Source organism: Streptococcus sp. 1171_SSPC (assembly GCF_001069335.1).
Taxonomy (GTDB): Bacteria; Bacillota; Bacilli; order Lactobacillales; family Streptococcaceae; genus Streptococcus; species Streptococcus xiaochunlingii.
In genome coordinates, this window is record NZ_JWAK01000045.1 from 1 (window position 1) to 57,671 (window position 57,671).

Sequence of the window (57,671 nt, forward strand, 5' to 3'; positions counted from 1 at the left end):
CTGGCCTAGTATTCTCAGGAGTACTTGTCCTATCAGGTGCGATTGTAATGAAACGTAAAATGTCTAAATAATAGAAAAAGAGTTTCCGTATAAAGGAGAGAGCGAAAGCTCTCTCTTTTTTGGAAATAGAGTAGATGGAGAATAGAGATGAAATTATCGATACTCATTACATTATTGAATGAGGAGTTGGTCCTGTCTCAAACGCATGCTGCTATATCTGATCAATTGGAGCAGATGCTTGGGAAGGAACTTACCGACTATGAGATTCTCTATGTCGATGATGGAAGTAGTGATAAAACATTTGAACTCATTACAGCCATTGCAGAAGAGAATCCTCATGTAAAATATATTCGATTTAGTCGTAATTTTGGTCGTGAGAGTGGTATTTTAGCAGGCTTCAAATATGCAAGTGGTGATGCTGTGATGGTAATGGATGGAGATTTACAACATCCACCATATCTGATCCCCCTCTTTTTAGAAGCCTATAATGAAGGTTATGATATCGTCAGTGGGCAACGAACTCGAGAAGGGGAGTCCTTTATCGGCAGTACCTTTGCTCGTATGTTCTATTTCTTGTCCAATCGGTCGATGGATGTTAAACTAACGGATGGAAAATCCGAGTTGAGACTCCTTAGTCGTAAAGCAATTGACGCGTTTGTGTCTATGCCAGAATACAACCGTTTCAATAAAGGCTTGTATGAATGGATTGGTTTTAAAGAGAAGGTAATTCCTTATAAAAACGAAATCCGTAAAGCTGGTAAGAGTAAGTTTGGTTTTAAAAAATCAATGAACTATGCCATTCAAGGGATTATCTCATTTAATGATCGTCCCCTTCGTGTTTGTATTCAGTTTGGATTTATCTGTTTGGGACTTGCTATTCTGTATCTTGCTTTTGAAATGATGAAGTACATGTTTGCACAAGGGAATTATGTGAGTGGCTATTTTACAACCATAGCTGCGATCATTCTATTTAGTGGTGTTCAATTAATATTTATCGGTATTCTTGGGGAATACATTGGAAAAATTTATTACGAAGTGAAGCGTCGTCCTCATTTTATCATTGAAGATACTAATATTAAAGAAGCCAATGAGAATAAGATAGGTTAAGATGTATAGGAGATAAAAATGTTAGTTTGGTTCATGCGCTTGCAAGAGCTTTGGAAAAAGAATCCCAAGAGGTTTCTATATGCTTTTAGCGCTTTACTCCCGATGACAATTATGCTTGTTGTTTGGGCCTTTATGGGATCATATCCTTTTGGAACCAAAAGTTTGATGGCAGTTGACTTTGGTCAACAATACATCAGTTTCTTTGGTTTATTAAAAAATGCTGTACTCACTGGGGATCTTTCAAGTTTGAGTTATTCGTTTACTAAGTCCCTTGGTGGAGATATGATTGGGGTCCTCGGATATTATTTAATGAGTCCCTTCAATATCATTTATATTTTGACCCCACTTAAGCATTTTGGTTTTGCAGTGTTTTTGACAATTTGGCTCCGTTATGGCGCAATAGGAATGGCCTTCGCCTTTCTTCTTATCAAGCGCTATAAAGGATTAGAGAAAAGAAAATGGCTAGTACCGCTATTTTCGACAGCATATGCCCTTTCAGGGATGTTGGTTTCTTATCAAATGAACGTCATTTTTTATGACGCTATGATCATGCTGCCGATTGTCATTGTTTATTTGGAAGAATTATTAGATGGTGGAGCCCCTTACCGTTATTCTTTTGCATTGGGTCTGACCGTCTTACTTCAATTTTATATGGGGTACATGATTTCGATCTTTGTTGCTCTGTATGCTTGTTTCTATGTATCTCCTAGATTGATGATTGAAGGGGATCTTAAAGCGAAGATCAAAAACTTCATTGAACCTTTGTTGCAGGCTGTCATTTATTCTATTATTGGGATCGGGACAGCCGCAATCCTAATCCTTCCTGTATTCTTCAATTTGGTAGAGAGTAAAGCTCAAGTTGGTGGAGGGATGACCTTCTCTTTAGCCTTCCAGATTAATCCATTGGATATTTTTGCTAAGATGGTGATTGGTGGCTTTGATACGACCTCTGGTTGGTCTGCAGGACCAAACTTACCAAATATCTATATTGGAGCGTTTGGTTTTCTTGGCTTTGTTCTCTACTTTCTCTCTAAGAATGTTTCAAAAGTTAAGAAATGGGCTGCTGGAATTGTTACCCTTGTATTCTTGACATCATTCGTCAATGAGTTTGTAAGTAAGATTTGGCATATGGGGCAAAACCCTGCTGGTTTCTTCTTCCGTTTTTCTTGGTTATTCTCATTCTTCATGTTGGTATTGGCTTACCAAGTAATGAAAGAGAAAGTAGTTATCTCTAAGCTAACTAATCTAGTCATTACACTTGGTTTGCTTCTAGCTGTTATCTACATCCATTCAAATAGCTATACCTTTATTTCGAAAATTCAACCAAAAGCAGTAACATCTTATTTCTCAAGATACTCAATTCTTCACCTACTAGGCCTTGTGGCTGTTGCTTGCTTTGGTTTCTATACCTACTGGGAAAAATCAAAGAGCAATCAAAGAGAGAAAATCATTCGAATCGGAATTACTACTCTTTTCTTAGTGATCGCAGGATTCTTGTTGAAACAAGGCTATCTATTCTCACAATTAAGTCTAACAGCAATAATCTATCTGCTTTTATTGCTCCTATTAAATTCTAAATTGTCACGTATTTCAGTAGTCATCGTGTCGGCTTTGAGTATCTTTGAATTCGGATATAATGCTTATTTGTCTCAGGTTACTCTGGGTTATGACGACGTCAATAAATTTTCAGATGCAGCTGTTTCAGTGAAACGCGTGACAGATAATATTCAAGAAAATGCAGATGAAGAATTTTATCGAATTGCAACGACTTTTGCATATTCACGGACGGTACCTTCTCTGGTATCTTATCCTGGCTTAAGTACCTTTAGTTCAAGTTTGGAAAGAAGCACCCTGGATCACTTCGCTTTAATGGGAGACCTAGGTGTCAATGCTGCTACTGAATATACAAATGGGACACCTCTAACAGATGCCTTGTATGGGGTTCGTTATTATATGACGGTGAAAGATTTTGATCCAAAAGAAATAGAAGCAAATCCAGAAAAGATGTACTTCCATCGTTTTACAAATCGTTTTGATCTAGAGCGCTATTATACAGAAAAAGTATATGAAGATAAGCGATTCCTTGTCTATAAGAATCCAAATTCCTTCCCTCTTGGATATGGAACAAATGCTCTGGTTAAAAATATAAAATTTGGAGTGAATAATGCTATCGCAAACCAAAATATTATTTTGAACTCAATGGAAGGGCATCAAAAGAAAACGAGTGATTATTATGACTACTTTAAACCGTTAGCTTTTAGTGCCATTGAAACGGAGAATGTCATTGAAGAAAAAGTGGATAAGAATACTGGTGAGGCAATCTATAAAAGAGCAGATTCTTCTAAAGAGGCCATCATTCGATATAAGCTAGTGCCACGTTCAAACTATACTTATTACTTCTTCACACCAGCGGGGTTGATTCCAAAACAAGATTACTCAGTTTTAGTGAAAGGGAAATGGTTGCCTAATAATAAAACATTTACTCAAAGACAACTTTGGCAACTAACTGATAATACTGAAAATCAAGAAACTGTGATTGAGTTTCGATTTAGAACTGATAAAATTGATATGAGTCATGCAGGGGTCTATCGTGCAGATCTTGATCAAATTCAAAAAGTATTAGATAATCGTAAGAAACAAGGTTTAGAAGTAACCAAGTTTTCAAATACCCATATTGTCGGTAATGTAAATATTACGGATGATAGTAAATTTATGATGACTTCAATCCCATATAGCGACGGATGGAAGGTCAAAGTAGATGGGAAATTTGTCCAAACTGAAAAATCTTGGAATGCCTTCTTATCCTTCCCAATCACAAAAGGGAAGCATAAGATTGAGTTCGTCTTTAAGAAAAAAGGATTTATCCTTGGTAGCTTATTATCAATCGTTTCAATTGCATCCTTAGTGATTATCATGAAACGTTCGAAAGAGACGGTCTAAGTATGTAGCTCTAATATCCTTTAAAAAAGTTGAGATGTATTCTCAACTTTTTTTCTTTTGAGTGGAATGCACTTGTCAAAATGGAAAGGAAAATAAGTGATGTAGAAGCATACTGAAAAGGGCTAAATGCCTTAACTTGATAGCCGAAAGCTCCATCATCAATAAAAGGAGATCCACCACATTCGAAGATAGTAAAAAATCGTACCAAGTGGGAAATAAAGTGACAATTTTGTGAAAACTATTGCAATATGACTAAGATTATGTAAAATAAATAGTCAAAATAGCCAAAAATGTATAATTTGTTGACGAAACGCTACTTCTTTGTTACTATTCAATGTGTATCAAAGAAAAAAATAATATGAAAAAGGAGATACAACAAATGAAGGAATTGTTTAATAGGCGCCAGCGCTTTTCTTTAAGAAAATATAGCATTGGTGTTTGTTCTGTATTACTAGGGACAGCACTTTTTGCTGTCGGAGCGCCGTCAGTAGCTGCGGATGAAGCTGTGTCTGCTTCTAAACCAAGTGAAGTGGTCGCAGTATCAAGTCCCCAATCTGAGGAATCTCAGCCAGCGAAAGAAGTGGCTCCAGCAAGTACCAACGCTGAAGGAACAGAGCCCTCTAAAGTAAGCGCTCCAGTTGCTGAAGAAAAGGCAGCTGAAGCTACATCAGCAGTAACTGAAACTCCAGTAGCAACTGCAGAAAAAACTGAGGAAGTAAAACCATCTACTGAAGAAGTTGTTAAACCAGAGGCTGCTAAGGAGGAAGCAAAAACAGAAGAAAAATCTGAAGAAGCTAAACCAGCAGTAGAAGAAGCCACTAAATCAGCAACAACTGAAGCAAAACCAGCTACAGATGAGTCAAATAAACCTAAAGTTCGTAACCGTCGTGCGACTACGAATGAAGCTGTATCTGGAGACCACAACTCTAACCCTGTAGCGGTAAGTACTTACTTAAAAGATGGGGAAAAAGCAACTCCAGAAATCAAAGATGCTAACGGTGCAACTGTTAGTTCACAACCTGTACCAGCTGGATATTCAGCTAAAGAAGGAGACTGGTACACATACGCTATCTGGGATTTAACTAGATTCAATGAACGTTATGGTACAAAATACTATGCTCGTGCTTATAAGAGATTTGATGAATCTACAGATACAACTGTTGAATTAATCGATAAAACGACTGGGAATGTAGTAGAAACAAGAACGGTTACTTCATCAAGTGGCGTTCAAAAATTCACTACTACCACAGCTGCGTCTAATAGTGAATTAACCTTCCAAGTAGATTATAAAGCTGGACTTGCTCAAGAAAAAGGTAAAACAATTCAACCATTCATTCAAAATGGGTATGAAGTTGGAAAGAGTATAACAGATTTAGTGGCTGCTGGACACCAATTGACACCTGCAGAGCAAGCACTTCATACTGCGGTTTATAACGCTCGTACAACAACAGATATTCTAAACGTTGTTGAACCAGCTTATAACGGTCGTACAATTACTGATTCAAATGCTAAAATACCAGAGGCAATTAATAAAACAACTTACTATAAAGTAGTTGATAAAAACAATCCTACATTCAATGCAAATAAAACAGATAAAACTGTTCAAGATTACAAAGAAAATGGTAATGAAGTAGATTTAGCTAGATATGCTACTAAAGCTATGGAAGGACAAAGTTTCACAGCATCTGGGGAGCGCCAATTTGATGGATATAAATTGTATCAAACAGCTGATGCAAACGATAAATCTGGTTATGTCAGTCGTCCTTATACTGTTGGGACGAAATTTATGGATGCAGACCGTTATGGTATTAAACGGATTAAAGAAGTTGTTGGAGAAGATGGTTCAGTAGTTATTCGTGTTTACTTACTAGATCCAAAACAACAAAGTAAGCGTTCTGATGGTTCACTAAGTACTGATGGCTATATGTTGCTTGCAGAAACTAAACCTATTAAACCAGGTGAACATAACACTCAAGAATTAGTTGTTAAGAAATCACCTCTTAACACTATTGCACATACAGTAACTGATCCAAAAACTGGAGCCAAAACAAACTATCCTAACGGTAAAGAAGTTACATTCGATTTCCAAAAAGCTGCAGGATATACGCCATATAAATCAGTATTCGTACCATTCTTAGGAGACGGGATTGGACACGGTTCAGCTAACGCACAATTAGAACGTGGAGTTGGTGGTATCGGTACAAACGTTGACTTGCTTAACACTTTGACGCCACATAAACAACCGGTCTACTACTATGTCAAACAAGAGCCAGTTGAAGTCACTCCAGAAGTTGAAAAACAATTGGAAGGACGTGTATTAGCAAATGGTGAGTTTACATTCAAACTAAAAGAAGTTCAACCAAATAAATCAATCCAAGCTTATGAAGAAACTGTAACGAATAAAGCAGACGGTAAAGCTACATTCAGCAAATTAACATTTAACAAAACAGGTATCTATACCTACACCATCACTGAAACACCAGGTTCTGATGGAAATGTTGATTACGATGCAATGACAGTTACGATGACTGTTACTGTTACGGAGAATGCTCAAGGTGATTTACAAGCTGCAGTTAAATACAGTGCTGAAGGTGGATTCAAATCAAGTGCTGATGATAAAATCTTCAACAACTATGTTGTAGCACCAGTTAAAACTAAATTCGACTTCACTAAGAAATTAGCTGGACGTGAACTTAAAGACGGAGAATTCAAATTCGTTCTTAAAAATGCAGATGGTGAAGAAGTTGAAACAGTAACTAACAAAGCTGATGGAACTGTAACATTTACAGAATTATCATTCGACAACTCTAAAGTTGGTACTCACACGTATACAGTAGAAGAAGTTGTTCCTGCAGCTAAAGAAGCTGGTATGGTATACGATACTATGAAAGCTACTATTACTGTAGAAGTTGCTAAAAATGGTCACACATTAACAACAGTAACTAACGTAGTTTCTACTGGTGGGGTAGATGCTAATGGTAACGCTACTGATGGAACTGAGGATAAAGAGTTCAACAACAAGATCACTCCTCCAGAAACGCCTGTATTCCAACCAGAAAAATTCGTCCTTAACAAAGAAAAATTTGATATTACTGGTTCAAAACTCGTTGACGATGATCATGAGTTGACAGATGAGTATACAGAAACAAATGCTAACCCATATGTTGATGATACAAACAACAATGAAGCAGAAAACATCAATACGAAAACTGTTGAACGCGGTGATAAATTAGTTTACCAAGTATGGTTGGACACTAAGAATTTCACTGACAAGAACAACATCCAATCTGTAGGTATCTCTGATACATACGAAGCAAATAAATTGACTGTTAACGCTACTGACATCAAGGCTTATGACAGTGTAACTGGTGAAGATGTAACATCTAAATTTGATATTACAGTAGCTAACGGAGTCATTACAGCTACATCTAAAGCTTCTATGAACAAATCTTTAGGTGATGCAGAAAATACTCAAGTTATTGATACTACTAAATTTGCATTTGGACGTTACTACAAATTTGATATTCCAGCAACAGTTAAAGCAGACGTTGCAGGTGGAGTAGACATCGAAAACAAAGCCAACCAAATCGTTCATGTTTACAACCCAGTAAGCAAATCTGTTGAAACTCCAGAAAAACCAACTCAAAAACGTGTGAACAGTGTACCTATCACTGTAGAATTTAACTTCACGAAACGTTTGGAAGGTCGTGAGCTTAAAGTTAACGAATTCAGCTTCGTACTTAAAGATTCAGCTGGCAAAGTAGTTGAAACTGTTAAGAACGATGCGGCAGGAAACGTTAAGTTCTCAGCATTGAAATTCAAAAAAGGTGAAGAAGGAGCTCACAAATATACTGTTGAAGAGGTAGCAGGAACAGACACAACTGTAACATACGATACTATGAAAGCGGAAGTCACTGTAACAGTATCACACGATGGAACAGCGAAAGCATTGGTTGCTAACGTAACTGAACCAGCTGACAAAGAGTTCAACAATACAGTAACTCCTCCAACAGAACCTAAGTTCCAACCAGAGAAGTATGTGTTGAATGAAGAGAAATACTCAATCACTGAAAACAAACTTCTTGATGATGATGCTGAGTTGACTGATAAATATGGTGAAACAAATACAAATCCATATGTAGATGGAACTTCAAACAACGAAGCAGAAAACATCAATACCAAGACTGTTAACCGCGGAGATAAGATCTACTACCAAGTATGGTTGGATACAACTAAATTCTCATCAACTAACAAAGAAAACGTTCAATCAGTAGGAATCACTGATGACTTCGATGAAACGAAGGTTGATGTAGATTCTACTAAGATCAAAGCTTACGACTCAGTAACTGGTGACGATGTAACAAACAAATTCGACATCAAGGTTGAAAATGGTGTGATGACTGCAACCCTTAAAGCTGGCTTTACGAAGTCATTGGGTGATGCAGAAAATACTCAAATCATTGACACAACTAAATTTGCATTTGAACGTTACTACAAATTTGATATCCCAGCAACTGTTAAAGCAGACGTTGCAGGTGGAGTAGACATCGAAAACACTGCGGCTCAAGTAGTCAACTACTACAATCCAGTAAGCAAGAAAGTTGAAAAACCAAGCAAACCAACTGAGAAACGTGTCAACAACGTACCACTTTCAGTAGAATTCAACTTTACGAAGAAGTTGGAAGGACGTGAGTTGAAAGATCAAGAATTCAGCTTCGTGCTTAAAGATTCGACAGGTAAAGAACTTCAAACTGTGAAGAATGATGCTGACGGAAAAGTTAAATTCTCAGCTCTTACATTTAAGAAGGGTGATGAAGGAACTTACAACTATACTGTTGAAGAAGTTGTTGGAACAGACGCAACTGTTACATACGATACAATGGTAGCTACAGTTAAAGTTGTGGTATCTCATGATGGAACAGCTAAATCATTAGTTACAAACGTAACAGACGCTGAAGACAAAGAGTTCAACAATGTGGTAACGCCTCCGGAAGAACCTAAGTTCCAACCAGAGAAATACGTTGTTAAAGAAGAGAAATTCGATATCACAGGCGACAAACTCGTTGATGATGATAAAGAGTTGGCAGACAAGTACGCAGATACAAATACCAATCCATACGCGGATGATGCATCAAATAATGAAAAAGAAAACTTGAACACTAAGACTGTTAAACGTGGCGACAAGTTGGTTTACCAAGTATGGTTGGATACAACACAATTCGACGCAGCTAACAAGGACAATATCCAATCAGTAGGAATCTCAGATGACTACGATGAAGCGAAATTGGATCTTGATGCTACTAAGATCAAAGCCTACGATTCAGTTACAGGCGATGATGTAACAGCTAAATTCGACATCACAGTTCAAGGTGGAGTAATCACTGCAACTCTTAAAGCTGGCTTCACGAAGTCATTGGGTGATGCAGAAAACACTCAAATCATCGATACAACTAAGTTCGCATTTGGACGTTACTACAAGTTCGACATTCCAACAACAGTGAAAGCTGATGTTCCTGGCGGAGTAGATATCGAAAATACTGCGGCTCAAGTTGTTAACTACTACAACCCAACGACTAAGAAGGTTGAAAAACCAAGCAAACCAACTGAAAAACGTGTCAACAACGTTCCAGTTGAAGTGGAATTCAACTTCACTAAACGTTTAGAAGGTCGTGAACTTCAAGCTAACGAATTCAGCTTTGTGCTTAAAGACTCAGAAGGTAAGACTCTTGAAACTGTAAGCAATGATGCTTCTGGTAACGTTAAGTTCAAAGCTCTTGAATTCAAGAAGGGTGACGAAGGTGTTCATAACTACACAGTAGAAGAAGTTAAAGGAAGCGACACAACCGTTACATACGACACAATGAAAGCGAATGTAACAGTCACTGTATCAAACGACGGAACAGCTAAAGTTCTGATCGCGAAAGTTGGCGACATTGCGGATAAAGAATTTAACAACCGTGTAACTCCTCCAGAAGAGCCTAAGTTCCAGCCAGAGAAATATGTTGTTTCTGAAGAGAAATACGATATCACTGGTGACAAGCTCGTTGATGATGACAAAGAATTGGCAGACAAGTACGCAGATACAAATACCAATCCATATGCGGACGATGCATCAAACAACGAAGCAGAAAACTTGAATACGAAGACTGTGAAACCTGGTGCTAAATTGGTTTACCAAGTATGGCTTGATACAACTAAATTTGACGCAAACAACAAGGACAATATCCAATCAGTAGGAATCTCTGATGACTATGATGAAGCGAAATTGGAACTTGATGCTACTAAGATCAAAGCCTACGATTCAGTAACAGGTGATGATGTAACAGCTAAATTTGATATTACAGTTAATAACGGAGTCATTACTGCAACTCTTAAAGCTGGCTTCACGAAGTCACTTGGCGATGCGGACAACACTCAAGTTATAGACACAACTAAATTCGCATTTGGACGTTACTACAAGTTTGACATTCCAACAACAGTTAAACAATCAGTTGCAGCTGGTGTAGATATCGAAAACACTGCGGCTCAAGTAGTCAACTACTACAACCCAACCACTAAGAAAGTTGAAAAACCAAGCAAACCAACTGAAAAACGTGTCAACAACGTACCGGTTTCAATTGAGTTCAACTTTACTAAGAAGTTGGAAGGACGTGAACTTCAAGCTAACGAATTCAGCTTCGTTCTTAAAGATTCAGAAGGTAATACTCTTGAAACTGTGACGAACGATGCAGCTGGTAACGTTAAGTTCTCAGCTCTTGAATTCAAGAAAGGTCAAGAAGGCGTTCACAACTACACAGTAGAAGAAGTTAAAGGCACAGACGCAACCGTTACATACGACACAATGAAAGCGAATGTAACAGTTACAGTGAAACACGATGGAACAGCTAAAGTTCTGATCGCAACTGTAGGCGAAATTGCGGATAAAGAATTTAACAACCGTGTCACTCCTCCAGAAGAACCTAATTTCCAACCAGAGAAATATGTCTTGAATGAAGAGAAATTCTCAATCACTGATAACAAGCTTCTTGATGATGATGCTGAGTTGACTGATAAATATGGAGAAACAAATACAAATCCATATGTAGATCAAGCTAACAACAATGAAGCTCAAAACATCAACACCAAGACTGTTAAACGTGGTCAAAAACTTTACTATCAAGTATGGTTGGATACAACTAAATTTGACGTAGCTAACAAAGACAACGTTCAAACTGTAGGAATCACTGATGACTTTGATGAAACGAAAGTTGATGTAGATGCTTCAGCTATCAAGGCTTACGATTCAGTAAGTGGAGCAGATGTAACAGACAAGTTCGACATCAAGGTTGAAAATGGTGTGATCACTGCAACTCTTAAAGCTGGCTTCACGAAGTCACTTGGCGATGCGGACAACACTCAAATCATCGATACAACTAAATTCGAATTTGGACGTTACTACAAGTTTGATATCCCAGCGACTGTTAAAGCAGATGTTGCAGGTGGAGTAGACATCGAAAACACTGCGGCTCAAGTAGTCAACTACTACAACCCAACTTCTAAGACAGTTGAAAAACCAAGTAAACCAACTGAAAAACGTGTCAACAACGTACCGGTTTCAATTGAATTTAACTTTACTAAGAAGTTGGAAGGTCGTGAACTTAAAGCTAACGAATTCAGCTTCGTTCTTAAGAACGCAGCAGGTGAAGTTGTTGAAACTGTAAGCAATGATGCATCTGGTAACGTTAAGTTCTCAGCTCTTGAATTCAAGAAGGGCCAAGAAGGAACTCATACTTACACAGTTGAAGAAGTGAAGGGTACTGATGGAACTGTAGCATACGATACGATGAAGGCAACAGTAACTGTGGAAGTTAAACATGACGGAACAGCTAAAGCTCTCATTACTGACGTAACAGAACCAGCAGATAAAGAGTTCAACAACAAGGTAACTCCACCAGAAACTCCAGAATTTAACCCAGAGAAATACATTCTTAATGAAGAGAAATTCGATATCACTGGCAACAAACTTCTGGATGATGATAAAGAATTGGCAGATAAGGTTGCTGATACGAATGCAAATCCTTATGTTGATCAAGCTGATAATAATGAAGCTCAAAATATCAATACGAAGACACTTAAGAAGGGTGATAAAGTATACTACCAAGTATGGTTGGATACAACTAAGTTCACTGAAGCTCACAATATTCAATCTGTAGGTGTAACAGATAAATATGACAGCGAAAACTTAGACGTCAACGTAGCAGAAATTAAAGCATACGACTCTGTAACAGGAGAAGATGTGACAGCTAAATTTGATATCAAGGTTGAAAATGGTGTGATCACTGCAACTTCTAAGACAGACTTGACTAAGTCACTTGGAGATGCAGAAAACACTCCAGTAATCGACACTGCTAAATTTGCATTCGGACGTTACTACAAGTTTGAGATCCCTGCAACTATTAAAGCAACAGCTAAAGATGGTGTAGATATCGAAAACACTGCTTCACAAACTGTTCACCAATACGATCCAACTAAGAAATCTGTTGAAAAACCAGAAAAACCAACAGAAAAACGTGTCGTTAACATCCCAACTAAAGTTGAATTTAATTTCACTAAGAAACTTGAAGGACGTGAGCTAAAAGAAGGTGAATTTAGCTTCGTACTTAAAGATAAAGATGGAAAAGTTATTGAAACAGTTAAGAACGATGCATCAGGAAACATCAAGTTCTCTGCATTAGAGTTCAAACGTGGAGAAGAAGGAACTCACACTTACACAGTGGAAGAGGTTAAAGGTACTGAAGCAGGAGTTGAATACGATAAGATGGTAGCTACAGTAACAGTAACAGTTACTAAAGAAGGCAAAGTCTTAACGACAACTTCTCAATTACCGGAAGATACTGAGTTCAACAACAAGGTAATTCCACCGAAACCACCAGTAACACCACCAACACCACCGGTGACACCACCAACACCACCGGTAACACCACCAACACCACCGGTAACACCACCAACACCGCCGGTAACACCACCAACACCACCAGTAACACCACAACTTCCTGCTACAGGTGAAGAACAATCAGTTTCTGCTGCATTGTTAGGTGCTGCTCTTGGTTTGGTAGGACTTGCTGGTCTTGCAAGACGCAAGAAAAACGAAGACTAAACAAGTGGTAAAAACCAACGAATCACACTAGGTTCGTAAATGCTTTAGTTTTCCACAAGGAGGCCTCGCTTTAAGGAGTGGGGCCTTTTTGTTATTTCTTGAAAGCATTGAAATCACGTCTCGCAATATGATACAATAGAGGATATTTACAATAGTTAGGACAAAGATATGCTTATTTCGATTATTTCACAAGGCTTGATCTGGGCTATTTTGGGGCTAGGGATCTTTATGACCTTCCGTATCTTGGATTTCCCAGATATGACCACAGAGGGTTCCTTTCCATTAGGAGGAGCCGTTGCGGTAACTCTGATTACCAAAGGGGTTCACCCTTTATTAGCCACCCTGGCGGCTATTGGTGCGGGGTGCTTGGCTGGATTGGCTACAGGTCTTCTTTATACCAAAGGAAAGATTCCGACGCTGTTATCGGGGATTTTGGTGATGACTTCCTGTAACTCAGTCATTCTCTTTGTGATGCAACGGGCCAACCTGGGTTTACTCGGATACTCAAAAATCCAAGATATGATTCCCATCGCGAGTGGCGTAAACGAGATTATCATCGGGATCATCTTTGTAACTCTGGTGATTGCTGCCATGCTCTTCTTTTTAGATACTAAATTGGGGCAAGCCTATATTGCGACGGGGGACAATCCTGAGATGGCTAAAAGCTTTGGGATCCATACCAGCCGGATGGAGTTGATGGGGCTAGTAGTTTCTAATGGGATTATCGCCTTTTCAGGTGCCTTGATGGCCCAGCAAGAAGGCTATGCAGATGCTTCTCGAGGGATCGGAGTCATCGTTGTTGGTTTGGCTAGCTTGATTATCGGAGAGGTCCTTTTCTCAAAACTAACCTTAGCAGAACGTTTGCTCAGTATCGTTATTGGATCAATCATTTATCAATTCTTAATTTGGGCTGTGATTGCCATCGGTGTCAATACCAGCTACATTCGCATCTTTAGCGCTATCATCTTGGCGATCTGTCTCATGATTCCAACCTTTAAAGAGAAACTGCTGAAAGGAGTCAAACTCAGCAAATGACCGCAATTGTAGAATTAAAAAATGCCACCATCGTGGTGAACAATGGCTTGAATGAAGAAAAAGTCATTTTGGACAATGTCTCTTTGGAGATTCATGAGCATGACTTTATCACCATTCTTGGGGGCAATGGTGCTGGTAAGTCAACCCTTTTCAACACCCTGGCTGGAACTCTGCCTCTGACCAGTGGTCAAGTCTTGATCAAAGGAGAGGACGTGACGCACTATGGTCCGGAAAAACGGGCCAAATACCTATCCCGGGTCTTCCAAGATCCAAAGATGGGGACGGCTCCTCGTATGACAGTGGCCGAGAATCTCCTGATTGCAAAATTTCGAGGAGAAAAGCGGGGCTTGGTTCCTCGTCGCCTTGCCCAGTACAAAGACGAGTTTAAAGAGGTTTTAAGCCAGATTGGCAATGGTTTAGAGAAGCATGTCGATACGGCGGTAGAATTCTTATCTGGTGGACAACGTCAAGCTCTGAGCCTGTTGATGGCTACCCTGAAGCGCCCTGAACTCTTGCTCTTGGATGAGCATACAGCTGCTCTCGATCCCAAGACGAGTCAGGCCTTGATGGAGCTGACGGATCGATTTGTCAAAACGGATCGACTGACTGCCTTGATGATTACCCACCATATGGAAGATGCCCTCAAGTACGGGAATCGCTTGATTGTCATGAAGGATGGAAAGATTATCCAGGACTTGAACCAAGAGGAAAAGGCTAAGATGGACCTGTCTGATTACTACCGTTTCTTTGAGTAAATTTAGAAACTAGTTTCAGCGTGTAATCGCTTGCAATACCAATATTAAAGGAGTATACTATAGGTGAAGATAAGGGAGAAGGGGTTGATACCAATGCCTTATAGATTCATACATTAGGTTACTTCGTTTTAGGTCTGTCTTCGCTGACACTTGTTCGTGCTCTTTATGAAAAGAGCCTTAACGCCGGAAATGTTAAATCGGTTGAGCCGTCAAGTAAGTCTGCTTAACTTACTAAATGACATTGAAATACGTGTAAATAGTAGTGGAAGCTTTGGATGGTTTTCGAACTTCGGTATGCTCAACTGAGTGCTTTGTAACAAAACTGAAAGAGAAATTGCAAAGAAAACCACTGGTATGTGAAAACGTACCATGAAAAGAAATGAAAATCATAACTGTTGTTTTCGTTAGCCTAAATGGTTAATCGCCTCTTGTCAGTGAAGCAGACCAGACCTCTAGTCCCGTAAGACTGGAGGTCTTTTTGTCTGTCATGCTAGAAAGTTGAGGTGAGGTCAGTGGGATTGCCATACGCACATGAATATAGCTGTCGAGATCACTTTAAAGAAAGAGCAATGGAACGATTTGGGGTCGATAAAGAGCAGTTGAAACGCTGGGTCAATCAACATGTGCCCTCGCTTCATCATTTTGATAGCAGTTTTGATCAACGGCCCGATACGGAAGCCTATGTAGCAGAGGACGGTGTCGTCTTTGTGTGTGATCTGAAGAAGCGAGAATTTATTACTTGCTTCCAAGCGGTCAATTTGACGGTGGATGAAGAGCAGAAGGAAGTCTGTCAAGATATTCATCGTGAGAATGTGCTCGCCTATAAACATAGCCAAAGCAAGCTCCTGAATCGCTACCGTTTGAAAGAGGCGAAAGAGTTACTGGCCAATATTGAAGAGCATGTTGATCGGTTTTATAGTTTGTCCCAAACCCTCAAGAAAGGGGCTCTCAGCGATCGGAATTACCACCACCTAGAAGAACTGTTAAATGAATTTCATGTGATCAAGGCGGCGATACGGGTGATTGAGAATAAGAAAAATGACTATCATACGGACTAGCGTCTCTTTAGCAAGCTGACATTCTATGCTGTCGTCTTGGGTTTTGATAAGGGTTCCTCCATCAAATGATGGAGGGCTTTTGTTTGGTCTGACTTTTGAAAAAATCGTGAAAAAATAGTATAATGTTCTAGATATGCAAGAAAATTGCAAAACTGTAATTCGACTTGGTGAGCCAAGGACCGTAAGTATGAACCATCACATAAAGGAGAAAACATGAGTAACATTAAGTTGATTACTTTAGGTGGAGTCCGTGAAAACGGGAAAAACCTCTACATAGCTGAAGTAAATGGCTCTATTTTTGTTTTGGATGCTGGTCTCAAGTATCCAGAAAATGAGCAACTAGGGGTCGATGTCGTTATTCCCAACATGGACTACCTCTTTGAGAATAGCGATCGTATCGCAGGAGTCTTTTTAACGCACGGGCATGCGGATGCCATTGGAGCCCTTCCCTATCTTTTAGCGGAGGCTAAAGTTCCCGTATTTGGGTCAGAGTTGACCATCGAGTTGGCCAAACTCTTTGTCAAGAGCAATGACAGTGTCAAGAAGTTCAATGATTTCCATGTAATCGATGCCAACTCAGAGATTGATTTTGGAGGAACCGTTGTTTCCTTCTTTCAGACAACCCACTCTATTCCAGAAAGTTTAGGAATTGTCATCAAGACTTCTGAAGGAAGTATCGTCTATACCGGAGACTTCAAGTTTGACCAGACAGCGAGTGAGTTTTATGCGACTGACTTTGCTCGTTTGGCAGAGATTGGACAAGAAGGCGTCCTCGCTCTCTTGAGTGACTCTGCCAATGCCGATAGTAAGATTCAAGTGGCTAGTGAGCAAGAGGTTGGGGATGAAATCCTAGATACGATTGCTGACTGGGATGGCCGTATCATTGTAGCCGCTGTTGCAAGTAACCTATCACGGATCCAGCAAGTCTTTGACGCAGCTGCAGAGACAGGGCGCCGGGTTGTCTTGACTGGATTTGACGTAGAAAATATTGTCCGTACAGGGATTCGTTTAAATAAACTGTCTTTGGCCAACGAAAAAATATTGATCAAGCCAAAAGAAATGTCTCGTTTTGAGGATCATGAATTGATTATTCTTGAAACGGGGCGGATGGGTGAACCCATCAACGGCCTCCGTAAAATGTCCATTGGCCGTCACCGCTATGTTGAAATCAAGGATGGTGACTTGGTCTATATCGTAACAACTCCATCTATCGCTAAAGAAGCGGTTATGGCACGTGTAGAAAACATGGTCTATCAAGCAGGCGGAGTCGTAAAAGCGATTACTCAAAGCTTGCGTGTATCAGGACACGGAAATGCGCGTGATCTTCAATTGATGATCAACCTCCTGCGCCCCAACTATCTGTTCCCAATTCAAGGGGAATACCGCGAATTGGATGCCCATGCACGGCTTGCGATGGAAGTGGGGATTTTGCCTGAAAATATCTTCATTCCGAAAAAAGGCACCATCATGGAATATGATAATGGTGACTTCGTTCCTGCAGGTAGCGTCTCTGCTGGAGATGTCCTCATCGATGGGAATGCCATTGGGGATGTTGGAAATGTCGTGCTCCGTGACCGGAAAGTCCTTTCAGAAGATGGTATCTTTATTGTGGCCATTACGGTTAACCGTCGTGAAAAACGCATTATCTCGAAGGCAAAAGTTCACACTCGTGGTTTTATCTATGTGAAGAAGAGTCGCGATATCTTGCGCGAAAGTGCTGAGATTGTCAACCAAAGTGTGGAAGAATACTTAGCCCAGGACAGCTTCGATTGGGGCGAGCTCAAGGGTGCTGTTCGTGATAGTTTGGCCAAGTACCTCTTTGACCAGACCAAACGTCGACCAGCTATCTTGCCAGTCGTCATGGAAGTACGCTAGGATTAAGATAAGAGGAAAAGTCGATCGTCGGCTTTTTCTTATCAAGGAAAAGAAGAAATAGTGAGGAAAGATAGATGGCAGTAATGCAGATTGAATACTATTCAGAAGCGCTCGCAATGGAGTGGGGGATCAACGTCCTCTACCCAGATGGATCTCGGGTGGAAAATCCAGATGATCAAGATATCCCGGTCCTCTATCTCCTTCATGGGATGAATGGCAATCAGTACTCCTGGTTGAAACGGACCAATGTAGAACGGATCTTACGTTCGACCAATCTGATTGTTGTCTTGCCTAATACCAATAATGGTTGGTATACGGATACCCAGTATGGCTATCCCTACTACACAGCCATCGCAGAGGAATTGCCTAAGACCTTGGCACGCTTCTTCCCCAATATGACTAAGAAGCGGGAGAAGACCTTTATCGCTGGTCTATCGATGGGGGGCTATGGATCTTTCAAACTCGCCCTTCAAACCAATCGCTTCTCGCATGCTGCTAGCTTTTCTGGTGCTCTTAGCTTTGAGGGACGTCAACTGGCAGACACTGACCTTGGCAGTAAGGCTTATTGGCAAGGGGTCTTTGGAGAGCTAGAAGATTGGACGACGAGTCCTTACTCCTTGGAGAGCATTGCGGAGAAGTACTCAGATAAAAAGACGGTCTTATGGGCGTGGTGTGGCGAGCAGGATGCTCTGTATGAGGCCAACAATACAGCTGTTGATCATCTGAAGGACCTCGGTTTTGATATCACCTACAGCCATGGACCAGGAAAACATGAATGGTTTTATTGGGAGCGGGAGTTGGAGCATTTCTTAGCAACCCTGCCAATTGATTTTGAACTAGAAGAACGACACGATTAGGAAGCTACTCATGCAGAGATGTGCTATAATAGAGTGAAAAGTGTCTGGGCTAGTTAGAAGAGAAGCCCGGAATCAAAGAACAATTAGGAGAAACATACGTGACTAAAGATATTCGTGTGCGTTATGCACCAAGTCCAACCGGACTACTACACATCGGAAATGCTCGTACAGCATTGTTTAACTACTTGTATGCGCGCCACCACGGTGGAACTTTTATTATCCGTATCGAAGATACAGACCGTAAGCGCCACGTCGAAGACGGCGAACGTTCCCAGCTGGAAAACCTTCGCTGGTTGGGTATGGACTGGGATGAAAGTCCAGAGACGCATGAGAACTACCGCCAGTCTGAACGTTTGGAACTCTATCAAAAATATATCGACCAACTCTTGGCTGACGGAAAAGCCTACAAGTCTTATGTGACAGAAGAAGAGTTGGCAGCAGAACGTGAACGTCAAGAAGTAGCTGGTGAAACACCTCGCTACATCAACGAATACCTCGGCATGAGCGAAGAAGAAAAAGCTGCTTATATCGCAGAACGCGAAGCAGCGGGAATCATCCCTACGGTTCGCTTGGCTGTGAATGAGTCTGGTATTTACAAATGGCATGATATGGTTAAAGGCGATATTGAGTTTGAAGGTGGCAATATCGGTGGGGACTGGGTTATCCAAAAGAAAGATGGTTACCCAACTTACAACTTCGCCGTTGTGATCGATGACCATGACATGCAAATTTCTCACGTCATCCGTGGAGATGACCACATTGCCAATACACCAAAACAGCTCATGGTTTATGAGGCTCTTGGATGGGAAGCTCCAGAGTTCGGCCACATGACCTTGATCATCAACTCTGAAACTGGTAAGAAGTTGTCTAAACGGGACACTAACACTCTTCAATTTATCGAAGATTACCGGAAGAAAGGGTACCTTCCAGAAGCAGTCTTTAACTTTATCGCTCTTCTTGGTTGGAACCCTGGTGGGGAAGACGAAATCTTTTCTCGCGAAGAACTCATCAAGCTCTTTGATGAAAACCGCCTTAGCAAGTCTCCAGCAGCCTTCGACCAGAAGAAAATGGACTGGATGAGCAATGAGTATATCAAGAATGCGGATCTTGCGACCATCTTTGAAATGGCCAAACCATTCCTCGAAGCAGCAGGACGCTTGACAGACAAGGCTGAAAAATTGGTGGAACTCTATAAACCACAAATGAAGTCAGTGGATGAAATCGTTCCATTGACAGACCTTTTCTTCTCAGACTTCCCAGAATTGACAGAAGCTGAGCGAGAAGTCATGGCTGGTGAAACGGTTCCGACTGTACTTGAGGCCTTTAAGGCAAAACTTGAAGCCATGTCAGACGATGAGTTTGTGGTAGAAAATATCTTCCCGCAAATCAAAGCAGTCCAAAAGGAAACTGGTATCAAAGGGAAAAACCTCTTCATGCCAATCCGTATCGCCGTTTCAGGAGAGATGCACGGACCAGAATTGCCAGAAACCATCTACTTGCTTGGTCGCGAGAAATCTATCCAACACATTGAAAAAATGTTGGAAGAAATTGCAAAATAGGAATACATTTATTCTTATTTAAGAATGTTGACAGAGGCTTATAGATTGCATTATAAAGAAGTAAGTGTCAAGATTGCTACTCTAAAATCTCAGAGGGAGATTGGAGAAGGGCTCTGGGTATTTTGTCAGCTATAATGGGTGAGGAAACGTTACACCTTGGAGAGGATCGAATTGGTTCTCTCCTTTTTGATGTTCAAAACGATGAAAATTCTAGTTTTAAAGTGGTCAATGTTCTGGAAAGCAACAGTATTTTGCTTGATGTCTTTGATGAGGTTATTGGTAGCTTTCAGTTTTACATTTGAATAGGGGAGTTCTATGTGTTAATGGTCTTTAGAGATTTATGGGACTTATTTACAGCAAAAAAACTCCATCATTCCTTATATACTAGAGTAATTAAAGCATTTTAAAAAAGAAGTAGTTTTAGTGTCTACTTTTTTTGATGATCCCTCCTGGTATTTTATGGTATACTGAAAGCGATAAAATGATTGGAGATCAAGATGAAAAAGATTCCTTTAGCATTTTCAGGCTGCCTGTTAGGTTTAGCAGGGGCTGGAAACCTTCTGTCTGATACCTTCCCAGTTCTGGCTCATTTCTTCAGTTTGACGGGTTTGATCCTATGGGTTTTCTTTTTATGTCACCATCTGTTCTACTGGTCAGAAACCAAGATCGAACTACAAGAGCCGGCCCTTCTGTCTGGGATGGCGACCTTTCCCATGGCTGGGATGATTCTATCGACTTATCTCTTACGACTCTTTCCGACATTTGGAGGACTCGCCCAGTTAGTTTGGTGGACTGCTTTCCTCTTAGATTGTGGCTTGATCTTCTACTTTACCAAGACCCATATATTGGCAAAACCAAGAGCCAATGCCACCCCTAGTTGGACCGTCCTTTATGTGGGGATTGCTGTTGCCGCCTTGACTTACCCAGTGGTAGGAGTGGTTGAGCTGGCCTATCTGACTCTTGGATTTGGCTTTGTCTTAACCTTGATTCTTTACCCCTTGATCTATCAGGGGTTGAAAACTACCCCTTTACCGAGCCACTTATTGGGACAAGAAGGGATTTATTGTGCCCCCTTTTCTCTTCTGTTAGCGGCCCTGGTTCGTGTGGGTGGAGCCAGTCTACCTGTTTGGCTGTTAACCATTATGGTCGGACTCTCTCAAGCTTTTTATTTCTTCGTTTTAACGCGTCTGCCTAAAATGTTAAAAGAGGGCTTTCAACCAGCCTTTTCAGCCTTAACCTTCCCGACGGTCATCACAGCTACTTCCCTGAAAATGGCCCAAGGCCTATTGCACAGTTCTCTGTTAAGGCCCCTTGTCTGGTTAGAAACCATTCTGTGTCTAGCCATTCTTGTGTCCGTGCTTGTAGGCTTTGTGATTTACATAAAAGGGGAGGACGAGCATTCCAATAGAAATTAGAGGTCAGAGACGGTTGTCTCGACCTTTTTTGGTTCACTTTCTAATTGAATCCTAGGAATGATTATGGTAAGATGCAATAAATCATTTTTTGTCTCCCTCGAAAGGAATGTATGAAATTTTTAAAGACAAAGGCCAAGCTCTTTTATCCACTCTTACTAATGGTCTTCTATATCTTAGTTCGGCCACAATTTCGCGAGTTGGCCCAACTAGTCAGCAACCAAGTCGGCCAACCCCTTAGCTATTTTTGGACCCTTCTCTTTTTAGAGGCAGGTTATTTGGTGCTTGTTTTTTCATTGGTAAAGAAATACAGTCCACGCATGGTTTTTCAGTGGGCGAAGAAGAAACAATTCCTTCCCGCTATCTACGCTACTATATTCTCCAGTTGTGCCATCTACTGGCTAGACTACTTTCTTAGTGGGTTCACCAAAGGACGTCTAGCTATTTATCACTCTTTTCCGGTGACCTTGGAAGCCTTAGGATCTCTCATCCTCTTTGTATTAGTGGTCATCATTCGACCGATGACCGTGGAACTGATCTTTCGTGGAGCGCTTGTCCAAGCCTATTTTAAAAAATGGCCCTTCTACGCGAGTGTATGGGCCCCAGCCCTTATCTATAGTGGACTTCAATTCCTTCACCATCCCTTTACTGTTTTGAGTTTTTTGATCTATACCATCCCCGCCCTGATTTTTGGATTATTGAATGAAAAGACGAGCTCATTGTATTATCCTATCCTTGCTCATATCGGCTTGAACTTCATTTATAGCTTACCCATCATCTTATCAACCCTCCAGCATCTCTTCTCCTAGCCGTTTTGACGGCACTGGAGGAGGCTTTAAACCAAGAGCCAGAAGGTCGTTGGTTTTTTTTGAAATTATGGTATAATAGAATAAATTTAAAAGAGGGAGTGGGAGTTTGAGAAAAAGCTATCGTGTCAAGCGAGAAAAAGATTTCAATGCCATTTTTAAAAGCGGCAAGAATTGTGCAAATAGAAAATTTGTCATCTACCGTTTGCCACAAGAGCAGCCCCATTTCCGTGTCGGCTTATCCGTGAGTAAAAAACTAGGAAATGCTGTGACACGCAACCGAATCAAGCGCTTGATTCGTCATGTTTTAATGAAGCACCAGGATCATCTTGTAGCAGATGATTTTGTTGTGATTGCTCGAAAGGGAGTTGAAGAACTGGATTTTGATCAGGTCGAAAAAAATCTAGTCCATGTATTAAAATTAGCGCAAGTCTATCGTCAGGAAAGGTAATTACGTGAAAAAGAAACTAAAAGTAGCTAGCTTACTCGGAGGGGCCCTCCTATTATTAACAGCCTGTGGAACGTCTGAAGTGACTTCCCAATCATCAGGAGTTTGGGAAAAATTCGTTTACTTCTTTGCAGAAGTCATCCGTTTTCTTTCTATTGGAGGCAACATCGGAGTCGGGATTATCCTCTTCACTCTCTTGATTCGGACCATTCTTTTGCCAGTTTTCCAATACCAAATGACCTCCTCGCGCAAAATGCAGGAGATTCAGCCACTAGTGAAAGAAATCCAGGCCAAGTACCCTGGGAAGGATTTGGAAAGCCGCACTCGCATGTCAGAAGAAATGCGGGAACTCTATAAAGAAAAAGGCGTCAAGACTTCCTCTGCCTTCTTGCCATTGTTTATTCAAATGCCAGTCTTGATGGCCTTGTTCCAAGCTTTGAGTAGGGTAGAATTCCTAAAAGTCGGTCATTTTCTTTGGTTGGATATGAGCGCAACAGACCCAACCTTTATTTTGCCAGTTTTGGCAGCCGTCTTCACCTTCTTTAGCACCTGGTTGAGCAACAAAGCCATGCCAGAAAAAAATGGTGGAATGACAGCCATGATGTATGCAATGCCCGTGATGATTTTCTTCTTCGCTATGTACTCAGCCAGCGGGGTTGCTCTCTACTGGGTGGTTTCCAATGCTTACCAAGTTGGGCAAACTTACCTATTGAACAATCCATTTAAGATTATTGCGGCGCGTGAAGCAGAGCAACAGGCAATCAAAGATATAGAAAAACAAAAACGACGTGCATTTAACAAAGCACAGAAAAAGAAAAACTAAGAAGGAGTTTGACAGATGGTCCAATATAAAGGAGTCAATGTTGAAGAAGCCATTCAAAATGGTTTGAAAGAATTAGATATCCCGCGCATGAAAGCACATATTACTGTCGTTTCTCGTGAAAAGAAAGGGTTCCTCGGTCTCTTTGGTAAGAAGCCAGCTGTGGTAGACATCGAACCAATTGCAGAAACTACAGTGACAAAAGCCAATCAACAAGCTGTTAAGGGAGTTCCTGAGGAAATTAATGCTCAAAACGAACCTGTCAAGAGTGTCAGTGAAGAGACTGTTGATTTGGGTCGCGTGGTAGCAGCGATTAAAAAAGTTGAAGAAGAAGGCCAAGAAGTTTCTGAAGAAGTGAAGGCTGAGATTCTCAAACATGAGAAGGCTCCTGAAACCATTCTTGAAGAACAGGGTCATGGAGAGATTCTCGATTCAAGTCTTAACGAAGCTGAGATCCGCCAGACATCTGATTTTGCTGACTTGGGCATTGAAGTAGAAGAAAGCTATGACATTGAAAAGGTTGTTTCTGATGTAACTGCCTATGTTCAAACCGTTATTGATGAAATGGATGTCGAAGCTAGCATCTCAAGCAGCTACAACCGTCGCACCATCAATATGCAGATTGATACCAATGAGCCAGGCCGTGTCATTGGCTACCACGGAAAAGTTCTCAAGGCCCTTCAATTGTTGGCACAGAACTACCTTTACAATCAGTATTCTAAGAATTTCTACATTGCGATCAACGTTAATGATTATGTTGAACACCGTGCAGAAGTCCTTCAAAGCTATGCGCAAAAATTGGCAAGTCGTGCTCTAGAAGAAGGTCGAGCGCAACATACAGATCCAATGTCTAATAGCGAACGCAAGATTATCCACCGCATCGTATCGAAAATGGATGGAGTCACCAGCTATTCTGAAGGAGAAGAACCAAATCGTTACGTTGTCGTCGATATTGAAGGTTAATCTGCCGTCTAAAAAGGAAAATTTCAAAAGGGAGAGAGGGGTGTAAGCTTGATCTCTCCTTTTCTATTTGGGAAAGGAAGACCAAAATGTATAATAAGATGAGAGACTTTTTGAACTGTCAGGGGATCAAGTACCTAGCCCCTGCTAAAGCTGGTGAGGATGCAGAGCGAATGGTAGAGTATCGCGAGTTAGGGCAAGAAGCTCGGCAGGAATTCACCCACTTGGTCAGTGATTTTCAGAAGCACTTTCCGCATTTAAAACAAGATCGGACCAGTCAGTGGATGAATCAAGCTCAAATTCTTCGCCCTCATTTTTGGGCTTATCTCCAAGGAGAGGGAGAGATCACGGATCCGATGTTTGCCTTGCGACTTTATGGTGATGCGAAGGACTTTGGTGTGTCCCTGGAAGTAAGTTTTATCGAACGCAAGAAGGATGAGGAGAGTCTACAAAAGCAGAACCGCGTTTTAACTCTTCCGGTTTTTTCGCCAGTCTATTACTTCGCCCAAATAGAAGGTGTCAGTCAACGATTCCAAGGGACAGAAGCCAATCGCCAGAGACTTCTCAAAGGTGTGGAAACTGGCCAGGTCCGAAAGGTCTTGGTAAAAGTCGATGTCAATCTATCGCAAGCGACGAGTCGAGATGCCATTCTTGAGGAATTAAAAAAAGGAATGGCTAGCTTGCTTCCTTACTATGAAGCGACTCGTCAAAGGATAGAAGGAGATGCCCAATAAAAGCGGTATCATTGAACCTGCCCCAACAAATTTTTCATAGCTATTGACAAACAGACGTGAATCAGATAGAATAGTAAAGTATGTTTAGTAACTGATCACATTATAGCCGGCTAAACGAATACAAAATCTATGAGGAGGTATTCATCGTGAAACGTACTTATCAACCAAGTAAACTTCGTCGTGCGCGCAAACATGGTTTCCGTCACCGTATGGCAACTAAAAACGGTCGTCGCGTATTGGCAGCTCGTCGTCGTAAAGGACGCAAAGTTTTGGCTGCGTAATTCAGATAAAAAACTAAAAACCAGTAGAAACTCGAGACTACTGGTTTTTGTTTTGCCAAAAGTGTATTCAGCTAGGCTTTCTGTTATAATAGAGTGAGAAAAAATCGAAGAAAAGGATCCATATGCAAATTTTTGATACCCATACTCACCTCAACGTTGAAGAGTTTGCAGGGAGAGAAAAAGAGGAATTAGAACTAGCTAAAGAGCTGGGAGTCTTTGCCCACAATGTTGTTGGCTTTGACAAACCAACCATCGAACGAGCAATAGCCTTGGCCGACCAGTACCCAGAAGTTTATCTCACACTTGGTTGGCATCCCACTGAGGCGGGCGACTATAGTCCTGAAGTAGAGGCTTATTTACTTGAACAGTTGAAACATCCTAAAGTCGTCGCCCTAGGAGAAATTGGTCTCGATTACCACTGGATGACGGCACCAAAAGACGTTCAAGAAAAGGTTTTTCGTCGTCAGATCCAACTGTCCAAGGACTTGGACTTGCCTTTTGTAGTGCATACGCGTGATGCTCTCGAAGACACTTATGCCATTATCAAGAGTGAAGGAGTGGGTCCGCGCGGTGGAATCATGCATTCTTTCTCAGGAAGCTTAGAGGAAGCTAAGCGCTTCATGGATCTGGGAATGATGATCTCTTTTTCTGGAGTGGTCACGTTTAAGAAAGCAACAGATGTCCAAGAAGCGGCAGCTGGCCTTCCGCTCGATAAGATCTTGGTTGAGACAGATGCCCCTTATCTGGCACCAATTCCTAAGCGGGGCCGGGAAAATAAAACAGCCTACACCCGCTATGTAGTGGATCATATTGCAACACTACGTGGCTTGACAACAGAAGAAGTAGCTCAAGCCACCTATGACAATGCGAGAAAGGTATTTGGCCTTGACTGAGAAAAGAAAAATACCAGAAGTGATTGTTGTTGAAGGCAAGGATGATACGGCCAATCTGAAACGCTATTATGAGGTGGATACCTATGAGACACGTGGATCCGCCATTAATCAGGATGACCTCGAACGAATTGCTACCTTACAGGAGCTGCGTGGAGTTATTGTCTTTACGGATCCGGATTACAATGGGGAACGGATTCGTAAGATCATCATGCAAGAAATTCCGCAAGCCAAGCATGCCTTTTTAAATCGTGGCGAAGCAGTACCCAAATCTAAGACCAAGGGGCGTTCTCTTGGAGTGGAGCATGCCAGTTTTGAAGACTTAGAAAAAGCCCTAGCTGGACTGGTGGGCTCCTATGAAGATGGGCATTTCTTTGATATTACCAAGTCAGATTTGATGCGACTCGGCCTACTGATGGGCAGTGACAGTCGCAAACGACGGGAATACCTAGGAGAAGCCTTGCGCATCGGCTACTGCAATGGAAAACAACTGCTCAAACGCTTGGAGTTGTTTGGGATTTGTTTGGCACAAGTTGAAGAAACGATGGCTAGTTATTAAAAAAGAGATAGAGGTGGAAGATGGGATTGTTCGACCTGTTTACAGATAAGAAAAAAGTGATCGGCTTTTCTTTGGAGAATGTTCAAGTGGAGCACCAAAAGAACCCGCGACATTTTTTGATTCCTAGTCAAGAAGAAATCGACCAATTGAAGCTTGGAGATCAGGTTCGCCTTATCTTTGTGCTGGATACCGTTTTGGAGAATGGGTGTCGAGCAGAGCGTATGTGGGTTGAACTGACTGAGATTCGTGATGGAAAATTTAAAGGACGTTTAACCAATCAACCGGCTTATATTACCTCCATCCAGCTTGGAGATGTGCTGGAATTTGCCCAGGAACATATCGCAAGCCTGATGGTTCCTCCGCTAAATCTTGATACGCAAAAGGGGGCCATGATTACCAAGGATTGCTTCCTACGACGTGAGATTAATTGGGCGATTCACGATGTCCCTCATCATTCACAAGATAGTGGTTGGCAGTTCTTTACAGGTTATGAGTCCCAGGAAGACTTGGACGATCCGTCTAAGATTACCATCATCAGTCTTGAAGACGCCTTGGAAATGGAGCCCTTGTTGGAAACCGTCTTAGATAAGAACGGGGAAGCTTATGTCTACCAAGCGGAGCAGAATGCCTTTTTAGAAGACTGTTAGACTGGCCTGCGGAGAAAAAAGAGAGAGTATGTCTCACACTAAACGGATTAGAAAAGAGAAAAAATGAGAATTGCAGATTATAGCGTGACCAAGGCAGTGCTAGAGCGTCACGGTTTTACCTTTAAAAAATCCTTCGGTCAGAACTTCTTGACCGATACCAATATCCTTCAAAAGATTGTCGATACGGCTGAGATTGATAAAACAGTCAATGTCATCGAAATTGGTCCCGGAATTGGAGCTTTGACGGAGTTTTTGGCAGAAAATGCCGCAGAAGTCATGGCCTTTGAGATTGATGACCGCTTGGTGCCTATCTTAGCGGATACCTTGCGTGATTTTGACAATGTCACGGTTGTCAACCAAGACATCCTCAAGGTAGACCTCAACCAGTACATCGCAGAGTTCAAAAATCCAGAGCTTCCGATCAAGGTAGTGGCTAATCTTCCTTACTACATCACGACTCCCATCCTTATGCACTTGATCGAATCCAAGATTCCTTTCCAAGAATTTGTGGTTATGATGCAAAAAGAGGTGGCAGACCGTATTTCAGCCGAACCTAATACCAAAGCTTACGGGTCTTTGTCCATTGCAGTCCAATACTATATGACCGCTAAGGTAGCCTTTATCGTGCCTCGCACCGTCTTTGTGCCAGCGCCAAACGTCGATTCTGCCATCCTCAAGATGGTGCGTCGCCCAGAACCAGCAGTGGCAGTCAAGGATGAAGATTTCTTCTTCTTTGTTAGCAAGGCCAGCTTTGTCCACCGTCGCAAAACGCTTTGGAACAACTTGACCAGCCGCTTTGGCAAGACCGAAGAAATCAAAGCCAAATTGGAAGCAGGGATCCAAGCAGCCGGTTTGCAACCATCTGTACGAGGAGAAGCCCTTAGCTTAGAAGATTTCGCCCGCTTGGCTGACGGACTTCTAGAAGCCGGGATCAAATAATAGAAAAGACATGAGATATGAAGCTCATGTCTTTTTGAATGATGGAAGGAAAGGACGGGATTTGAACCCGCGCGTGAAGAAAATCCACTTGTCGGATTTCGAGTCCGGTGCCGTACCGAGCTGGGCCACCTTTCCAAGATGCGGAGAAAGGGATTTGAACCCTCACGCCCGAAGGGGCACATGCGCCTGAAGCATGCGTGTCTGCCGTTCCACCACCTCCGCATAGTTCTATTATACTCTTTTTAAAAGAAAAGCCAAGAAAAAATAGTAACAGAATTTATATAGTGATTCTGTACTGACTCTTAAGGTGATATAAAATTCTAATATATATAGAATTTAAGGTTCGCAAGCGCTATCGTATATTTTTTGATATAATGGTAGTATTAACTTTAAAGGAGTGCTAGTTGCAAGGAACGATTGTTAAAGCCTTGGCCGGTTTTTATTATGTGGAGTGCGAGGGAGAAATTTACCAAACACGCGCCCGAGGAAATTTCCGGAAAAAGGGACAAACTCCCTATGTTGGAGATAAGGTAGAATTTTCAGCCGAAGAAAATTCAGAAGGCTATATTTTAAAAATATTCCCAAGAAAGAATAGCTTAGTCCGACCACCCATTGTGAATATAGATCAGGCTGTCGTCATCATGTCTGCCAAAGAGCCAGATTTTAATGTTAATTTATTGGACCGCTTTTTAGTCCTATTGGAACAAAAAGTGATTCATCCGATTGTCTATATTTCAAAAATGGACTTACTAGAAGATCCAGCTCAGATGCTTCCTTTCCAGGAAGTCTATCGCAAAATGGGCTATGACTTTGTCACTGACAAGGAAGAGCTCTTGCCTCTCTTGAAGGATCAGGTGACGGTCTTTATGGGCCAAACAGGAGTGGGGAAATCCACCCTCTTGAATACCTTGGCTCCGGAGTTGGAACTAGAGACAGGAGAAATCTCCGACAGTCTTGGACGCGGCCGCCATACGACGCGAGCTGTCAGCTTTTATGATCTCAATGGGGGCAAAATTGCGGATACCCCTGGCTTCTCCTCTCTAGATTATGAAGTCGATAATGCGGAAGATCTCAATCATGCTTTTCCAGACATTGCCAAGGTGAGCCAGGCTTGTAAGTTCCGTACTTGTACCCACACACATGAACCATCCTGTGCCGTCAAGCCTGCTGTCGAGGAAGGGATCTTAGCTTCCTTCCGCTATGAGAATTACTTACAGTTATTGAGTGAGATCGAAAATAGGCGAGAAACCTACAAAAAAGTATCGAAAAAATTACCCAAATAAGGAGACATGAAGAATATGAAAACAAACAAATTAGCCCCTTCTATCTTGAGTGCAGATTATGCAAATTTTGAAAGTGAATTGAAGAAATTGGAAGCATCTGGTGCAGAGTACGCCCACATCGATGTAATGGACGGCCACTTTGTGCCTAATATCAGCTTTGGTGCTGGTGTAGTTGCTAGCATGCGTCCTCACAGCAAGCTAGTGTTTGACTGCCACTTGATGGTTACCAATCCTGAGCAACATATTGAAGAGTTTGCGCGTGCCGGAGCAGATATCATTAGTATTCACGTCGAAGCGACTCCACACATCCATGGTGCCCTTCAAAAAATTCGTTTGGCAGGGGTAAAACCAAGTGTGGTCATCAATCCAGGAACCCCTGTTGAAAGTATCCAACACATCTTGAACTTGGTAGATCAAGTACTTGTCATGACTGTCAATCCAGGATTTGGTGGGCAAGCTTTCCTGCCAGAAACTATGGATAAGATTCGTCAATTGGTACAATTGCGTGAAGAAAAAGGATTGGATTTCGATATTGAAGTCGATGGGGGAATTGATGATAAGACGATTCACGCTGCGAAAGAAGCAGGAGCAAACGTCTTTGTAGCAGGTTCCTATGTTTTTAATGGAGATGTGAATGAACGAGTTCAAACCCTTCGAGCAGCCATCCAAGACTAAGGTTGCGATTGTAGCTGGAGGCCGAGTGGAAACCATTCCGCTAGACTTAGATATTTATGTCGGGGTGGATGCAGGTTGCCTTTTCCTATTAGAGCAAGGATTGGAACTTTCTTTAGCAGTTGGAGATTTTGACTCGGTCGAGCCAGAAGAATTCCAGAGTATTCAATCTGCGGCTCACGAATTACGGACTTCGGTAGCAGAAAAAAATGATACGGATCTGGAATTGGCGATTAAGGAAGTGTTAGAACGTTGGCCTCAAGCGGACATTCTAATCTTTGGAGCCTTTGGTGGTCGCCTGGATCACCATTTGGCCAGCGTTTTTTTGCCCAGTGATCCAGAGATTGCACCCTTTATGTCGCAACTTTACTTGATGGACCAACAAAATTATCTCTGCTATCGTCCAGCAGGTCGCAATACCATTCTGCCTATAGCAGGCTATACCTATGTAGCTTTTATGCCAGTTGAGGGAGCTTTCATCCAGATTGAAGGAGCCAAGTATCCCTTAAATCAGACCAATTATTTTAAAAAGGCTATTTATGGTTCCAACGAGTTTATCAATCAGCCGATTACCTTAACCGTTGATCGAGGCTACGCCCTTATCATTTATAGCAAGGATGGGAAATAAGATGGAAATAATCCTTTTTGTATTAGGAGTGGGAAATCTTGTCTTGCTCTTCTTGCTCTACCAGCAACGGACAGCTGATAACAAACAGGTCCGTGACTTACTGGAGGACCAAGAAGATCATCTTTCGGATCAGCTGGATTACCGATTTGAGAGAGAGCGACAAGCTCAGCAAATCACTGGCCAGCAGATAGAGATGGCGATTAGTGACCGTCTTATGGAATTACGGACAGAAATGCATCAGCAAACGACTGCTTTACGAGCAGAACTTGCTGAGAATTTTACTAAAAACCGAGACAAAACGGACGAGCGGATGCAACAGATTCAAGCTTCCAATGATTTGCGCTTGGAGCAGATGCGTCAAACGGTCGAAGAAAAGTTGGAAAAAACCTTGCATAGTCGTCTTCAAACCTCTTTTGAGACGGTCTCCAAACAATTGGAGTCGGTCAATAAAGGTCTTGGGGAAATGCAGACGGTCGCTAGAGATGTGGGAAGTCTCAATAAGGTTCTTTCTAACACGAAAACCCGTGGGATTATGGGAGAACTCCAACTCGGCCAGATCATCGAAGATATCCTAACTCCCGCCCAATATGAAAGAGAGTTTGTAACAGTTCCCCATTCCAGCGAACGCGTCGAGTATGCCATCAAGATGCCTGGTCAGGTCAGAGGGGAATACGTCTATCTGCCAATCGACTCTAAGTTTCCTCTGGACGGTTATTACCGACTGGAAGAAGCCTATGAAAGTGGGGAGAAAGAGGAGATTGAACGGTGTCGCAAACTCCTATTGGCTAGTATCAAACAATTTGCTAAGGACATTCATCAAAAATACCTCTATCCGCCTGCCACTACTAATTTTGGGATTCTCTTTTTACCGACGGAAGGGCTCTATTCAGAAGTGGTCCGCGACCCAGCCTTCTTTGATCGTCTCCGAAGAGAGGAGCAGATTGTCGTCGCGGGGCCAAGTACGCTTTCAGCTTTGTTGAATTCCCTATCGGTTGGATTTAAGACCCTGAATATTCAACGAAGTGCGGATGATATTAGCAAGGTCCTTGCATCCGTCAAGACGGAATTCCAAAAATTTGGAGGCGTTTTAGAAAAGACCCAACGGCAGTTGAAGCATGCCTCTGGCAACATTGATGACCTTTTAAACCGAAGAACAAATGCTATCGAGCGTACACTCCGAAACATTGAAACGTCAGAGAATCTAGATATAGAAAGCCTATTGAATTTAGAAGTTGGAGAAGATGATGGTCAAAATTAATCAAATGAAAAAAGACGAATTGTTTGAAGGTTTCTACCTCATTAAGTCAGCAGATCTTCGTCAGACACGTGCTGGAAAGAACTATCTTGCCTTTGTCTTCCAAGATGAGACAGGCACGATTGAAGGAAAATTGTGGGATGCTCAGCCACATAATGTAGAGCAGTTCCAAGCTGGTCGCGTCGTTCATATGAGCGGCCGTCGGGAAATTTACAACAATACGCCCCAGGTCAATCAGTTGACCTTGCGGTTGCCTCAAAGCGGGGAGCCATCAAATCCAGCAGACTTTAAGGAAAAGCCTCCAGTAAACCCAGTCGATTTGAAGGACTACCTATCGGGGATGATTTTCAAAATAGAAAATCCAGTTTGGCAACGTGTGGTGCGGGCGCTATACAGCAAGTATGACAAAGAGTTCTACTCTTATCCTGCGGCCAAAACCAACCACCATGCTTTTGAGACAGGCTTAGCTTATCACACAGCCACTATGGTTCGTTTGGCTGAGAGCATCTCTCAGGTGTATCCTCAATTAAACCAGAGTCTCCTCTATGCCGGTATCATGCTTCATGATCTTGCCAAGGTACTGGAGCTATCAGGGCCTGAAAATACAGAGTATACCGTTCGAGGAAACCTCATCGGGCACATCGCTCTGATCGATGAAGAAATTACCAAGGTCTTACAAGAGTTAAAGATTGACGATCAAAAAGAAGATGTGGTTGTGTTGCGCCATGTGATTTTGAGTCACCATGGTCTACTAGAATATGGTAGCCCGGTTCGTCCAAAAATCATGGAAGCCGAGATCATCCATATGATTGATAACCTAGATGCAGAAATGATGATGATGACTTCTGCCTTAGCTTTAGTAGGCCCTGGTGAGATGACCAATAAGATTTTTGCCTTGGACAATCGCTCCTTCTATAAGCCAAATTTAAAAGATTCCTAATGAACTGGCCTTAAATAAGCTGCTCTTAGTTTGTTAGTAAAAAAACCAAAAACGAATGTTGTGAGACTAACAATGTTCGTTTTTTGGTATAATATGGTATAATACAATAAAAAAACTATGTGGAGAGAAAATGAAGCTAAGAAGAAGTGAGCGGATGGTTGTGATCTCGAATTACTTGATTAATCATCCCTACGAATTGACGAGTTTAAATACATTTGCCGAAAAATACGAATCTGCCAAATCATCTATTTCTGAGGACATTGTCATTATTAAACGGGCCTTTGAAGAAATGGAAATTGGAAGCATTGAAACTCTTACTGGTGCAGGTGGAGGGGTCATCTTTACACCATCGATTTCGGATGCAGATTCAAAAGAAATTGTCCAAAATTTGTGCAATCAATTGTCAGAAAGTAACCGGATTTTACCAGGTGGGTATATCTACCTTTCGGATTTGCTAAGTGATCCAAAAATCTTAAATAATATCGGACGCATTATTGCCAAGGCCTTCCGAGATCAAAAAATCGATGCAGTCATGACGGTGGCCACTAAGGGTGTTCCATTAGCAAACGCGGTAGCGAATGTCTTAAATGTTCCTTTTGTCATTGTACGACGCGATTTGAAAATTACAGAAGGCTCAACGGTCAGTGTCAACTACGTATCTGGTTCCAGTGGCGATCGGATTGAGAAAATGTTCCTATCTAAACGTAGTTTGAAAGCTGGAAGCCGTGTTCTGATTGTCGATGACTTCCTTAAAGGAGGGGGAACTATCAGTGGGATGGTTAGCCTCTTAGCTGAGTTCGATTCAGAGTTGGCAGGAGTTGCTATTTTTGCGGACAATGCTTCGGCTAGAAGTAAAGATTTATTTGATCACAAGTCACTTCTACGTGTGACCAATATTGATGTAGCAGAAAATAAAATTGATGTAGAAATCGGAAATATTTTTGATAAGGACTAAGCTGGAGAGGGAGAAAGGAAAATGAAAACAATTTTAGACCGTTTTGATCGTAGTCCCCTATGGCTTCGATTGGCAACGATATTCATCTTGACAGGAGTTCTTGTCGGTGGGCTTTATACGGTTCGTAAAAATTCTGCAGACCAAGTTACAGTAGTGAAGCGAGAAACCAAAAAAACAGGTTCTCTTCCTATTAAGAAGAAAGATCCTAAAAAAGCCAAAGAAGAAGAGGAAGCGAAAATCGCTGAAGCGGCTGAAAAAGCAGTTGCTCATTTTGAAACGACTGCAACTCAAGAAACCTTAACCGCTGCCAAAGGGGCCGTAGAAAAAGTGAAGGACGAAACCAAAAAACAGGCCTTTCAAGCTCGTATTCAGTACATTGTAGACTATTACGGAATGCAAACCAACCAGAATACTCAATCAACTGATACGAATCAAGCTAGCCAAACAGGTCAACCTCAGCAAGTCGTTCCAGCAGAAGTCCCTCAGTATCAGTCCAATGAGGTTCCTCAGGTTTCGAATGCTAACACACCAGCTGTAACGCAACAATCTGAACAATAATCTAGCGCGATTTTAAGAAGAAGCAATCGTGCAAAAAAGAGAAAAAAATCTTGACAGTGAAAGTGCCGCTATGTTACAATAATAGACGGTACTTTTTACTTTTGGTCTCTCAAGAGTGTACAGGGACGTGCTGACAAATGTTGCAAAAGTACACATAGATGGTAGCTGTCACCAAGTGTATCATCACCAAAAATAAAAAAATACAGGAGAATGTAGATGCCTACAATTAACCAATTGGTTCGCAAACCGCGTAAATCAAAAGTAGAAAAATCTAAATCACCAGCTTTGAACGTTGGTTACAACAGTCATAAAAAAGTTCAAACAAACGTTTCTTCACCACAAAAACGTGGTGTTGCAACTCGTGTTGGAACAATGACACCTAAAAAACCGAACTCTGCCCTTCGTAAATTCGCTCGTGTACGTTTGAGCAACTTGATCGAAGTTACTGCCTACATCCCAGGTATCGGACACAACTTGCAAGAGCACAGCGTGGTGCTTCTTCGCGGTGGACGTGTAAAAGACCTTCCAGGGGTACGTTACCATATCGTCCGTGGTGCACTTGATACTGCAGGTGTTAACGATCGTAAACAAGGCCGTTCTAAATACGGTACTAAACGTCCAAAAGCATAAGGAAAGGGGATAAAGAGAAATGAGTCGTAAAAATAGAGCTCCAAAGCGCGATGTATTGCCAGATCCGCTTTACAATTCACAACTAGTTACTCGTCTTATCAACCGCGTTATGCTTGATGGTAAACGTGGTACAGCAGCTTCAATCGTTTACGGTGCTTTTGAGCAAATCAAAGAAGCTACTGGAAATGACGCGCTTGAAGTATTTGAAACAGCAATGGAAAACATCATGCCTGTACTTGAAGTACGTGCACGTCGTGTTGGTGGATCTAACTACCAAGTCCCAGTTGAAGTTCGTCCAGAACGTCGTACAACACTTGGACTTCGTTGGTTGGTAACCATCGCTCGTCAACGTGGTGAGCACACAATGGTTGACCGCCTTGCTAAAGAAATCTTGGATGCTGCAAACAACACTGGTGCAGCAGTTAAGAAACGTGAAGACACTCACCGTATGGCTGAAGCTAACCGTGCCTTCGCACACTTCCGCTGGTAAGATCATGATGCTAGGAACGGAAAGGATGCAAAGTGAAAATAGGAAACTGACGCAGTATTCGATGAATACAAGGAAGTTTATCTTATTCATACAGCATCCCGTTCCGGCTCAAATTAACTAACTTTAGCCTGGGTTCAATTGAGCTCAAATCAGCTAAACCAAACAGAATAAACAATGAGAACGGGTAGGTCCTGCCTATCCGTTTTTGTTAAATCATGTTATAATAGTATAGAAATAAAAAATATAGGAGAACAAAACCTCATGGCACGCGAATTTTCACTTGAAAAAACTCGTAATATCGGTATCATGGCCCACGTCGATGCTGGTAAAACAACTACAACTGAGCGTATCCTTTACTACACTGGTAAGATTCACAAAATCGGTGAAACTCACGAAGGTGCGTCACAAATGGACTGGATGGAGCAAGAGCAAGAACGTGGTATCACCATCACATCTGCTGCGACAACCGCTCAATGGAAAGACACTCGTGTTAACATCATCGACACACCAGGACACGTGGACTTCACGATCGAAGTACAACGTTCACTCCGCGTTTTGGACGGTGCTGTAACGGTTCTTGACTCACAATCAGGTGTTGAGCCTCAAACAGAAACAGTTTGGCGTCAAGCGACTGAATACCGTGTTCCTCGTATCGTATTTGCGAACAAGATGGATAAAATCGGTGCTGACTTCCTTTACTCAGTAAGCACGCTTCATGATCGTCTTCAAGCAAACGCACACCCAATTCAATTGCCAATCGGTTCAGAAGATGACTTCCGTGGAATCATCGACTTGATCAAGATGAAAGCTGAAATCTACACCAACGACCTTGGTACAGACATTCTTGAAGAAGATATCCCAGCTGAATACCTTGACCAAGCTCAAGAATACCGTGAAAAATTGGTTGAAGCAGTTGCTGAAACTGATGAAGACTTGATGATGAAATACCTTGAAGGTGAAGAAATCACTAACGAAGAATTGAAAGCTGCTATCCGTAAAGCAACTATCAATGTTGAATTCTTCCCAGTATTGTGTGGTTCTGCCTTCAAGAACAAAGGGGTTCAATTGATGTTGGATGCAGTCCTTGACTACCTTCCAAGCCCACTTGATATCCCAGCGATTAAAGGTATCAACCCAGATACAGACGAACAAGAAGAACGTCCAGCATCTGATGAAGCACCATTTGCTGCGCTTGCCTTCAAGATCATGACTGACCCATTCGTAGGTCGTTTGACATTCTTCCGTGTGTACTCAGGTGTCTTGAACTCTGGATCTTACGTATTGAACACATCTAAAGGTAAACGTGAACGTATCGGACGTATCCTTCAAATGCACGCCAACACTCGTATGGAAATCGAAACAGTTTACTCTGGAGATATCGCAGCTGCTGTTGGTTTGAAAGATACAACAACTGGTGACTCATTGACTGATGAGAAAGCAAAAGTTATCCTTGAGTCAATCGAAGTTCCAGAACCAGTTATCCAATTGATGGTTGAGCCAAAATCTAAAGCAGACCAAGATAAGATGGGTATTGCCCTTCAAAAATTGGCTGAAGAAGATCCAACATTCCGCGTTGAAACAAACCCTGAAACTGGTGAAACAGTTATCTCTGGTATGGGTGAGTTGCACTTGGATGTCCTTGTTGACCGTATGAAACGTGAATTCAAGGTTGAAGCAAACGTTGGTGCTCCTCAAGTATCTTACCGTGAAACATTCCGCGCTTCTACACAAGCACGTGGATTCTTCAAACGTCAATCTGGTGGTAAAGGTCAGTTTGGTGATGTTTGGATCGAATTTACTCCAAACGAAGAAGGTAAAGGATTCGAGTTCGAAAATGCGATCGTCGGTGGTGTGGTTCCACGTGAATTCATCCCTGCAGTAGAAAAAGGACTTCAAGAATCTATGGCTAACGGTGTACTTGCTGGCTACCCAATGGTTGACGTAAAAGCGAAGCTTTACGATGGATCATACCATGATGTCGACTCATCTGAAACTGCCTTCAAGATCGCTGCATCTCTTGCTCTTAAAGAAGCAGCTAAATCAGCACAACCAGCTATTCTTGAACCAATGATGCTTGTAACTATCACAGTTCCTGAAGAAAACCTTGGGGATGTTATGGGTCACGTAACTGCTCGTCGTGGACGTGTAGATGGTATGGAAGCACACGGTGCAAGCCAAATCGTTCGTGCTTATGTACCACTTGCTGAAATGTTCGGTTACGCTACTGTCCTTCGTTCTGCAACTCAAGGACGTGGTACTTTCATGATGGTATTTGACCACTACGAAGATGTACCGAGATCAGTACAAGAAGAAATCATTAAAAAAGCTAAAGGTGAAGCATAATTTTACCGTCTAGCTAAAAGCTTTCCTCCTATGAGGAAAGCTTTTTTGATTCGAAAAGAGCTTTAGACCTCTTCCTCATAAGAGATAGTGAAAATGAATATGAAAGTTTGTGTAATATTTCTAATCCTAATGAAATCAGTTGCATTTTAGGGGAAGAAAGTATATAATAATATTGTTGAAAGATGATTTGTAACCTATCAAGTTACTCTTTTCACATAAAAAATTTTTTGATTTTCATAAGGAGGAAATCACGAATGGTAGTTAAAGTTGGTATTAACGGTTTCGGTCGTATCGGTCGTCTTGCTTTCCGTCGTATCCAAAACGTAGAAGGTGTTGAAGTTACTCGCATCAACGACCTTACAGATCCAGTTATGCTTGCACACTTGTTGAAATATGACACAACTCAAGGTCGTTTCGATGGTACTGTGGAAGTTAAAGAAGGTGGATTCGAAGTTAACGGTAAATTCGTTAAAGTTTCTGCTGAACGTGATCCAGAACAAATCGACTGGGCTAACGACGGTGTAGAAATCGTTCTTGAAGCAACTGGTTTCTTTGCTAAGAAAGAAGCTGCTGAAAAACACTTGCACCCAGGTGGAGCTAAGAAAGTTGTTATCACTGCTCCTGGTGGAAATGACGTTAAAACAGTTGTATTTAACACTAACCACGACATTCTTGATGGTACTGAAACAGTTATCTCTGGTGCTTCATGTACTACAAACTGCTTGGCTCCAATGGCTAAAGCTCTTCAAGATAACTTCGGTGTTGTAGAAGGATTGATGACTACTATCCACGCTTACACTGGTGACCAAATGATCCTTGACGGACCACACCGTGGTGGTGACCTTCGTCGTGCTCGCGCTGGTGCAGCTAACATCGTTCCTAACTCAACTGGTGCTGCTAAAGCTATCGGTCTTGTAATCCCAGAATTGAACGGTAAATTGGACGGATCTGCACAACGCGTTCCAACTCCAACTGGATCAGTTACTGAATTGGTTGCAGTTCTTGAAAAGAACGTTACTGTTGATGAAGTAAATGCAGCTATGAAAGCAGCAGCTAACGAATCATACGGTTACACAGAAGATCCAATCGTATCTTCAGATATCGTAGGTATGGCTTACGGTTCATTGTTTGACGCAACTCAAACTAAAGTTCTTGACGTTGACGGTAAACAATTGGTTAAAGTTGTTTCATGGTATGACAACGAAATGTCTTACACTGCACAACTTGTTCGTACTCTTGAATACTTCGCAAAAATTGCTAAATAATTCATCTGTATGATGAGAGGAGGGTAACCTCCTCTTTTTTGTACTTTTTTTAGACCTTCCTCATCATATTATAGGACTTGCCAAAATGGATTGACAGTGTTAACTGGATTCGGTATCCTATTCTTGATTGGAGATTTCTAATACAAAGAAATGAAAGCGATTACAAGTCGTAGAGGAAGGAGCCAATGGAAATCGCTCAAGAAAAAGAAAAAATCCATTTGAGGAGGTCAAGATGAAAGGTCATCAATTTGAAAAACAACAACGTTTTAGTATCCGAAAATTCAGTGTAGGAGTTTGTTCTGCATTGATTGGATTGGCATTTTTAGGAACGGGGGCAGTCTCAGCAGATGAGACGCATGCGACTAAAGAACAACCCTTAGAAGCTTCCATAGCAAATACGGAAGATGTCAATCGTTTGATCAGAGAAGCGGGAGTCTACACTGCAGATGCTGCTTTGCCAACTGGAGAAACAGCAAAACCAGTTGAGGAGGCAACTCCAGCTACGACAGAGGCTAGTCCTGCAACTCCAGAAGCTAGTCCGACGACGACAGATACTCCAGCTGTTTCAGCGACGGAACAACCAAAAGTAGCTGCAGAAAAAGTGGAAGATTTACCAACCAATGAAGAAAAACAATTAAGACCAAAAGAGGTCAAATTTGATACTTGGGATGATTTGTTGAAATGGGAACCTGGTAAACGAGTAGATGATGATTTGAACCGAGCAAGTGTTCCCCTTGCTAGCCGTTTTCAAGGGAAGCAAATCAACGAGCAAGCCAACCCAGAAGCAAAGATCCAAGCCCTTTCTAACATGAACTCAAAGGCTAAGGATCATGCTTCAGTCGGTGGGGAAGAGTTTAAGGCCTATGCTTTTGACTACTGGCAATATTTGGATTCTATGGTCTTTTGGGAAGGACTTGTCCCTTCAGCAGATGTGATTGATGCGGCTCACCGAAATGGGGTTCCCATCTACGGAACTCTCTTCTACAACTGGTCTAGTAGCATTAAGGATCAAGAGCGCTTTGCAGAAACCTTGAAAGAAGATAGTGAAGGCTCAAAAACCTTCCCGATTGCTCGGAAATTGGTTGATCTAGCCAAGTACTATGGTTTTGATGGCTACTTTATCAACCAAGAAACAACAGGGAACTTAGTAGAGCCTTTGGGGCCAAAATTAAGAGATTTCCTTCTTTATACCAAGGAATATGCGAAGAGCGTCAACTATCCGATCAAGTACTCTTGGTATGATGCCATGACCTATGAATATGGTCGCTACCATGAAAATGCACTGGGTGAATACAACTACAATTTCATGCAGCCTGAAAATGGCGAAAATCCAGTTGATACCTTCTTTGCCAACTTTAACTGGGGCAAATCAGAAGTTGATTATTCGATTAGTACAGCCAAATGGATTAACCGCAATCCTTATGATGTTTTAGCAGGACTGGAACTTCAAAAAGGAGGTTCTTATAAGACCAATGTAGACTGGAATGCGATTTTAGATGAGCATGGCAAGTTGCGTCTATCTCTTGGTCTCTATGCACCTGATACCATTACAGGTCTAGGAAAGACGGGAGAAGGTTACCATACCCATGAAGATTTATTCTGGACTGGATTCCAAGGAGATCCAACCAAAGGAAAACCAGCAGACCAATCTTGGTATGGAATGTCTAATTTGGTTGTGGACAAAACCCCAATCACAAATGCTGATTTTAATACTTCCTTCAATACTGGTCACGGCAAACATTGGTTTGTGGATGGCAAGATTTCTAAAGAAGGGGAGTGGAATTACCGATCCGTCTCTGGCTACCTTCCAACATGGCGTTGGTGGGTAGAACATAGTGAAGATAGTACGCCATTGAAAGGGCGTTATGATTTTGATCAAGCCTACAATGGAGGGAACTCTCTAGCCTTTGAAGGCGATCTGAAAGCCAATAGCAGTCAAAATGTTATGCTCTATTCGACCAAGATCCCCGTGACAGAAACGACCAAGTTGAGCGTCTCTCACAAGGGTGGGGTCGGTGCAGCTGCTTGGATAGCTGTTGCTACAAAAGAAGACTACTCCGAATATGTATGGAAAGAATTGACGCCAAGCGCAGATTGGTCAACTCAAACCTTCGATTTGGGAGACCTGGCTGGCAAGACCATTTATGCTGTTAAGATGTTCTTTGACCATGATACAGATGTCAAAGATTACAAGTTCAACCTCGGTCAATTGTCGATTACGTCGAACCAAGAAAAACCAGCTGCTCCTTCTGAAGTAACTGTGCAGGGCAAACGCCTACAAAATGCGCAAGAAGCAGAAGTAGTCCTCAATTTTAAAGGGGTAGCGGACGCAGATTATTATGAAGTCTATGAAAAAGATGGCGATAACTGGCGTCTCTTAACAGGGTCTTCTGCGACAACCGTCTATCTACCAAAAGTTAGCCGTTCAGCAAGTGCTGAAGGAACGACTCAGGACCTCAAGGTCGTTGCAGTTGGGAAGAACGGCCAACGTTCAGATGCAGGAACTGTAGCCTTTGATTGGGGTATGACAGTGTCAGATACCAGTCTTCCAAAAGCCCTAGCACCAAACGTGGTCATCGGAGCCAAAGTCATTGGTTCGAGCTTCCCAGACGCGGATGGTAGTGAAGGCATCGAGGGGATGTTAAATGGTACCATTACAAGTCTGTCAGATAAATGGTCCTCTGCTCAATTGAGTGGAACCGTCGATATTCGCTTGACACAACCACGGACCATTGTTCGATGGGTCATGGACCATGCCGGTGCGGGTGGAGAATCTGTCGACGATGGCAAGATGAATACCCGTGACTTCGACCTTTACTACAAGGATGAAGCGGGTGAATGGAAGCTTGCTAAGGAAGTTCGTGGCAATAAAGCCCATGTGTCCGACATTACACTCGACCATCCAATCAAGGCTCAAGAATGGCGTCTCCATGTCATTACAGCAGATAACGGAACTCCATGGCAAGCCATCCGGATTTACAACTGGAAGATGTATGAAAGTCTGGATACGGAAACGGTCAACATCCCGATGAAACATGCTGCAGCGCAAAACTTAGGCAATCATTTTGTCCAAGTCGGCTTCAAAGATGTTCCGGCCAATACCACACTGACTCTTTATGCCGATAAAGAAGCGACTAGCCCAATTGCGACCATGACAGCCAATCAAGCTGGAAATCTGATCTTTAAACCACTGGCTTTTGAATCAACCCCATCTCTTCTCTACTATCGTGCGCAAGAACCTGGCAAAGATATCAGTAATGTTCTAGCGATCGAAGTTCCAAAAAATGATAAAGAAATTGCGGGACTTCAATTTGAAGAAGGTTTGACCAAGAAGGTTTACCGGGAAGGGGATGCTCTTTCCTTGAAAGGAGCAACACTCCGTGTTCATTATAAAGATGGCCAAGCAGATCAACTGGTCAACCTCACCAACTCAGGTGTAGAGATTCATGGATTTGACAGTAGCAAGCTTGGAGAACAACACCTAGAAGTTTCTTACCTTGGTCAGAAATTGGATAAGACTCTCACTGTTTTTGTGGTCAGTGCAGAGGAAGCAGGTGAAAAAACAGTTGCTGGTCTAGAATTGATCGACAAACCAAAAGTAGAATATATCGTCGGAGAAGCATTGGAAAAAGAAGGCGGACGCTTTACAGTTGTCTTTGATGATGAAACAACTGAAACGCACGCCTTGACCGATGAAGGGGTTGAAGTAACTGGCTTTGATGCGAGCAAGGAAGGCCGTCAAACCATCACTATCCATTACAAAGGAGCTAGCACAAGCTTTGATGTCCTCGTCAATCCAAAACCAGCTCTCAACGATGAATACCTCAAGCAAAAATTGGCTGAAGCTGAAGCTGCAAAAGCCAAAGTAGACTTTACATTTGCCAGTCCTGAAGTCAAAGAAGCTTTGCTAGCTGGAATGGCTGCTTCTGAAAAAGTCTTGAAAGAGCATGATACCAGTACACAAGATCAAGTCAATGAGCAGTTGAACCAATTGACCGCTCTCTTGAAAGCCTTGGATGGACAAGCTAATCTAGTCAAAGAGAAAGAAGCTCTTTCTGCTCTGACAGAGGAAGCGACCGCTCTATTAGCAAGTAAGCCAAACCACCCTTCTGGTGACGCTTTACAGGCACTGGTTGAGAAAAATAAAGAACTCCTAGACTCTTCAGAGCTCACTCCTGAAGCGCTTGCAACCGCAAAAACAGGTCTAGAAACTTTGATTGCGCTCCTGAAAGAAGATAAGCCAGCGGTCTTTGTAGACCCTGTGACTGGAGTCGAAGTTCAATTCTCTAACTTGGAGCCTACTGCTATTAAGGGACTAAAAGTCGCGAAAGTTGAAGACAATCAGGCAGAAAAAGAAGAGCTGAAGGGACGAGGAGCGACTATCTTTGATATCGAAGGAGTCGATGCAAGTGGTCAGGATGTCGATACCCAGCATCCATCTCTTGTGAAAATCCCTGTGGATAAGGATAAAGAAGTGGAGCAAGTTCTCTTCTTCCCAGAAGGTCAAGCACCTCAATCCTTAGCCTTTGAGCGAGAAGGAGATACCGTTATCTTTACAGCTCCTCACTTTACCCACTATGCGATTGTCTATAAGTCAGCAAAAACGGAAGGACCAGATCAACCGATCCAACCAGAAGAACCTGCTAAACCTGATCAGCCTGTTCAACCAGAGGAGCCTACTAAACCGGATCAACCAGCGACACCAGATCAACCAGTTCAGCCGGAGAATCCAACAAAACCAGAACAACCGGATGGCAATCAACCGACACCAGAACAAGTGAATCCGACGAAACCAACTGATCCATTGAATCAAAAGGAAAACGGATCAGACCTTCTGGACCAACGAGTTCAACAAGTTTTGAATCGCTATTTAACACCATCTAAAGAAGGAACTTCTCAACAAGATCAAGCTAGCAAAGATACTGACAAGGAATTGCCAACAACGGCAAGTTTAGAGGCTACGTTTGCAGCAGAAGCTGTTCTCCTAGCAGCGCTTGGTGGCTTCCTCTTAGCTGGCAAGAAGAAAGAAGAGTAACTTTTTAAGCGTTTTGATACTGACTGAAAAGGTCATGATGAATCGTAAACCTCCTTTGTAAAAAACAAGGGAGGTTTTATGATGCAGATTCTAATCGAGGAGCATGGCTCCAGACTTGCTAATAAGAGGTAGAAATCCACTATTTTTCTACCTCTTTTACAGCTTTTGTGATATAATTATCATGTATTAAAAATAGAAGGAGTCATATCCAATGGCAAAATTGACTGTTAAAGACGTTGACTTGAAAGGGAAAAAAGTTCTCGTTCGTGTTGACTTCAACGTACCTGTAAAAGATGGCGTGATCACTAACGACAACCGTATCACTGCTGCTCTTCCAACAATCAAGTACATCCTTGAACAAGGTGGACGTGCAATCCTCTTCTCTCACCTTGGACGTGTGAAAGAAGAAGCAGACAAAGAAGGTAAATCACTTGCTCCTGTAGCGGCTGACTTGGCTGCTAAATTGGGTCAAGACGTTGCTTTCCTTCCAGGTGTTACTCGTGGTGCTGAATTGGAAGCAGCGATTAACGCTCTTGAAGATGGACAAGTTCTTTTGGTTGAAAACACTCGTTTCGAAGATGTTGACGGCAAGAAAGAATCTAAAAACGATCCTGAACTTGGTAAATACTGGGCATCACTTGGAGATGGTATCTTCGTAAACGATGCATTCGGTACAGCTCACCGTGCACACGCATCTAACGTTGGTATCTCAGCAAACGTTGAAAAAGCTGTTGCTGGATTCCTTCTTGAAAACGAAATTGCTTACATCCAAGAAGCAGTTGAAGCTCCAGAACGTCCATTCGTAGCGATCCTTGGTGGTTCAAAAGTTTCAGACAAGATCGGTGTGATCGAAAACTTGCTTGAAAAAGCTGATAAAGTTCTTATCGGTGGTGGGATGACTTACACATTCTACAAAGCTCAAGGTATCGAAATCGGTAACTCACTTGTAGAAGAAGACAAATTGGATGTTGCAAAAGCTCTTCTTGAAAAAGCAAATGGTAAATTGATCTTGCCAGTTGATTCTAAAGAAGCAAACGCATTTGCTGACTACACTGAAGTGAAAGATACTGAAGGTGAAGCAGTAGACCCAGGATTCCTTGGTTTAGATATCGGTCCTAAATCTATTGCTAAATTCGACGAAGCTTTGACTGGTGCGAAAACAGTTGTATGGAACGGACCTATGGGTGTATTTGAAAACCCTGACTTCCAAGCTGGTACAATCGGTGTGATGGACGCTATCGTGAAACAACCAGGCGTTAAATCAATCATCGGTGGTGGTGACTCAGCTGCTGCAGCTATCAACCTTGGTCGCGCAGACAAGTTCTCATGGATCTCTACTGGTGGTGGAGCATCAATGGAACTTCTTGAAGGTAAAGTTCTTCCAGGACTTGCAGCATTAACTGAAAAATAAGACGGTTTCTCATGAACCATAGAAGAAGCACCGAAAGGTGCTTTTTCTATTGGATGTGAGTAGAAGGAAGCTAGTCGACCTTCATTTCCCCGCTTGAACCTTTCTAGAAATATGTTAGAATAAAAGAGATAGAAAGATAGGGGACAATGGATTACTTTAAACGACATAAATTTGACCGTTCCAAATTTCGATTGGGAATGCGAACCTTCAAAACAGGGATAGCCGTTTTTCTGGTTCTATTGATTTTTGGTATCTTTGGCTGGCGGGGCTTGCAGATTGGGGCGCTGACAGCTGTCTTTAGTTTGAGAGAAGATTTTGATAAGAGTGTTCACTTCGGTGCTTCGCGCGTGATGGGCAACAGCATCGGTGGTTTTTATGCCCTGCTGTTCTTTATGATCAAGATTCTCTTCCACGATGCTTTTTGGGTGACCCTGATTTTTGTGCCCATTGCGACCATGTTAACCATTATGACCAATGTCGCTATGAACAACAAAGCTGGAATCATCGGTGGTGTTTCAGCCATGCTCATCATCACCCTCTCGATTCCGACAGGAGAAACGTTCCTATATGTTTTTGCCCGCATCTTTGAAACCTTTATCGGAGTCTTCGTTGCGATTTTAGTCAATTCAGATGTGGATCGGATTCGGGACTTTATAAATGAAAGAAAAAAAACCATGTGAGATTATATGACATTTTAATCTTGACATCGGTTTTTTTTGCGTTATAATAGAATAGAAAGGGGGTTTGTATGAAAGAAAAGGAATTAAGACGAACATTAGCGGTCTTTCCGATTGGTAGTGTTATGAAATTGACAGATTTAACAGCTCGTCAGATTCGTTACTACGAAGATCAACAACTCATTACTCCAGCTCGTACAGAGGGCAATCGTCGGATGTTTTCTCTCAACGATATGGATCGCCTGTTGGAGATTAAGGATTATTTGTCTGAAGGCCTTAATATTGCAGGAATAAAAAAACGGATTGCTGAGAAAGAAGCTCAACGTCAAGTAGCCAAGATTGTCAGTGAAAAGGATGTTCGCAAGGCCCTTCACCGTGATATCCTCCAGCAAAGCCGCTTTCATACGACCTCATCGCCATATGGTCAGTTACGCTGATCATTCTTTTTGCTTAATGCTATACTCATAAGGAGACACACATGTCAATTACTGTTGAAGATATTCGTCGCGAAGTCAAAGAAAAGAATGTAACCTTTATTCGGTTGATGTTCTCAGATATCTTAGGAACCATGAAAAACGTTGAAATTCCAGCGACAGATGAACAGTTGGAAAAGGTTCTCTCAAACAAGGCCATGTTTGATGGATCTTCTATCGAAGGGTTTGTTCGGATTAATGAGTCTGATATGTATCTCTATCCAGACTTGGACTCTTGGACTGTTTTCCCTTGGGGAGATGAGAACGGTAGTGTCGCAGGATTGATTTGTGATGTCTATACAACAGAAGGAGAACCTTTTGCAGGAGACCCACGTGGAAACCTCAAACGTGCCCTTCGTCACATGGAAGAAGTTGGCTTCAAATCTTTCAACCTTGGACCAGAGCCAGAGTTCTTCCTCTTTAAGCTCGATGAAAATGGGGATCCAACTCTTGAAGTGAATGACAAGGGTGGCTATTTTGACTTGGCGCCTACAGACCTTGCTGATAACACTCGCCGTGAGATTGTCAATGTCTTGACTCAAATGGGATTTGAAGTAGAAGCCAGTCACCACGAAGTGGCCGTAGGTCAGCATGAAATTGACTTTAAGTACGATGAAGTGCTTCGTGCTTGTGACAAGATTCAAATCTTTAAACTCGTTGTCAAAACCATTGCTCGCAAACATGGTTTGTATGCAACCTTTATGGCTAAGCCAAAATTTGGGATTGCTGGTTCCGGTATGCACTGCAATATGTCCTTGTTCGATGCGGAAGGAAACAATGCCTTCTTTGATCCAAATGATCCAAAAGGAATGCAGTTGTCAGAAACAGCTTATCACTTCCTTGGCGGTTTGATTAAGCACGCCTACAACTACACAGCGATCATGAACCCAACCGTTAACTCCTACAAACGTTTGGTTCCAGGTTATGAAGCACCTGTTTACATCGCTTGGGCTGGTCGCAACCGTTCACCATTGGTTCGTGTACCTGCTTCACGCGGTATGGGAACACGCCTTGAGTTGCGCTCAGTAGACCCAATGGCCAACCCATATATTGCAATGGCTGTTCTCTTGGAAGTTGGTTTGCACGGGATTGAGAACAAAATCGAAGCACCAGCTCCTATCGAAGAAAACATCTACATCATGACTGCAGAAGAGCGTAAAGAAGCTGGAATCACTGACCTTCCATCTACCCTTCACAATGCTTTGAAAGCTTTGACTGAAGATGAAGTTGTTAAGGATGCTCTTGGTGAACATATCTATACCAGCTTCTTGGAAGCCAAACGGATCGAGTGGGCAAGCTACGCAACCTTTGTTTCACAATGGGAAATTGATAACTACTTGGACTTGTACTAAGCAAATTTATCCAAAAATGAGCTAGGTTTGATGACCTGGTTCATTTTTCATACAAAGAAAATGGATGGGACCGACAGGTCTCATCCATTCTTTTTACTTAATTTTCTTCATCTGGTGTCAAAATCATCGGGATGATGATAGGTTCACGTTCCGTGCTTTCGTAAAGGAAAGGACGGAGGGCGTTGACAATAGCACCATGTACGGTTTGAATATTGGCATCTTTGTTCTTCAAGGCGATTCGAATTGTATTGAAGAGGATGCGTTGACTTTCACGGATTAGGTCACCGGACTCTCTCATATAGATGAAGCCACGGCTGAGGATATCCGGTCCAGCTAAAATCATTTTCGACTTGAAGTCAACTGTCGCAACAGCTAGGACAACCCCATCTTCTGATAAATCTTTGCGGTCACGAAGGACAGCCGCTCCGATTTCTCCGATGCGATTTCCGTCGACATAGATATCTTGAGCATTGAAGCTTCCTGCGATACGAGCTGAGTTAGCCGTCAGGGCAAGAACATCTCCGTTGCTCATGATGAAGATGTTATCTTTCTCTACTCCACAATCACGCGCAAGTCCAGCGTGAATCTTCTGCATGCGGTACTCACCGTGGACAGGCATGAAGTATTTGGGTTTGATCAAGCGTAACATGAGCTTTTGTTCTTGTTGGCCACCGTGTCCAGAGGTATGGATGTTGTTAATCTTACCGTGGATGACATCGACTCCTGCTTCCGAGATGATATTGATCAATTTATTCACACTAGTTGTATTCCCAGGAATTGGACTAGATGAGAAGATAACGGTATCACCCGGTTGCAATTGCACCTGGCGGTGGGTTCCGTTAGCGATACGAGACAGTGCCGCCATAGGCTCCCCTTGGCTACCTGTACACATAATGAGGATTTCATTTGCCGGGTAGTCTTTGATTTCACTTGGTTCAATAATCGTTCCAGGTGGTACCTTGATATAGCCAAGCTCAATTCCGTTGACAATGGCTTTTTCCATTGAGCGTCCAAAGACAACAATCTTGCGGCCAGTTTTGACAGCGGCATCTGCAGCCTGTTGGAGACGGAAGATGTTAGATGCAAAGGAAGCGAAGATGATGCGTCCATGAATGCCTTCAATAATCTTCATAATGGATTGGCCAACGACTTTTTCAGAGTTGGTAAAGGTTGGGACTTCCGCGTTGGTTGAGTCAGAAAGCAGACAGAGGACGCCTTCCTCTCCTAGTGCAGCCATCCGGTGAAGGTCGGCCGGCTCGCCTACAGGTGTGAAGTCAAATTTAAAGTCTCCCGTGCAGACGATTTTTCCTTGAGGCGTATGAAGAACGATCCCCAAAGGTTCTGGAATGGAGTGGGTTGTACGGAAGAAGGTCGCTTTAATATGCTTAAAGGTCAACTCTGTATTTTGGTTGATTTCATAGAGTTTGGCACCACGAAGGAGGCCATGTTCTTCCAATTTTCCACGAATAAGGGCTAGGGCCAAAGGTCCAGCATAGATTGGCACATTGGCTTGTTTCAAGAGGAAGGGAATTCCTCCGATATGGTCTTCGTGTCCGTGAGTAATCAAGACCCCTTTGACACGGTCGATATTTTCAACGATATAGGAATAGTCAGGAATCACGTAATCAATCCCTAACAAATCATCTTCAGGGAACTTGATCCCAGCATCCACAATGATGATTTCGTCTTGGTATTCAATCCCATAGGTATTTTTACCGATTTCCCCGAGACCTCCAATGGCGAAAACACCAACTTCTTCAGGTTTTAAGGTATATGCCATGGATTAGAACTCCGTAATTTCAAATGCGCCAGACTCTTTTTCATATTCTAGGTGTTGGTCTGACAAGAGAGTGATAAATTCGATGTTGTAAGATGTATTTTCTTCAACAAGGCGACGAGCTTCAATGCGTCCTTCTAACTCATTCTTCGCATCAATATCGAGATAGAGGGCATGAGTCGTTTCACGACGAGGGTTGCGTTCTTTTGTTTCTTGGTAGAAAACTTTGTAAATCATTTCGTTTCGGTTCCTTTCACTTGTTCGGACTGTAGCAGAAAAGAAACAGCTAGTAGCTAGCTGAGACACCTATTCTTGCTTTCTTTTGTCCTGATTCGATACAATTATTATTCATTATACCATAAATAGGCTCTAAGGAAAAGATGCAAGCGGGTTCTGAGAGCAGAAGGAAGCGCTTTTTTAGAAGGGATAGAGAGCAGGTGATTTCACAGTCTGGGGGTGCTTCCTCTACCGTTTGGCGTCTATTTGTAGTATAATATGAAGCAGACAACGAGGAGAAAACATGAAAGTATTAGCATTTGACACCTCCAGTAAGGCCCTATCCGTTGCCCTTTTGGAGGAAGAAAACCGATTAGCAGAGTTGACACTGACGATCAAGAAAAACCACAGCATTACCTTGATGCCTACCATTGAATTTTTGATGGCCAGCATTGATTGGAAACCGACAGATTTGGACCGTATCGTAGTAGCAGAAGGGCCTGGATCTTATACTGGCTTACGGATCGCGGTAGCAACGGCTAAAACCCTAGCTCAAACGCTAAAGATTGACTTAGTAGGGGTGTCGAGCTTACTAGCCTTGGTACCAGAAGAGATAGAAGGTCTGGCCATTCCAGTCATGGATGCGCGGCGCAACCATGTCTATGCGGGCTTTTACCAAGAGGATCAGCTGGTCTACCCGGAGGCTCACCTTTCTTTTGAAGCCGTATTAAAAAGAGCAAAGGGAGCTGAAAAGGTGACCTTCCTTGGGGAAGTGGAGGCCTTTCGTGAACAGATACAAGAAGCCTTGCCAAATGCTCAGATGGTAGAAACCCTACCGGATGCGGTACGGATTGGTCGACTAGGACTTACAAAAGAAGCTGTCTCCGTTCATGGCTTTGTGCCCAACTACCTCAAGCGGGTAGAAGCTGAAGAAAACTGGCTCAAGGACCATCAAGAGTCCGGTCAGTCCTACATCAAACGCCTATGATCCGAATCGAGAAGGAGGCGGGGCGATTCGATTTAGCCCCTCAGTTGGTAGAAATCTTAGACAATGTCTATGGACAAAGTCCTTGGACCTTGGAGCAAGTCCTAGCGGATATCGGTCAAGCTCAAAATTGGTATGCCTTGGCCTATAGTGGGGAAGCATTGGTCGGCTTCTTGGCCATGCAAGAAACTCTCTATGAGCTAGAGGTCGTCCAAATTGCTGTTCGAAAAGAGTGGCAAGGGCGCGGGATTGCTCGTCAGCTATTAGAAATCCTTCCTCAGGAGAAAGAGGTCTTTTTAGAGGTGAGAGAAGGAAACACTCCGGCTCGGACTCTCTATCAGAAACAAGGATTTAAAGAAATTGGTTGTCGGAAAGGGTATTATCATGCACCTACCGAAGACGCCATTATGATGAAAAGGGAAGCAAATGAAGGATAGATATATTTTAGCATTTGAGACATCCTGTGATGAGACCAGTGTCGCCGTCCTGAAAAACGACGACGAGCTCTTGTCCAATGTCATTGCTAGTCAAATTGAAAGCCATAAACGATTCGGGGGAGTCGTTCCAGAAGTTGCCAGTCGACATCATGTCGAAGTCATTACGGCCTGTATTGAGGAAGCGCTAGAAGAAGCGGGAATTACAGAAGAAGAAGTCACAGCGGTTGCGGTGACCTACGGACCAGGTCTGGTTGGTGCTCTTTTGGTCGGTCTTGCTGCAGCCAAGGCCTTTGCATGGGCCCATGGGATTCCTTTGATTCCTGTCAATCATATGGCTGGCCACTTGATGGCTGCTCAAAGCGTTGAGCCTTTAGAATTTCCGCTCTTGGCCTTGCTGGTCAGCGGAGGACACACCGAGTTGGTCTATGTCTCGGAGGCGGGTGATTATAAGATCGTTGGGGAAACGCGTGATGATGCAGTGGGTGAGGCCTATGATAAGGTCGGCCGCGTCATGGGCTTGACCTATCCAGCCGGTCGCGAGATTGACGAGTTAGCGCATAAGGGTCAGGACATCTACGATTTCCCACGCGCCATGATCAAGGAAGACAATCTGGAGTTCTCATTCTCAGGTTTGAAGTCTGCCTTTATCAATCTTCACCACAATGCCGAGCAAAAAGGCGAGAGCCTGTCCAAGGAAGATCTATCGGCTTCCTTCCAAGCAGCGGTGATGGATATCTTGATGGCCAAGACCAAAAAAGCCCTAGAAAGATACCCTGTTAAGACCGTGGTGGTGGCGGGAGGAGTCGCGGCCAACCAAGGATTACGTGAACGCCTGGCTTCTGAGATCACAGATGTTAAGGTCATCATTCCTCCTCTGCGCCTCTGCGGGGACAATGCGGGGATGATTGCCTATGCCAGTGTCAGCGAATGGAATAAGGGAAATTTTGCTAGCTTAGACTTAAATGCCAAGCCAAGTCTCGCTTTTGATCCGATAGAAGAGAACTTAGATTAGTTAAAAAACGAACATAAACGACGGGAGGACGATTCCCGTCCCTTTTTTGTTATAATAGATAGCATCAAAAAAGAAAGGAAAAAAGAGTGGAAAAGAATTTTCAGCAGGGGGTCAGAGATGCCCTTCCGACGGCCTTGGGTTATATCAGTATTGGCTTAGCCTGTGGTGTGGTGGCGTCTCCCTATCTCTCCCCTTTAGAAATGGGCTTGATGAGTCTCTTGGTTTACGCAGGGGCTTCTCAGTTTGCGATGATCTCTTTGATTGCGGTTCATTCGTCTCTCATGAATATTGCCTTAACCGTCTTTTTCATCAATTTGCGCAATATGCTCATGAGTCTGCATACCTCCCCTGATTTTAAGGAGGCTAGCCTGGTCCATAATATTGGAATTGGTAGTTTGTTGACAGATGAGAGTTACGGGGTTTATTTGAGTGAAAAATTGAAAAGTGACCGGATTACTGTTCCCTGGATGCATGGCAATAATGTGGTCGGTTATCTGGCCTGGGGATTATCGACTATTTTGGGGACAGCGCTGGGTTCCCTCTTGCCCAATCCTAGTGCCTTCGGCCTGGACTTCGCCTTGGTTGCCATGTTTATTGGGATTTTTGCAGGTCAGTTTCAAGGCATGCGTTTGACGGAGAAGATGGCTACCATGCTCCTTGTTTTAGGTGCAGTAGCTCTTAGCTTTTTCCTCTTGACCTTCTTTTTGACCCAATCCTTGGCCGTTTTAGTGGCTACTTTAACAGGTTGTTTCGTGGGGGTGATGTGCGATGCGCGTGAATAGTTGGATTTTCTTGGTTATTTTGATGTCCGCAGTGGTCACCTGGATTCCACGCATTCTGCCCTTCGTTTTGGTCAAATACCGGGGTCTACCGGATCCAGTTCTGCGTTTTCTAAAATACCTTCCCATTGCCATTATTTTTGCCCTAATCATTTCCAGTCTGGTAGAGGGGAAAGTAGGCCAGCTTCCTCAAGTTCGGTGGGTGGATCTGGTCGCAACCATTCCGACCATGATAGTAGCCTTTCGCTACAAAAACCTAATGGGTACGGTTCTATTCGGGATTGTCTTGGTTGCCCTCTTACGTTTGCTTGTCACCTGAATCTCCTGAATTTTTAGATAGATTACTATTTGTTACGAATATTACAAAAATATTTCAAAAACACTTGACATTGAGTAATATTGTAATATAATAGTTTTTATCAAATGAAGTGAGGGATCATCATGATGAAAAAATGGACAAGTTTAGCACTTTTAGGATTAACTTCTGCAAGCCTACTCGTAGCCTGTGGTTCAAAAAAAGAAGAGAACAAATCTTCTACCAAAGAAGCACAAACGACGGTGAAGTCTAGTCAGAAAAAAGCAAAGGCAGCTTCTGGTAAGAAAGAGACAAAAGCTACTGAAACGGATGCGCAAGAAGGGGCACAAGCTGCTTCTCAAGATGCAGGAAACTCAGGTCAAACCAATGCAGGATCTGGTGCAGCAAGCACTAACAAGGCCACAGATTCGTCTCAAATGGTGCCGGAAGAGCTGGTAGGGACTTGGACAGGAACAACTGAAATTGCCAAAGATGTCCAAATGACCGTGGCCGCGGATGGAACAGTCACTACGACAGCAAACTTTTATCAAGCTGACTTGAATCCTGTTCGTACTGCAACAACGAAAGCCAAGGCAGTTCAAGCATCTGGCAATGTCTATTACTGGGAAACAGACGAACCTGGCGCTTTTGATGCCCTTCTTCCAGGGATTGCTGGACTTGGGGGAGCCAATATGAAGGTAAAACCCGGTTTCATCTTAGAAGAGGGCCATTATACACCGATTGTATTTGTAACAGGGCTTAATGAAGACTTTGATTATAGCAAATACAATGATTTCCGTGTTTCCCTTACAAAATAAAAAAAATCCATGAATCCCTAAGGAGTCGTGGATTTTGTTTTAGATAAATTGTGTAATAAAGACAATGAGGATGACGATTGGGATCACAAAGCGAAGCAAGAAAACCCAGAGCTTGAAGAAGAAGTGCTTGGTTTTCTCTTCTCCCACCTTGAGTTCTTCTTGGGCTAGGACTTGATCAAAGATATAGCCTGTAAATAGGGAGAGGCAGAGAGCTCCAAAAGGCATGAGGAGGTTGGAAACCAAAAAGTCCATGCAATCAAAGAAGGATTTTCCAAAGAGGGTCCACTTGGAGAGTACTCCATAGGAAAGGGCAGATGGGATCCCAAAGACAAAGGTCAGAAGACCAATGATTTGGCTCCATTTAGCCCGTTGTTTATTGTTTTGGTTGGTGACATTTCCGACATTAATCTCTAACATGACGACGGATGAGGTAATGGTCGCAAAGAGAAAGAGAAGAAGGAAAAGCAGGTAGAAGAGGGTACCAAAAGGCATCTTATCAAAGACTTGTGGCAGGACTACAAAGAGGAGTCCCGGTCCACTAGTAGAAGGGATTTGAAAGGCTGACATGGCTGGGAAGATCGCCAAGCCCGCCATGATAGAAACGGCGATATTCATGAAGACGACGGAAATCCCGGATTGGACCAGGTCAGTGTCCTTGTCCAAATAGGAAGCATAGGTCAACATGGCTGTCACCCCTAGCGATAGGGCGAAAAATGATTGGCCCAAAGCGTAGAGCAGACCTTGGCTAGTCATCTTGGAGAAGTCTGGCTTGAGGAAATAGCTAACTCCCTCCCAAGCGCCAGGTAAGGTCAAGGAACGACCAATCATGACTAAGAAGATAATGAAGAGAAGTGGCATCATGAATTTTGAGGCCTTTTCAATCCCTTGTTCCACCCCCTTGGAAACAATCAAGACATTGAGGAGGATGAAGATGGCCTGGGCCCCAAGAGCCAACCAGGGATTTGAAATAATCTCTCCAAAGAGCTGGGTATAGTCACTAACTGAGAGAAGTTGGAATAACTCTCCCAAGGCGACTCCCAAATAAATCAGGATCCAACCACCGATGACACTGTAGAAGGAGAGGAGGATGAACAGGGCAAAGGCACCGATCCAACCAATCCCATCATAAAGGCGACGGCCACTGAGTTTTCCAAAGGTCTTAATGGCAGAGACACCAGCTGCACGTCCTAGAGTAAATTCAGCTAGTAAGAGAGGGAAGCCGATAAGTAGAGTTGCTATCAAAAAAACAAGAAGGAAACTTCCGCCTCCATTAGCGGCGGTCATATAAGGGAACTTCCAAACAGCCCCAAGACCAATTGCAGAACCTGCAGAGGCTAGGATAAAGCCAATTTTGGAACCCCATTGAGATTTTTCCATATGGATTCTCCATTTCTAATTCAAATATAGGAAGAAAGCAAAGGCCAGCAAAGGCTCTTTCGTAGACAAAAGAAAAAGGCTATTTAGTACGAACTAAATAGCCATAAAAACGCAAAGTGACATCTCTAAGAAGACGACTCTTATGTTTGTTGCTGGATTTGTTCTAAAAATAATCCTAACATCTTTTGAAAAAGCTGTCAATAGTGGAGACTTCCGGCCACCCAACCGGTACAGAGGGCAGAAGTAATGTTAAAGCCTCCTGTATGGGCATTGATATCCAGGACCTCCCCAGCAAAATGAAGACCGGGGACCAACTTACTTTCTAAGGTCTTGGGATTGATTTCCTTGAGGCTGACGCCACCTTTGGTTACAAAAGATTTGGCCAAGGACATCTTTCCAGTTATAGGGATTGGGAGTTCCTTTACTTTCGCTAGTACGGCATCGATTTCTTTAGGAGAGAGTTGCTTCACCTTTTCCGGAAAATCCTGGGCAAAGAATTCCGCCAGGCGTTCTGGCAGATAGGCCTTCAGAACATTCTTTAGAGATTTTTCCCGGTTTTCCTCTAGGATTGCTGTGAGTTCTTCCTTAGAATAGTGAGGGAGACTGTCTAGTGTTAGGATCTCTCCTCCTTTGACAAAGCTTGACATGCGAAGGGCGGCCGGGCCAGACAGGCCAAAGTGGGTAAAGAGGAGGTCATGGGTAATGTGGTGTTTGCCATAGTGGAGGGTCACATCGTCTAAGGAAATCCCTTGAAGGGCCTTGTGGGGGAAATCTGTCAGGAGGGGGCTTTCAGCAGCTTCTAGTTCTGTAATAGTGTGCTGGAAGTGACGAGCGATATCGTGGCCAAAGCCGGTAGAGCCCGTCGAAGGGTAGGACTTTCCACCGGTTGTCACAATCAAGCGGTCTGCAGTCCAGGTCTCGTCTTTTGATTTGATGACGAATTGTCCATCGATTTTCTTCACAGAGGTTACCTCTACTTGGCAGCGGACTTGACCGCCAAGTTCGGCAATCTTATCTGTCAGAGCTTGAATAATCGTTTGGGAACGATCTGAAGCTGGAAAGACACGACCATGGTCTTCGACCTTGAGTTTGACCCCGTTTTCTGTGAAGAAGCGGATGATATCATGATTGTCAAATTGAGAAAAGACACTGTAAAGGAAACGTCCGTTTCCTGGAATGCCTGCTAGGAG

46 protein-coding genes, 2 tRNA genes and 1 pseudogene (1 of these 49 running past the window's edge) are annotated in these 57,671 nt (G+C 42.7%); 42 read left to right on the plus strand and 7 right to left on the minus strand.

The window, feature by feature from the left end:
• Positions 1-147 precede the first annotated feature (147 nt).
• The 9 genes from pgfS to gltX all read left to right on the plus strand — a co-directional run bounded on the left by pgfS (position 148) and on the right by gltX (position 20,322).
• A complete protein-coding gene (gene pgfS, locus ADF75_RS09475; RefSeq protein ID WP_048789950.1) occupies positions 148-1,107 on the plus strand; it encodes a glycosyltransferase PgfS in 960 nt (319 codons plus the stop codon).
• A gap of 18 nt (positions 1,108-1,125) precedes the next feature.
• Positions 1,126-4,047 carry a glycosyltransferase PgfM1 gene (pgfM1, locus tag ADF75_RS09480; RefSeq protein WP_048789951.1) on the plus strand — a complete coding sequence of 974 codons (2,922 nt, stop codon included), beginning with the start codon at positions 1,126-1,128 and terminating at the stop codon, positions 4,045-4,047.
• A 379-nt stretch (positions 4,048-4,426) separates the two neighbouring features.
• Positions 4,427-13,183, plus strand: a complete 8,757-nt coding sequence (locus tag ADF75_RS09485) for a YSIRK signal domain/LPXTG anchor domain surface protein (RefSeq protein WP_048789952.1) — start codon at positions 4,427-4,429, stop codon at positions 13,181-13,183.
• A 168-nt stretch (positions 13,184-13,351) separates the two neighbouring features.
• Positions 13,352-14,218 carry an ABC transporter permease gene (locus ADF75_RS09490; protein WP_048789953.1) on the plus strand — a complete coding sequence of 289 codons (867 nt, stop codon included), beginning with the start codon at positions 13,352-13,354 and terminating at the stop codon, positions 14,216-14,218.
• Positions 14,215-14,973 carry an ABC transporter ATP-binding protein gene (locus ADF75_RS09495; protein ID WP_048690895.1) on the plus strand — a complete coding sequence of 253 codons (759 nt, stop codon included), beginning with the start codon at positions 14,215-14,217 and terminating at the stop codon, positions 14,971-14,973. The genes ADF75_RS09490 and ADF75_RS09495 overlap by 4 nt, the downstream gene beginning before the upstream one ends.
• Positions 14,974-15,542: 569 nt before the next feature.
• On the plus strand, positions 15,543-16,031 hold the full coding sequence (locus ADF75_RS09500; protein WP_048690893.1) for a hypothetical protein: 489 nt from the start codon (positions 15,543-15,545) through the stop codon (positions 16,029-16,031).
• Positions 16,032-16,244: 213 nt separating this feature from the next.
• A complete protein-coding gene (locus tag ADF75_RS09505; protein ID WP_048690891.1) occupies positions 16,245-17,906 on the plus strand; it encodes a ribonuclease J in 1,662 nt (553 codons plus the stop codon).
• 74 nt (positions 17,907-17,980) lie between these two features.
• Entirely contained in the window at positions 17,981-18,763 is a 783-nt protein-coding gene (locus ADF75_RS09510) for an alpha/beta hydrolase (RefSeq protein ID WP_048789954.1), read from the plus strand.
• 98 nt (positions 18,764-18,861) lie between these two features.
• A complete protein-coding gene (gene gltX, locus ADF75_RS09515; RefSeq protein ID WP_048789955.1) occupies positions 18,862-20,322 on the plus strand; it encodes a glutamate--tRNA ligase in 1,461 nt (486 codons plus the stop codon).
• Positions 20,323-20,471: 149 nt separating this feature from the next.
• Here the strand turns inward: gltX and ADF75_RS10690 are convergent.
• A pseudogene (locus tag ADF75_RS10690) lies at positions 20,472-20,639 on the minus strand (ISL3 family transposase); the annotation flags it as partial.
• Between the two features lie 180 nt (positions 20,640-20,819).
• Between ADF75_RS10690 and ADF75_RS09525 the strand changes: the two are divergent.
• From ADF75_RS09525 to rsmA, 11 genes are all read left to right on the plus strand, one after another.
• Positions 20,820-21,737, plus strand: a complete 918-nt coding sequence (locus tag ADF75_RS09525; RefSeq protein ID WP_048789957.1) for a TDT family transporter — start codon at positions 20,820-20,822, stop codon at positions 21,735-21,737.
• Between the two features lie 110 nt (positions 21,738-21,847).
• Positions 21,848-22,543 (plus strand): CPBP family intramembrane glutamic endopeptidase, encoded by a 696-nt coding sequence (locus tag ADF75_RS09530; RefSeq protein ID WP_048789958.1) that lies wholly within the window; start codon positions 21,848-21,850, stop codon positions 22,541-22,543.
• 106 nt (positions 22,544-22,649) lie between these two features.
• On the plus strand, positions 22,650-22,991 hold the full coding sequence (rnpA, locus tag ADF75_RS09535) for a ribonuclease P protein component (RefSeq protein WP_048690882.1): 342 nt from the start codon (positions 22,650-22,652) through the stop codon (positions 22,989-22,991).
• Between the two features lie 4 nt (positions 22,992-22,995).
• A complete protein-coding gene (locus tag ADF75_RS09540; RefSeq protein ID WP_048789959.1) occupies positions 22,996-23,811 on the plus strand; it encodes a YidC/Oxa1 family membrane protein insertase in 816 nt (271 codons plus the stop codon).
• Positions 23,812-23,826: 15 nt separating this feature from the next.
• A complete protein-coding gene (gene jag, locus ADF75_RS09545) occupies positions 23,827-24,771 on the plus strand; it encodes an RNA-binding cell elongation regulator Jag/EloR (protein ID WP_048789960.1) in 945 nt (314 codons plus the stop codon).
• Between the two features lie 86 nt (positions 24,772-24,857).
• Positions 24,858-25,502, plus strand: coding sequence for a hypothetical protein (locus ADF75_RS09550; protein ID WP_048789961.1), 645 nt, complete (start codon positions 24,858-24,860; stop codon positions 25,500-25,502).
• Between the two features lie 146 nt (positions 25,503-25,648).
• The gene (rpmH, locus tag ADF75_RS09555; RefSeq protein WP_003003086.1) at positions 25,649-25,783 is read left to right on the plus strand and encodes a 50S ribosomal protein L34; all 135 of its coding nucleotides are present in this window, start codon (positions 25,649-25,651) and stop codon (positions 25,781-25,783) included.
• A gap of 122 nt (positions 25,784-25,905) precedes the next feature.
• Complete coding sequence (locus tag ADF75_RS09560; RefSeq protein WP_048789962.1) at positions 25,906-26,676, plus strand: TatD family hydrolase; 771 nt, start codon at positions 25,906-25,908, stop codon at positions 26,674-26,676.
• A complete protein-coding gene (rnmV, locus tag ADF75_RS09565) occupies positions 26,648-27,232 on the plus strand; it encodes a ribonuclease M5 (RefSeq protein ID WP_192831481.1) in 585 nt (194 codons plus the stop codon). The genes ADF75_RS09560 and rnmV overlap by 29 nt, the downstream gene beginning before the upstream one ends.
• A 20-nt stretch (positions 27,233-27,252) precedes the next feature.
• Positions 27,253-27,879: an immunity protein Imm33 domain-containing protein gene (locus tag ADF75_RS09570; protein WP_048789964.1), complete on the plus strand. Its 627-nt coding sequence runs from the start codon at positions 27,253-27,255 to the stop codon at positions 27,877-27,879.
• Between the two features lie 63 nt (positions 27,880-27,942).
• Positions 27,943-28,818 carry a 16S rRNA (adenine(1518)-N(6)/adenine(1519)-N(6))-dimethyltransferase RsmA gene (gene rsmA / locus ADF75_RS09575; RefSeq protein WP_048789965.1) on the plus strand — a complete coding sequence of 292 codons (876 nt, stop codon included), beginning with the start codon at positions 27,943-27,945 and terminating at the stop codon, positions 28,816-28,818.
• A gap of 46 nt (positions 28,819-28,864) precedes the next feature.
• Here the strand turns inward: rsmA and ADF75_RS09580 are convergent.
• Positions 28,865-28,953 (minus strand) — tRNA-Ser (locus ADF75_RS09580).
• A 4-nt stretch (positions 28,954-28,957) separates the two neighbouring features.
• Positions 28,958-29,040: transfer RNA gene (locus ADF75_RS09585), tRNA-Leu, on the minus strand.
• Between the two features lie 182 nt (positions 29,041-29,222).
• Here ADF75_RS09585 and rsgA point away from each other — a divergent pair.
• The 16 genes from rsgA (at position 29,223) to glnA (ending at position 48,785) form a co-directional block, all read left to right on the plus strand.
• Complete coding sequence (rsgA, locus tag ADF75_RS09590; RefSeq protein WP_048789966.1) at positions 29,223-30,101, plus strand: ribosome small subunit-dependent GTPase A; 879 nt, start codon at positions 29,223-29,225, stop codon at positions 30,099-30,101.
• A 15-nt stretch (positions 30,102-30,116) separates the two neighbouring features.
• Positions 30,117-30,776 carry a ribulose-phosphate 3-epimerase gene (rpe, locus tag ADF75_RS09595; RefSeq protein ID WP_023024510.1) on the plus strand — a complete coding sequence of 220 codons (660 nt, stop codon included), beginning with the start codon at positions 30,117-30,119 and terminating at the stop codon, positions 30,774-30,776.
• On the plus strand, positions 30,736-31,401 hold the full coding sequence (locus tag ADF75_RS09600; RefSeq protein WP_048789967.1) for a thiamine diphosphokinase: 666 nt from the start codon (positions 30,736-30,738) through the stop codon (positions 31,399-31,401). Before rpe ends, ADF75_RS09600 begins: the two co-directional genes overlap by 41 nt.
• Position 31,402: 1 nt before the next feature.
• Positions 31,403-32,659 carry a DNA recombination protein RmuC gene (locus tag ADF75_RS09605; protein ID WP_048789968.1) on the plus strand — a complete coding sequence of 419 codons (1,257 nt, stop codon included), beginning with the start codon at positions 31,403-31,405 and terminating at the stop codon, positions 32,657-32,659.
• Positions 32,646-33,596 (plus strand): 3'-5' exoribonuclease YhaM family protein, encoded by a 951-nt coding sequence (locus tag ADF75_RS09610; RefSeq protein ID WP_048690860.1) that lies wholly within the window; start codon positions 32,646-32,648, stop codon positions 33,594-33,596. Before ADF75_RS09605 ends, ADF75_RS09610 begins: the two co-directional genes overlap by 14 nt.
• A gap of 130 nt (positions 33,597-33,726) precedes the next feature.
• Positions 33,727-34,551: a pur operon repressor gene (gene purR / locus ADF75_RS09615; RefSeq protein WP_048690858.1), complete on the plus strand. Its 825-nt coding sequence runs from the start codon at positions 33,727-33,729 to the stop codon at positions 34,549-34,551.
• Between the two features lie 21 nt (positions 34,552-34,572).
• The gene (locus tag ADF75_RS09620; RefSeq protein ID WP_048789969.1) at positions 34,573-35,109 is read left to right on the plus strand and encodes a hypothetical protein; all 537 of its coding nucleotides are present in this window, start codon (positions 34,573-34,575) and stop codon (positions 35,107-35,109) included.
• Between the two features lie 216 nt (positions 35,110-35,325).
• Entirely contained in the window at positions 35,326-35,739 is a 414-nt protein-coding gene (gene rpsL, locus ADF75_RS09625; RefSeq protein ID WP_001142332.1) for a 30S ribosomal protein S12, read from the plus strand.
• Positions 35,740-35,758: 19 nt separating this feature from the next.
• On the plus strand, positions 35,759-36,229 hold the full coding sequence (gene rpsG / locus ADF75_RS09630; RefSeq protein ID WP_003003105.1) for a 30S ribosomal protein S7: 471 nt from the start codon (positions 35,759-35,761) through the stop codon (positions 36,227-36,229).
• A 261-nt stretch (positions 36,230-36,490) separates the two neighbouring features.
• The gene (fusA, locus tag ADF75_RS09635) at positions 36,491-38,572 is read left to right on the plus strand and encodes an elongation factor G (protein ID WP_048789970.1); all 2,082 of its coding nucleotides are present in this window, start codon (positions 36,491-36,493) and stop codon (positions 38,570-38,572) included.
• 254 nt (positions 38,573-38,826) lie between these two features.
• Positions 38,827-39,837 (plus strand): type I glyceraldehyde-3-phosphate dehydrogenase, encoded by a 1,011-nt coding sequence (gene gap, locus ADF75_RS09640; protein WP_006595530.1) that lies wholly within the window; start codon positions 38,827-38,829, stop codon positions 39,835-39,837.
• A gap of 232 nt (positions 39,838-40,069) precedes the next feature.
• On the plus strand, positions 40,070-44,872 hold the full coding sequence (locus ADF75_RS09645) for an endo-beta-N-acetylglucosaminidase (protein ID WP_048789971.1): 4,803 nt from the start codon (positions 40,070-40,072) through the stop codon (positions 44,870-44,872).
• A 211-nt stretch (positions 44,873-45,083) separates the two neighbouring features.
• On the plus strand, positions 45,084-46,283 hold the full coding sequence (locus ADF75_RS09650; RefSeq protein ID WP_048715731.1) for a phosphoglycerate kinase: 1,200 nt from the start codon (positions 45,084-45,086) through the stop codon (positions 46,281-46,283).
• Between the two features lie 146 nt (positions 46,284-46,429).
• Positions 46,430-46,963, plus strand: a complete 534-nt coding sequence (locus tag ADF75_RS09655; protein WP_048789972.1) for an FUSC family protein — start codon at positions 46,430-46,432, stop codon at positions 46,961-46,963.
• A 68-nt stretch (positions 46,964-47,031) separates the two neighbouring features.
• On the plus strand, positions 47,032-47,397 hold the full coding sequence (locus tag ADF75_RS09660) for a MerR family transcriptional regulator (protein ID WP_048789973.1): 366 nt from the start codon (positions 47,032-47,034) through the stop codon (positions 47,395-47,397).
• Between the two features lie 41 nt (positions 47,398-47,438).
• Positions 47,439-48,785, plus strand: coding sequence for a type I glutamate--ammonia ligase (gene glnA, locus ADF75_RS09665; protein WP_006595535.1), 1,347 nt, complete (start codon positions 47,439-47,441; stop codon positions 48,783-48,785).
• A 97-nt stretch (positions 48,786-48,882) separates the two neighbouring features.
• Here the strand turns inward: glnA and rnjA are convergent, their stop codons facing one another.
• Positions 48,883-50,565, minus strand: coding sequence for a ribonuclease J1 (gene rnjA, locus ADF75_RS09670; RefSeq protein ID WP_048789974.1), 1,683 nt, complete (start codon positions 50,563-50,565; stop codon positions 48,883-48,885).
• Between the two features lie 3 nt (positions 50,566-50,568).
• Positions 50,569-50,799: a DNA-dependent RNA polymerase subunit epsilon gene (locus tag ADF75_RS09675; protein WP_006595537.1), complete on the minus strand. Its 231-nt coding sequence runs from the start codon at positions 50,797-50,799 to the stop codon at positions 50,569-50,571.
• A 283-nt stretch (positions 50,800-51,082) separates the two neighbouring features.
• On the opposite strand from ADF75_RS09675, the gene tsaB reads away from it, so the two are divergent.
• From tsaB to ADF75_RS09705, 6 genes are all read left to right on the plus strand, one after another.
• Positions 51,083-51,766 carry a tRNA (adenosine(37)-N6)-threonylcarbamoyltransferase complex dimerization subunit type 1 TsaB gene (tsaB, locus tag ADF75_RS09680; protein ID WP_048789975.1) on the plus strand — a complete coding sequence of 228 codons (684 nt, stop codon included), beginning with the start codon at positions 51,083-51,085 and terminating at the stop codon, positions 51,764-51,766.
• Positions 51,763-52,200, plus strand: a complete 438-nt coding sequence (gene rimI, locus ADF75_RS09685; RefSeq protein WP_048789976.1) for a ribosomal protein S18-alanine N-acetyltransferase — start codon at positions 51,763-51,765, stop codon at positions 52,198-52,200. Before tsaB ends, rimI begins: the two co-directional genes overlap by 4 nt.
• Positions 52,190-53,212, plus strand: coding sequence for a tRNA (adenosine(37)-N6)-threonylcarbamoyltransferase complex transferase subunit TsaD (gene tsaD / locus ADF75_RS09690; RefSeq protein ID WP_048789977.1), 1,023 nt, complete (start codon positions 52,190-52,192; stop codon positions 53,210-53,212). The genes rimI and tsaD overlap by 11 nt, the downstream gene beginning before the upstream one ends.
• Positions 53,213-53,298: 86 nt before the next feature.
• Positions 53,299-53,994 (plus strand): AzlC family ABC transporter permease, encoded by a 696-nt coding sequence (locus ADF75_RS09695; protein WP_048690835.1) that lies wholly within the window; start codon positions 53,299-53,301, stop codon positions 53,992-53,994.
• The gene (locus ADF75_RS09700; RefSeq protein ID WP_048789978.1) at positions 53,981-54,310 is read left to right on the plus strand and encodes an AzlD domain-containing protein; all 330 of its coding nucleotides are present in this window, start codon (positions 53,981-53,983) and stop codon (positions 54,308-54,310) included. The genes ADF75_RS09695 and ADF75_RS09700 overlap by 14 nt, the downstream gene beginning before the upstream one ends.
• 122 nt (positions 54,311-54,432) lie before the next feature.
• A complete protein-coding gene (locus tag ADF75_RS09705) occupies positions 54,433-55,104 on the plus strand; it encodes a hypothetical protein (RefSeq protein ID WP_223363950.1) in 672 nt (223 codons plus the stop codon).
• Positions 55,105-55,143: 39 nt separating this feature from the next.
• Here ADF75_RS09705 and ADF75_RS09710 read toward each other — a convergent pair whose 3' ends face one another.
• Together ADF75_RS09710 and ADF75_RS09715 are read right to left on the minus strand one after the other, a co-directional pair.
• Positions 55,144-56,481 (minus strand): sodium-dependent transporter, encoded by a 1,338-nt coding sequence (locus ADF75_RS09710; protein ID WP_048789979.1) that lies wholly within the window; start codon positions 56,479-56,481, stop codon positions 55,144-55,146.
• Between the two features lie 197 nt (positions 56,482-56,678).
• Positions 56,679-57,671: the 3' portion of an NAD(P)/FAD-dependent oxidoreductase gene (locus ADF75_RS09715; protein WP_048690830.1), read on the minus strand. It continues 180 nt past the right edge of the window; the window shows 993 of its 1,173 coding nt (coding positions 181-1,173); its start codon lies off the right edge, out of view; the stop codon is at positions 56,679-56,681.

What these genes read in the sequence shown, in the direction of transcription:
- pgfS (WP_048789950.1), top strand. Translation starts at nt 148, where the DNA reads ATGAAATTATCGATACTCATTACATTATTGAATGAGGAGTTGGTCCTG.
- ADF75_RS09600 (WP_048789967.1), top strand. Translation starts at nt 30,736, where the DNA reads ATGAACGAGTTCAAACCCTTCGAGCAGCCATCCAAGACTAAGGTTGCG.
- pgfM1 (WP_048789951.1), top strand. Translation starts at nt 1,126, where the DNA reads ATGTTAGTTTGGTTCATGCGCTTGCAAGAGCTTTGGAAAAAGAATCCC.
- ADF75_RS09705 (WP_223363950.1), top strand. Translation starts at nt 54,433, where the DNA reads ATGATGAAAAAATGGACAAGTTTAGCACTTTTAGGATTAACTTCTGCA.
- ADF75_RS09655 (WP_048789972.1), top strand. Translation starts at nt 46,430, where the DNA reads ATGGATTACTTTAAACGACATAAATTTGACCGTTCCAAATTTCGATTG.
- purR (WP_048690858.1), top strand. Translation starts at nt 33,727, where the DNA reads ATGAAGCTAAGAAGAAGTGAGCGGATGGTTGTGATCTCGAATTACTTG.
- ADF75_RS09610 (WP_048690860.1), top strand. Translation starts at nt 32,646, where the DNA reads ATGGTCAAAATTAATCAAATGAAAAAAGACGAATTGTTTGAAGGTTTC.
- tsaB (WP_048789975.1), top strand. Translation starts at nt 51,083, where the DNA reads ATGAAAGTATTAGCATTTGACACCTCCAGTAAGGCCCTATCCGTTGCC.
- jag (WP_048789960.1), top strand. Translation starts at nt 23,827, where the DNA reads ATGGTCCAATATAAAGGAGTCAATGTTGAAGAAGCCATTCAAAATGGT.
- ADF75_RS09530 (WP_048789958.1), top strand. Translation starts at nt 21,848, where the DNA reads ATGAAATTTTTAAAGACAAAGGCCAAGCTCTTTTATCCACTCTTACTA.
- ADF75_RS09505 (WP_048690891.1), top strand. Translation starts at nt 16,245, where the DNA reads ATGAGTAACATTAAGTTGATTACTTTAGGTGGAGTCCGTGAAAACGGG.
- rimI (WP_048789976.1), top strand. Translation starts at nt 51,763, where the DNA reads ATGATCCGAATCGAGAAGGAGGCGGGGCGATTCGATTTAGCCCCTCAG.
- ADF75_RS09570 (WP_048789964.1), top strand. Translation starts at nt 27,253, where the DNA reads ATGGGATTGTTCGACCTGTTTACAGATAAGAAAAAAGTGATCGGCTTT.
- ADF75_RS09490 (WP_048789953.1), top strand. Translation starts at nt 13,352, where the DNA reads ATGCTTATTTCGATTATTTCACAAGGCTTGATCTGGGCTATTTTGGGG.
- ADF75_RS09550 (WP_048789961.1), top strand. Translation starts at nt 24,858, where the DNA reads ATGTATAATAAGATGAGAGACTTTTTGAACTGTCAGGGGATCAAGTAC.
- ADF75_RS09620 (WP_048789969.1), top strand. Translation starts at nt 34,573, where the DNA reads ATGAAAACAATTTTAGACCGTTTTGATCGTAGTCCCCTATGGCTTCGA.
- rsmA (WP_048789965.1), top strand. Translation starts at nt 27,943, where the DNA reads ATGAGAATTGCAGATTATAGCGTGACCAAGGCAGTGCTAGAGCGTCAC.
- tsaD (WP_048789977.1), top strand. Translation starts at nt 52,190, where the DNA reads ATGAAGGATAGATATATTTTAGCATTTGAGACATCCTGTGATGAGACC.
- ADF75_RS09605 (WP_048789968.1), top strand. Translation starts at nt 31,403, where the DNA reads ATGGAAATAATCCTTTTTGTATTAGGAGTGGGAAATCTTGTCTTGCTC.
- rnjA (WP_048789974.1), bottom strand. Translation starts at nt 50,565, where the DNA reads ATGGCATATACCTTAAAACCTGAAGAAGTTGGTGTTTTCGCCATTGGA.
- ADF75_RS09500 (WP_048690893.1), top strand. Translation starts at nt 15,543, where the DNA reads ATGGAACGATTTGGGGTCGATAAAGAGCAGTTGAAACGCTGGGTCAAT.
- fusA (WP_048789970.1), top strand. Translation starts at nt 36,491, where the DNA reads ATGGCACGCGAATTTTCACTTGAAAAAACTCGTAATATCGGTATCATG.
- ADF75_RS09650 (WP_048715731.1), top strand. Translation starts at nt 45,084, where the DNA reads ATGGCAAAATTGACTGTTAAAGACGTTGACTTGAAAGGGAAAAAAGTT.
- rnmV (WP_192831481.1), top strand. Translation starts at nt 26,648, where the DNA reads ATGCGAGAAAGGTATTTGGCCTTGACTGAGAAAAGAAAAATACCAGAA.
- rpe (WP_023024510.1), top strand. Translation starts at nt 30,117, where the DNA reads ATGAAAACAAACAAATTAGCCCCTTCTATCTTGAGTGCAGATTATGCA.
- rpsG (WP_003003105.1), top strand. Translation starts at nt 35,759, where the DNA reads ATGAGTCGTAAAAATAGAGCTCCAAAGCGCGATGTATTGCCAGATCCG.
- ADF75_RS09560 (WP_048789962.1), top strand. Translation starts at nt 25,906, where the DNA reads ATGCAAATTTTTGATACCCATACTCACCTCAACGTTGAAGAGTTTGCA.
- ADF75_RS09525 (WP_048789957.1), top strand. Translation starts at nt 20,820, where the DNA reads ATGAAAAAGATTCCTTTAGCATTTTCAGGCTGCCTGTTAGGTTTAGCA.
- ADF75_RS09660 (WP_048789973.1), top strand. Translation starts at nt 47,032, where the DNA reads ATGAAAGAAAAGGAATTAAGACGAACATTAGCGGTCTTTCCGATTGGT.
- ADF75_RS09700 (WP_048789978.1), top strand. Translation starts at nt 53,981, where the DNA reads ATGCGCGTGAATAGTTGGATTTTCTTGGTTATTTTGATGTCCGCAGTG.
- glnA (WP_006595535.1), top strand. Translation starts at nt 47,439, where the DNA reads ATGTCAATTACTGTTGAAGATATTCGTCGCGAAGTCAAAGAAAAGAAT.
- gap (WP_006595530.1), top strand. Translation starts at nt 38,827, where the DNA reads ATGGTAGTTAAAGTTGGTATTAACGGTTTCGGTCGTATCGGTCGTCTT.
- rpsL (WP_001142332.1), top strand. Translation starts at nt 35,326, where the DNA reads ATGCCTACAATTAACCAATTGGTTCGCAAACCGCGTAAATCAAAAGTA.
- ADF75_RS09645 (WP_048789971.1), top strand. Translation starts at nt 40,070, where the DNA reads ATGAAAGGTCATCAATTTGAAAAACAACAACGTTTTAGTATCCGAAAA.
- ADF75_RS09710 (WP_048789979.1), bottom strand. Translation starts at nt 56,481, where the DNA reads ATGGAAAAATCTCAATGGGGTTCCAAAATTGGCTTTATCCTAGCCTCT.
- ADF75_RS09495 (WP_048690895.1), top strand. Translation starts at nt 14,215, where the DNA reads ATGACCGCAATTGTAGAATTAAAAAATGCCACCATCGTGGTGAACAAT.
- ADF75_RS09510 (WP_048789954.1), top strand. Translation starts at nt 17,981, where the DNA reads ATGGCAGTAATGCAGATTGAATACTATTCAGAAGCGCTCGCAATGGAG.
- ADF75_RS09675 (WP_006595537.1), bottom strand. Translation starts at nt 50,799, where the DNA reads ATGATTTACAAAGTTTTCTACCAAGAAACAAAAGAACGCAACCCTCGT.
- ADF75_RS09485 (WP_048789952.1), top strand. Translation starts at nt 4,427, where the DNA reads ATGAAGGAATTGTTTAATAGGCGCCAGCGCTTTTCTTTAAGAAAATAT.